This window comes from Herbaspirillum aquaticum (assembly GCF_002213425.1).
Taxonomy (GTDB): domain Bacteria; phylum Pseudomonadota; class Gammaproteobacteria; order Burkholderiales; family Burkholderiaceae_D; genus Herbaspirillum; species Herbaspirillum aquaticum.
Genome location: NZ_NJGV01000007.1, coordinates 229,157 through 279,712, shown reverse-complemented (window position 1 = coordinate 279,712; position 50,556 = coordinate 229,157). Strand labels below are relative to the sequence as shown.

The 50,556-nt window shown below is 63.1% G+C and carries 39 protein-coding genes and 1 pseudogene (1 of these 40 running past the window's edge); 21 read left to right on the top strand and 19 right to left on the bottom strand.

The window, feature by feature from the left end:
* Both CEJ45_RS10070 and CEJ45_RS10065 read right to left on the bottom strand, forming a co-directional pair.
* Positions 1 to 194: pseudogene (locus tag CEJ45_RS10070) on the bottom strand (aromatic amino acid lyase); the annotation flags it as partial.
* A gap of 28 nt (positions 195 to 222) precedes the next feature.
* Positions 223 to 1,473: a urate hydroxylase PuuD gene (locus CEJ45_RS10065; protein WP_088754991.1), complete on the bottom strand. Its 1,251-nt coding sequence runs from the start codon at positions 1,471 to 1,473 to the stop codon at positions 223 to 225.
* Between the two features lie 503 nt (positions 1,474 to 1,976).
* Between CEJ45_RS10065 and CEJ45_RS10060 the strand changes: the two genes are divergently transcribed.
* From CEJ45_RS10060 to CEJ45_RS10035, 6 genes are all read left to right on the top strand, one after another.
* A complete protein-coding gene (locus CEJ45_RS10060; RefSeq protein ID WP_088754990.1) occupies positions 1,977 to 2,921 on the top strand; it encodes a LysR substrate-binding domain-containing protein in 945 nt (314 codons plus the stop codon).
* A gap of 277 nt (positions 2,922 to 3,198) precedes the next feature.
* On the top strand, positions 3,199 to 4,593 hold the full coding sequence (locus CEJ45_RS10055; protein ID WP_088754989.1) for a nucleobase:cation symporter-2 family protein: 1,395 nt from the start codon (positions 3,199 to 3,201) through the stop codon (positions 4,591 to 4,593).
* Positions 4,594 to 4,847: 254 nt separating this feature from the next.
* A complete protein-coding gene (locus CEJ45_RS10050) occupies positions 4,848 to 6,611 on the top strand; it encodes an allantoate amidohydrolase (protein WP_088755003.1) in 1,764 nt (587 codons plus the stop codon).
* A gap of 705 nt (positions 6,612 to 7,316) precedes the next feature.
* Positions 7,317 to 8,693, top strand: a complete 1,377-nt coding sequence (locus tag CEJ45_RS10045) for an 8-oxoguanine deaminase (protein WP_088754988.1) — start codon at positions 7,317 to 7,319, stop codon at positions 8,691 to 8,693.
* 132 nt (positions 8,694 to 8,825) lie between these two features.
* Positions 8,826 to 9,416 carry a hypothetical protein gene (locus CEJ45_RS10040; RefSeq protein WP_141106986.1) on the top strand — a complete coding sequence of 197 codons (591 nt, stop codon included), beginning with the start codon at positions 8,826 to 8,828 and terminating at the stop codon, positions 9,414 to 9,416.
* Positions 9,417 to 9,495: 79 nt separating this feature from the next.
* Positions 9,496 to 10,185, top strand: coding sequence for a hypothetical protein (locus tag CEJ45_RS10035; protein WP_141106985.1), 690 nt, complete (start codon positions 9,496 to 9,498; stop codon positions 10,183 to 10,185).
* Between the two features lie 77 nt (positions 10,186 to 10,262).
* Here the strand turns inward: CEJ45_RS10035 and pyk are convergent, their stop codons facing one another.
* The 4 genes from pyk to gcl all read right to left on the bottom strand — a co-directional run bounded on the left by pyk (position 10,263) and on the right by gcl (position 15,303).
* Positions 10,263 to 11,681 carry a pyruvate kinase gene (gene pyk, locus CEJ45_RS10030; protein WP_088754985.1) on the bottom strand — a complete coding sequence of 473 codons (1,419 nt, stop codon included), beginning with the start codon at positions 11,679 to 11,681 and terminating at the stop codon, positions 10,263 to 10,265.
* Positions 11,682 to 11,787: 106 nt separating this feature from the next.
* Positions 11,788 to 12,678 (bottom strand): 2-hydroxy-3-oxopropionate reductase, encoded by an 891-nt coding sequence (locus tag CEJ45_RS10025; RefSeq protein ID WP_088754984.1) that lies wholly within the window; start codon positions 12,676 to 12,678, stop codon positions 11,788 to 11,790.
* A gap of 42 nt (positions 12,679 to 12,720) precedes the next feature.
* Complete coding sequence (hyi, locus tag CEJ45_RS10020) at positions 12,721 to 13,509, bottom strand: hydroxypyruvate isomerase (protein WP_088754983.1); 789 nt, start codon at positions 13,507 to 13,509, stop codon at positions 12,721 to 12,723.
* An 18-nt stretch (positions 13,510 to 13,527) separates the two neighbouring features.
* Positions 13,528 to 15,303, bottom strand: coding sequence for a glyoxylate carboligase (gene gcl / locus CEJ45_RS10015; protein WP_088754982.1), 1,776 nt, complete (start codon positions 15,301 to 15,303; stop codon positions 13,528 to 13,530).
* 161 nt (positions 15,304 to 15,464) lie between these two features.
* Here gcl and CEJ45_RS10010 point away from each other — a divergent pair, with 161 nt between their 5' ends.
* Positions 15,465 to 16,382: a LysR family transcriptional regulator gene (locus CEJ45_RS10010; protein WP_088754981.1), complete on the top strand. Its 918-nt coding sequence runs from the start codon at positions 15,465 to 15,467 to the stop codon at positions 16,380 to 16,382.
* A 574-nt stretch (positions 16,383 to 16,956) separates the two neighbouring features.
* Here the strand turns inward: CEJ45_RS10010 and CEJ45_RS25285 are convergent.
* Positions 16,957 to 18,714, bottom strand: a complete 1,758-nt coding sequence (locus CEJ45_RS25285) for a methyl-accepting chemotaxis protein (protein WP_088754980.1) — start codon at positions 18,712 to 18,714, stop codon at positions 16,957 to 16,959.
* Between the two features lie 846 nt (positions 18,715 to 19,560).
* Between CEJ45_RS25285 and CEJ45_RS10000 the strand changes: the two genes are divergently transcribed.
* From CEJ45_RS10000 to CEJ45_RS09975, 6 genes are all read left to right on the top strand, one after another.
* Positions 19,561 to 20,862 (top strand): NCS2 family permease, encoded by a 1,302-nt coding sequence (locus tag CEJ45_RS10000; protein ID WP_039784743.1) that lies wholly within the window; start codon positions 19,561 to 19,563, stop codon positions 20,860 to 20,862.
* Positions 20,863 to 21,184: 322 nt separating this feature from the next.
* Positions 21,185 to 22,669 carry a xanthine dehydrogenase small subunit gene (xdhA, locus tag CEJ45_RS09995; protein WP_088754979.1) on the top strand — a complete coding sequence of 495 codons (1,485 nt, stop codon included), beginning with the start codon at positions 21,185 to 21,187 and terminating at the stop codon, positions 22,667 to 22,669.
* Between the two features lie 31 nt (positions 22,670 to 22,700).
* Positions 22,701 to 25,070 carry a xanthine dehydrogenase molybdopterin binding subunit gene (xdhB, locus tag CEJ45_RS09990; protein ID WP_088754978.1) on the top strand — a complete coding sequence of 790 codons (2,370 nt, stop codon included), beginning with the start codon at positions 22,701 to 22,703 and terminating at the stop codon, positions 25,068 to 25,070.
* A 19-nt stretch (positions 25,071 to 25,089) separates the two neighbouring features.
* The gene (xdhC, locus tag CEJ45_RS09985) at positions 25,090 to 26,157 is read left to right on the top strand and encodes a xanthine dehydrogenase accessory protein XdhC (RefSeq protein WP_088754977.1); all 1,068 of its coding nucleotides are present in this window, start codon (positions 25,090 to 25,092) and stop codon (positions 26,155 to 26,157) included.
* 187 nt (positions 26,158 to 26,344) lie between these two features.
* Positions 26,345 to 27,643, top strand: coding sequence for a guanine deaminase (gene guaD / locus CEJ45_RS09980; protein ID WP_088754976.1), 1,299 nt, complete (start codon positions 26,345 to 26,347; stop codon positions 27,641 to 27,643).
* 136 nt (positions 27,644 to 27,779) lie between these two features.
* Positions 27,780 to 28,043 (top strand): hypothetical protein, encoded by a 264-nt coding sequence (locus tag CEJ45_RS09975; protein WP_088754975.1) that lies wholly within the window; start codon positions 27,780 to 27,782, stop codon positions 28,041 to 28,043.
* An 82-nt stretch (positions 28,044 to 28,125) separates the two neighbouring features.
* Here the strand turns inward: CEJ45_RS09975 and CEJ45_RS09970 are convergent, their stop codons facing one another.
* The gene (locus CEJ45_RS09970; protein WP_088754974.1) at positions 28,126 to 28,728 is read right to left on the bottom strand and encodes a TetR/AcrR family transcriptional regulator; all 603 of its coding nucleotides are present in this window, start codon (positions 28,726 to 28,728) and stop codon (positions 28,126 to 28,128) included.
* Positions 28,729 to 28,970: 242 nt separating this feature from the next.
* Here CEJ45_RS09970 and CEJ45_RS09965 point away from each other — a divergent pair, with 242 nt between their 5' ends.
* The 6 genes from CEJ45_RS09965 (at position 28,971) to CEJ45_RS09940 (ending at position 38,487) form a co-directional block, all read left to right on the top strand.
* Positions 28,971 to 30,530: an efflux transporter outer membrane subunit gene (locus tag CEJ45_RS09965; protein WP_277622414.1), complete on the top strand. Its 1,560-nt coding sequence runs from the start codon at positions 28,971 to 28,973 to the stop codon at positions 30,528 to 30,530.
* 5 nt (positions 30,531 to 30,535) lie between these two features.
* Positions 30,536 to 31,768 carry an HlyD family efflux transporter periplasmic adaptor subunit gene (locus CEJ45_RS09960; RefSeq protein ID WP_187697656.1) on the top strand — a complete coding sequence of 411 codons (1,233 nt, stop codon included), beginning with the start codon at positions 30,536 to 30,538 and terminating at the stop codon, positions 31,766 to 31,768.
* A 27-nt stretch (positions 31,769 to 31,795) separates the two neighbouring features.
* Complete coding sequence (locus CEJ45_RS09955; RefSeq protein WP_187697655.1) at positions 31,796 to 33,379, top strand: DHA2 family efflux MFS transporter permease subunit; 1,584 nt, start codon at positions 31,796 to 31,798, stop codon at positions 33,377 to 33,379.
* Between the two features lie 156 nt (positions 33,380 to 33,535).
* A complete protein-coding gene (locus CEJ45_RS09950; protein ID WP_088754972.1) occupies positions 33,536 to 34,543 on the top strand; it encodes a zinc-dependent alcohol dehydrogenase family protein in 1,008 nt (335 codons plus the stop codon).
* Between the two features lie 255 nt (positions 34,544 to 34,798).
* The gene (gene mutS, locus CEJ45_RS09945; RefSeq protein ID WP_088754971.1) at positions 34,799 to 37,480 is read left to right on the top strand and encodes a DNA mismatch repair protein MutS; all 2,682 of its coding nucleotides are present in this window, start codon (positions 34,799 to 34,801) and stop codon (positions 37,478 to 37,480) included.
* Positions 37,481 to 37,545: 65 nt separating this feature from the next.
* Complete coding sequence (locus CEJ45_RS09940; RefSeq protein ID WP_088754970.1) at positions 37,546 to 38,487, top strand: hypothetical protein; 942 nt, start codon at positions 37,546 to 37,548, stop codon at positions 38,485 to 38,487.
* A 162-nt stretch (positions 38,488 to 38,649) separates the two neighbouring features.
* Here the strand turns inward: CEJ45_RS09940 and CEJ45_RS09935 are convergent, their stop codons facing one another.
* Positions 38,650 to 39,192 (bottom strand): FKBP-type peptidyl-prolyl cis-trans isomerase, encoded by a 543-nt coding sequence (locus CEJ45_RS09935; RefSeq protein WP_088754969.1) that lies wholly within the window; start codon positions 39,190 to 39,192, stop codon positions 38,650 to 38,652.
* Between the two features lie 225 nt (positions 39,193 to 39,417).
* Between CEJ45_RS09935 and CEJ45_RS09930 the strand changes: the two genes are divergently transcribed.
* Positions 39,418 to 40,545 (top strand): cupin domain-containing protein, encoded by a 1,128-nt coding sequence (locus CEJ45_RS09930; RefSeq protein WP_167386292.1) that lies wholly within the window; start codon positions 39,418 to 39,420, stop codon positions 40,543 to 40,545.
* A gap of 322 nt (positions 40,546 to 40,867) precedes the next feature.
* Positions 40,868 to 41,140, top strand: a complete 273-nt coding sequence (locus tag CEJ45_RS25120) for a hypothetical protein (RefSeq protein ID WP_075259113.1) — start codon at positions 40,868 to 40,870, stop codon at positions 41,138 to 41,140.
* A 415-nt stretch (positions 41,141 to 41,555) separates the two neighbouring features.
* Here CEJ45_RS25120 and CEJ45_RS09920 read toward each other — a convergent pair whose 3' ends face one another.
* The 10 genes from CEJ45_RS09920 to CEJ45_RS09875 all read right to left on the bottom strand — a co-directional run.
* The gene (locus CEJ45_RS09920; RefSeq protein ID WP_088754967.1) at positions 41,556 to 42,341 is read right to left on the bottom strand and encodes an MBL fold metallo-hydrolase; all 786 of its coding nucleotides are present in this window, start codon (positions 42,339 to 42,341) and stop codon (positions 41,556 to 41,558) included.
* 18 nt (positions 42,342 to 42,359) lie between these two features.
* Entirely contained in the window at positions 42,360 to 43,541 is a 1,182-nt protein-coding gene (bamC, locus tag CEJ45_RS09915; RefSeq protein WP_088754966.1) for an outer membrane protein assembly factor BamC, read from the bottom strand.
* A gap of 61 nt (positions 43,542 to 43,602) precedes the next feature.
* Positions 43,603 to 44,481, bottom strand: a complete 879-nt coding sequence (gene dapA, locus CEJ45_RS09910) for a 4-hydroxy-tetrahydrodipicolinate synthase (RefSeq protein ID WP_088754965.1) — start codon at positions 44,479 to 44,481, stop codon at positions 43,603 to 43,605.
* Between the two features lie 171 nt (positions 44,482 to 44,652).
* Entirely contained in the window at positions 44,653 to 45,852 is a 1,200-nt protein-coding gene (locus CEJ45_RS09905) for a tryptophan--tRNA ligase (RefSeq protein WP_088754964.1), read from the bottom strand.
* Between the two features lie 61 nt (positions 45,853 to 45,913).
* On the bottom strand, positions 45,914 to 46,573 hold the full coding sequence (locus tag CEJ45_RS09900) for a site-2 protease family protein (protein WP_088754963.1): 660 nt from the start codon (positions 46,571 to 46,573) through the stop codon (positions 45,914 to 45,916).
* A gap of 90 nt (positions 46,574 to 46,663) precedes the next feature.
* Entirely contained in the window at positions 46,664 to 47,299 is a 636-nt protein-coding gene (locus tag CEJ45_RS09895; RefSeq protein ID WP_088754962.1) for an L-threonylcarbamoyladenylate synthase, read from the bottom strand.
* 86 nt (positions 47,300 to 47,385) lie between these two features.
* On the bottom strand, positions 47,386 to 48,261 hold the full coding sequence (htpX, locus tag CEJ45_RS09890; RefSeq protein WP_088754961.1) for a protease HtpX: 876 nt from the start codon (positions 48,259 to 48,261) through the stop codon (positions 47,386 to 47,388).
* Positions 48,262 to 48,325: 64 nt separating this feature from the next.
* Entirely contained in the window at positions 48,326 to 49,168 is an 843-nt protein-coding gene (locus tag CEJ45_RS09885; protein WP_088754960.1) for a 3',5'-nucleoside bisphosphate phosphatase, read from the bottom strand.
* A 136-nt stretch (positions 49,169 to 49,304) separates the two neighbouring features.
* Positions 49,305 to 50,207 carry an alpha/beta fold hydrolase gene (locus CEJ45_RS09880; protein WP_088754959.1) on the bottom strand — a complete coding sequence of 301 codons (903 nt, stop codon included), beginning with the start codon at positions 50,205 to 50,207 and terminating at the stop codon, positions 49,305 to 49,307.
* Positions 50,208 to 50,310: 103 nt separating this feature from the next.
* Positions 50,311 to 50,556 carry the 3' portion of a patatin-like phospholipase family protein gene (locus tag CEJ45_RS09875; RefSeq protein WP_088754958.1) on the bottom strand. 771 nt of this gene lie beyond the right edge of the window, so only the last 246 of its 1,017 coding nucleotides appear in the window; its start codon lies off the right edge, out of view; it ends in the stop codon at positions 50,311 to 50,313.

Here is a 50,556-nt window from a genome sequence, read left to right as displayed (position 1 = left end):
AAACCGACACCGGTATTGAAGCTGTACATCATGGGCGCTTCATCGTGCATCCAGGTGGATTCGATGTAGTCGCGGCTTTGCTTGAGGGCGGCACGTGAAGACTCGGCCAGGGCGACTTTCAGGTGCGGTGCGCGGGCCACGCTGACGACTTGGGCGGCGGTGAGGTTGAATCCGTCGATGGTAATAGTTTGCATGTGTGATCTCTGATGGAATCGTGTGCGATTACTTGGCCCCAGCCTGGAACCACGCGGCCAGTTCGGCGCGTTCTGCATCGGTCATCTGGGTCATGTTGGCCAGCGGCATGTCCTTGGTCTGGACTGCACGCTGGAAGATCTTGGCTGCGTGCTGGTGGATCAGCTCGGGCGTTTGCAGCATCATCCCGGCCGGTGCGGTGGCAAAGCCGGCCTGGGTCGGTTTGTCCGAATGGCAGCTGGCACAGCGCTGGGTGACGATGGCCTGGATGCGTGCAAAGTCCGGTGCGGCAGCGGCCGCCGGGGCCGCGCCTTCGCCTGCGGAGGCAGCAGAAGCAGCAGGGGCAGCAGGTACGATGGGACGCGGTGCAATCGCCACGGCCACGGCCAGCAGCAAGACCACGCCAGCGATGGGATAGCCCACCGACACCCGGCCCTTGTGCCGCAGATTGAAGAAGTGACGAATCAGCACACCGGCCGCCATGATCGCCGCCAGCACCAGCCAGCTGTAGGCATGCGTGTAGGTCATCGCATAGTGGTTGCTGATCATGATGAAGAGAATGGGCAGCGTGAAGTAATTGTTGTGCACGCTGCGCTGCTTGCCCTTGCGGCCGTGGATGGGGTCGGGCGAGCGGCCGGCCTTCATGGCCTCCACCAGCTTGCGCTGGCCGGGAATGATGACCATGAGCACATTGCCCACCATGATGGTGCCGATCATCGCGCCCACATGGATGTATGCCGCGCGGCCCGACAGCAGGTGCGTGAGCAGATAGGCCACCGCCACGATGAAGACGAACATCACCAGCCCCAGCAGCCCTTCGCGCTTGCCCAGCGGCGACTTGCACAGCAGGTCGTAGACGATCCAGCCCAGCACCAGGGTGCCGATGCCCACGCCGACCGCTTCCGGCCCGGTGAGGTTGGCCACGGACTTGTCCACCATCATGGCCGAGGCATTGAAGTAATACACGATGAAGAGCATGGCCACACCGGTGATCCAGGTGGCATAGGCCTCCCACTTGAACCAGTGCAGTTCTTCCGGCAGCTCGGCCGGAGCGACCTGATACTTTTGCGGATTGTAGAAACCGCCGCCGTGCACCGCCCACAGCTCGCCGGAAACGCCCTTCTTCTCCAGATCGCTGCCCGGCTTGGGCGGGCGGATGGAGTTGTCCAGCCAGACGAAATAGAACGAGGCACCGATCCAGGCGATGCCCGTGATCAGGTGCAGCCAGCGGACCAGCAGGTTGGCCCAGTCGATGCCATATGAAACCAGGAGTGCTTCCATGTCTTCCCCACGCAGGATTGCTGTCCGCCACCGCGACCTACTCCGGACAGGCGAGGCATTGCCTCAGGAATGGGCCGCCATGAAAGTCTTCCCCCGCCCTGCGTGTACCAGGGCTGCAACTGGATGAGTGGAGTGAAGGCTTCCCGCGCGCCGGGAAGCGCAGGCACCGTGCTGGTGCCGTGGCTGGTCTCCCGTCGTGCTGCCGCTACGACCCGATGGCTGGTGCCATCTGTTTTATGCCGTCCCGCTAGTGCGGAACGGTTGCACGAACGATAAACGCCGGGACTGCGCAAAACATGGTCATCAACGTATATTTGACATACGAATGACGATATACAAAAATGCCCCCTGGATGTGGGACGCTTGCGCTCGCATCACGCCAGGCCGCCGCCCGAGCCGGTCCGGCACACGACAACGATAATGCGCCTGCCCCGATGCAGCCGCCCCAGAGTGAACGAAAAACCGTCACCTGCCCCGCACCACAAGACCCCGGAGACATCCCCATGTCCAGGCTGCCTGACCATCTCGACATCCACCTCATCCGCATTCTTTATCTCCTGCTCTGCGAGAAGAACGTATCGCGGGTCGCCCTGAAGCTGAACCAGCCGCAGCCCTCGATCTCGGCCTCGCTGCGCAAGCTGCGCGAGCTGACCGGCGACCCGCTGCTGGTGCGTGGTGCGCGCGGCATGGTGCCGACCCAGCATGGCGAGAGCCTGTTGAAGCCCGCCAAGCGCATCCTCGACGAAACCGAGCGCCTGTTCGTGCCCAAGACCGCCTTCGTGCCGCAGGAAGAAGAGCGCACCTTCCACATCGCCGCGCCCGACTACATGAACACGCCCTTCTTCACCGAAGTGATCGCCCGCCTGCGGCGCGAGTCGCCGCGCAGCCGCATCGTCATCCACGCACTGGGTCCGGATACCGATTACGTGCGCCTGCTCTCGGATGGAGAACTGGACCTGGTCATTGCCAACTGGGACGAACCGCCTGCGCATTTGCACCTGTCAAAGCTGTTTGACGATCCCATCGTCTGCCTGATGCGTGCCGACTGTGCCTACGCCAAGCGCACCGCACGCGAGGCCATGAGCATCGAGGACTATCTTTCGCTGCCCCATGCCGCGCCCTCGCAGATCCTGCCCGGCTATCACGGCACCATCGATACCTTCCTCGAAAAACAGAACCTGCATCGCAACGTGGTCGTGGAGTCGGCGCACTTCCGCATGCTGCCCTACATGGTGGCGCAGACCGACCTGGTGCTGACCGCCGGCCAGCAGTTCGCCAGCTTCTACGAAAAACTCCTGGGCCTGAAAAGCTATACGGTGCCCATCAAGTTCCCACCGCTGCGTTTTTACCAGCTGTGGCACGAGCGGGTGCACCAGGCCACCGAGCACAAATGGCTGCGCGCCCAGGTCAGCGCGGCGGCCAAGATGATGGCGCAGGGCCGCGCCTGAACCGGTGCCGGGCCGCTGCAGCAAAGGAAACGGGCGGTCCGGCATATATCGGGGGCACGCCAGCCGGTATGCCGGGGCTTATATATCGCACTCCCCGGATTGCATTAGTATCGCCAGCATCAGACCGGCATCCGCACACAGGCCCCACCAAGACGCGGAGCACGGTACTGGGCCGGAACCAACTTCAAGCGGCAAGGCACACCCCCTCACGGATTGATCACGGGGGGCGCGGTCACATGCCAGGTTCCATCGATAAAAAATACCAGGAGACAATCCCATGCAAGCCACTCGCCATCCGGTGGATGAACGCCTACCCGTATTCAAGCTCTTCGCCCTCGGCATGCAGCACGTGCTGGTGATGTATGCCGGCGCGATCGCCGTGCCGCTCATCATCGGCGGTGCGCTCAACCTGCCCAAGTCAGCGATCGCCTACCTCATCAGTGCCGACCTGTTCTGCTGCGGCCTGGTGACCATCATCCAGAGTGCCGGCATCTGGAAATTCGGCATCCGCATGCCCGTCATGATGGGCGTGACCTTTGCCGCCGTGGGGCCGATGGTGGCCATGGCCAACAACCCGCAGCTGAACATCCTCCATATCTATGGCGCGGTGATTGCTTCCGGCGTGTTCTGCATCCTCGCCTCGCCCTACATGAGCAAGCTCATGCGCTACTTCCCGCCGGTGGTCACGGGCACCGTCATCACGGTGATCGGCGTCTCGCTCATGGGCGTAGGGATCAACTGGGCGGCGGGCGGACAGCCGGTGATCGGCAAGCTGGTCGACGGGGTGTTCGTGAAGGTCCCCAATCCCGATTACGGCTCGCCGCTGTCACTCTCGATTGCGGCGGTGGTGCTGGTCTCGATCCTGCTCATCACCAAGTACACGCGGGGATTCATCTCCAACATTTCGGTGTTGATGGGCATGGTGGTCGGGTTCGTGATTGCCTTTGCCTTGGGCAAGATCAGCTTTGACGGGCTGGATGCGGCGGACTGGTTCGCCTTCATCCAGCCCTTTCACTATGGGCTGCCGCAATTCGACATCGCCTCCATCATCAGCATGTGCCTGGTGATGATCGTGACGATGATCGAATCGACCGGCATGTTCATGGCCCTGGGCGACATCGTCGGCCGCCGCATCGACGACCGCACGCTGGCCAGCGGCTTGCGCGTGGATGGCCTGGGCACGGTGATCGGCGGCCTGTTCAACACCTTCCCCTACACCTCCTTCTCGCAGAACGTCGGACTGGTCGGCGTGACGGGCATCCGCAGCCGTTTCGTCTGCGTGGCGGCCGGGGTGATCCTGATCGCCTTCGGCCTGTTCCCCAAGATGGCGCACGTGGCCGCTTCGATTCCGCAATTCGTTTTGGGTGGTGCCGGCATCGTGATGTTCGGGATGGTGGCCGCGACCGGCATCAAGATCCTGTCCAAGGTCGATTTCCATGGCAACCGCAACAATCTTTTCATCGTGGCCATCAGCATTGGCGTAGGCATGATCCCCATTGTCGCGCCGACCTTCTTCGACAAGATGCCGCACCTGCTGGGCACCATCTTCCACAGCGGCATCCTGCTGGCCTCGGCCATGGCGGTCGGCCTGAACCTGTTCTTCAATGGTCGTGGCAGTGAAGAGGACGTGGCCCGCTATGCGGTGGCGGCGGCGCAGAGTTCGGATCACTGACGCGGGGCGGCGAGATATGCCGCCGCGCATACGGCCCAGATGAAACCGTTGATGCCATCCGGGCCAAGATGTTTTAAAGTCTCATCTGCGCTGCAGACCGCACCGGGCGGGCTTTGGCGCAGACCGTGAGACGACAGCCGCAAGCAACAATCGGCGCCGACAATCCTGATTTTCAGGGTGGAATGGCGGCACGCACTTGCGGCATCACCCATGAACACAGCGAGGGAGCCGGCGGCACGCCGACCGGCCAGCACATGACGACGACACTGGAACAACTGAACGCAGCCGAGACTTCGGCCTTCATCGCCGCCCTGCACGGCATTTATGAGCACTCTCCCTGGATTCCCGAGCGAGCTGCGCTGCAGCGTCCTTTCCGCAACCTGACCGCCTTCAAGCTGGCCTTGCACAAGGTCGTGACCGACGCCAGCCGTGCCGAGCAATTGGGTCTGATCCGTGCCCACCCCGAACTGGCTGGCCGCGCCGCCATTGCCGGCGAGTTGACGGCCGAGTCCACCGGCGAGCAGGCCAAGGCCGGATTGAACCTGTGCAGCCCTGAAGAATTTGCCCGCCTGCAACAACTCAATGCCGACTACAACGCCAAGTTCGGCTTCCCTTTCATCCTGGCGGTGAAGGGCCCTACCGGTGCGGGCCTCACGCGCCAGCAGATCATCGCCACCTTTGCCCGCCGCCTGCGCAACCAGCCGGAAGACGAACTGCGTGAAGCCCTGCGCCAGATCGGCCGCATTGCCGAGATGCGCATCAATGACCTGCTGGGCTATCGCCCGGTGATGGGGGCGACCGTGATGCAATGGGCCGAAGAAATCGGCGCCCTGTCGGAAGACGAAGGCGCCCTCACCTGCACTTATCTCACCGAGACGCACCAACGCACTGCAGAGCAGATTGCGCAGTGGATGCGCGAGGCCGGCATGCATGTGCATATCGATGCGGTGGGCAACGTGGTGGGGCGATATCTTTCCACTGATCCGCAGGCCAGGACCTTGCTGACCGGCTCGCACTACGACACGGTGCGCAATGGCGGCAAGTACGATGGCCGCGAGGGCATCTTGCTGCCCATTGCGGTGGTGAAGCACTTGCAGGAACGAGGCGAGACCTTGCCTTTCCATTTCGAGGTGATTGGTTTTTCGGAAGAAGAAGGGGTGCGTTTCAAGAGCACCTTCCTGGGCAGCAATGCGGTGACCGGCCATTTCGACATGAAGCTGCTGGACCTGCAGGACAAGGACGGCATCAGCATGCGCGAGGTGATCACCCAGGCTGGCCATGATGTCGCGGCCATCCCGCAGATAGCGCGCGACCCGGCCGACATCCTGGGCTATGTGGAGGTGCACATCGAGCAGGGACCGGTATTGCTCAATCGTGATTTGCCGGTAGGCATCGTCACCTCGATCGCGGGCAGTTCGCGCTATCTGGTGGAGTTGAAGGGTGTGGCCAGCCACGCGGGTACTACGCCGATGGACATGCGCAAGGATGCGGCCGCCGCCGCGGCCGAGATCATCTTGTATGTGGAGCAGCGGTGTTCGCAGGACCAGCATGCCGCGCTGGTGGGCACGGTGGGGCAATTGCAGGTACCGCGCGGATCGACGAATGTGATTCCGGGTGGGTGCCAGTTGTCGCTGGACATACGTGCGGCGGTGGATGAGGTGCGTATGGCTGCGGTGAAGGACGTTCTGGGCAAGATCGAGGAGATCTGTGGCCGCCGCAGTATCGATTTCAAACTGGAGGAAACCTTGAGCGCACCGGCAGCGCCGTGTGCGCCGTGGCTGATGGATCAGTTGCGTGCTGCCACGGAGCGTGCCGGGGTGACGCCGTTTGAGCTGGCGTCGGGGGCGGGGCATGATGCGATGGCGATTGCGAAGCTGACGGATGTCTGCATGTTGTTTACGCGTTGTGGCAATGGTGGCATCAGCCACAATCCGCTGGAGACGATGACGGCGGATGACGCGGAGGTATCGGGGCAGATTCTGCTGGATTTCCTGCGCAGTTTTGAAGTGAAGCGTTAATGATTCAAATGATTTAAATGATTTATCGTTCGACGCGTCTTCGATACGCGGCGATGCCGCTACTCAGTCCGAACGGGAGTGGGAAGAGCGAAGGAAGAGCGAAGGAAGAAAAAAGGCAGTGAAAAGGTAGTGAAAAGGAAGAGGCAAGACGAAGCCGCAGGCGAGAACGACCGAGGCCGAAGGCGAGCAAAAGGGGGCGAGGCCGCAGGCGAGCCCGAGTGGGGGTTGTCCCCATAGAGCCAGCCGTCGCAGCGGAGCGAAAAGTGGATCAGAAGGATAGTCGGAGCGAAGCGACTCTATCCTTCCCACTTTTCGCTCTGCTGCGGCGGGGACCCTCCGAAGGAGGGCTGGCTCTTTGGGGTCGCCTTCTTTTGCTTACTTTTCTTGGCGAGACAAGAAAAGTGAGCGGCTGCCGGGCCGCTCCCGGCGCGTTCTCCCGACCGGAGAGAGAAAGTCATTAAGCTAGAGCGCAGGAAAGCGATCCGTGCAGACTACCCAAAAACACAAAACCAGCAAAACCAGCAAAACACCAGCATTAAGCAAAATTTAACGCAAAACAAAACCAGCATTAAACGGACCTAAACCCTCCCAACAACCCCACCCGCCGCAGTCGTTAATAGGGCAAGAAAGGGACTCCCCCCTGTCACCTGCGCCGACCCGCAAGTCAAACACATCAACAAGGAACCCAAGAAGGAGTCCACCATCATGCAAGAGCAAGCAACAGGCAAGACGCTGTTGATCAGGAACGCGCGCGTCCTGGTCACCATGAACGAAGGTCGTGAAGAGATCGCCAATGGCGCGCTCTACATCAGGGGCAAGGTCATCGAGCAGGTCGGCAAGACCGAAGATCTTCCGCAAGAGGCCGACGAGATCATCGACGCCAGCCACCATGTGGTCATCCCTGGCCTGGTCAACACGCACCACCACATGTACCAGAGCCTCACGCGCGCCATCCCCAGCGCGCAGAATGGCGAGCTGTTCAACTGGCTGACCAACCTGTATCCGATCTGGGCGGGCCTCACGCCCGAGATGATCCGGGTATCGACGCTGACCGCCATGGCGGAGCTGATCCTCTCGGGCTGTACCACCAGCAGCGACCACCTCTACATCTACCCCAACCAGACCCGCCTGGACGACAGCCTGGAGGCCGCTGCCCAGATCGGCATGCGTTTCCACGGTGCGCGCGGTGCCATGAGCGTAGGCCAGTCCAAGGGCGGCTTGCCACCGGACCGTGTGGTGGAAGAAGAGCCTGCCATCCTCAAGGACACGCAACGCCTCATCGAGACTTACCACGACAGCCAGCGCCACGCCATGCAGCGCATCGTCGTCGCCCCCTGCTCTCCTTTCTCGGTCTCGCGCGACCTGATGCGCGAGGCGGCCGACCTGGCGCGCCACTATGGCGTATCGCTGCACACCCACCTGGCTGAAAACGTCAACGACATTGCCTACAGCCGCGAGAAGTTCAACATGACCCCGGCGCAATATGCCGAAGACTGCGGCTGGGTCGGCCATGACGTCTGGCACGCCCACTGCGTGCAGCTGGACGAACACGGCATCGACCTGTTTGCCCGCACTGGCACGGGTGTGGCGCACTGTCCCTGTTCCAACATGCGGCTGGCCTCCGGCATTGCGCCCATCCGCAAGATGCTGGACGCGGGCGTGCCGGTTGGCCTGGGCGTGGACGGCAGTGCCTCCAATGACAGTGCCCACATGCTGGGTGAAGTGCGCCAGGCCATGCTGCTGCAGCGGGTGGGCTTTGGCCCCGACGCCATGACCGCGCGCCAGGCGCTGGAAGTAGCCACCCTGGGCGGTGCCAAGGTATTGAACCGCGACGACATTGGCGCACTCAAGCCCGGCATGTCCGCCGACATCGTCCTGTTCGACACGCGCCAGATCGCCTTTGCCGGCGCGCTCCATGATCCGGTGGCCGCACTGGTTTTCTGCACACCCGCCAACGTGAACACCAGCATCATCAACGGCCGCGTGATCGTGCGCGAAGGACAGCTCACCACCATTGACCTGGGGGCGGTGCTGGAGCGGCACAATCATCTTGCGTACCAGCTGGCTGAAGCGGCGCGGTGATCGTCGCAGGCAGGCGTTTTCCATAGCATCCGGATACCGTGCAATCCGCTGGCACATGACGTAATATGTGCAGCGGTTGGCGGCCGGCCTCATGCTTGGCGCGCCTGCCTAAAAAATCAATCAGGGGAAATCATGAAGTCCGGACTGGCTTTGAGCTTGCTCGCCCTTCTCACTTTATCCGGGTGTGAAACCTATCGCATCACCGGTTATCAACCATCGCCAGCGACGACAGCGGCTATCCTGGCATCCAGGCCCGTGCCCGTGGCGGTCATGCCGTTTTCGGCAAGCAAGCCCGGCCTGGCTTCCATCACGTGCCGCGCAGCAGGGCCGGTGACCGTTGCGCCGCATTTTGCGGGCTATATCGAGAACGCCTTCATCATCGAACTGCGCAAGGCCGGCGCCTATGACCCGACCTCGCCCATCAAGATCAGCGGCAAGCTCGAAGAAATCGATTTCAGTACCAGCATCACCACGACAACATGGATGCTTTCGCTGACGGTCTCCGATGCCAACCAGAAAAGCTTCACGGTTCAATCCACCCAGCAGTTCGAGGGGAGCTTGTTTGCCCCGGTCGCCTGCAGCATGGCGCGGGACTATTTCATTCCGGCCGTACAGAAACTGGTGCGCGAGGTACTGCTGGATCCGCGTTTCAAACAGATGACCAAACCGGTGCGGGATCTCCTCACGCAGGCTCCAGACCTCTCCGGGAGTGAAGTAAGATAGCGCGTGACCGGCAGTCTCCGGTCATGCGTCATCCATCAGCAATCAATAATCAACCAAATCAAATCGATCAAGGGGAATCATGCTGAAAAGGATTCTGGGACTGGCCGCGCTATGCGCGACCCTGCTGCTCACTGGTTGCGCCACCGTCAAACCAATGGCCTACTCCACCGATGCGCCGCAGGCTGCGGCCAATGACAAGGTGGTCTACCTGATGACGGCCACCATCAGGAATATCTACCGCCCTTCTTATCAGCCCAAGTTGCTGGTGGCGCATGTCGAGATGCCCAATGCCCAGAGCAAGGAAGAGCGCATCAACTTCAAGATCGATGCCGAAGGCAGCCTCGAAAACAGCACGCCCGAAGTCGGCAATACCTATCTCCTGCGCATGGAACTGCCGCCGGGTGAATACAAGCTGGTGGGCCTGACCTGCCTGAACAAATCCTTCCCCTTCACCGTCAACTATCTCGTCCCCATCCATGCCACCGTCAACCAGACCGTGCCGGGCACCTATTATCTCGGCCACGTGGAGGCACTCCTGCGAGAGCGACAAGGCAGCGAATTCCGTGCCGGACCGCCCATCCCGCTGGTAGATCAATCCATAGGAGGCGCTTCAGGCGGGAGCTTTGACGTGGTGTTCTCCGATCGCTGGACGGAAGACTCAGAACTCTTCGTGACGCATTTCCCTGCCATGAAGGACTTGAAGGTGGCCAGCGCACCGCTGCCGCCATTCGATCGCGCCTACGCCCAGAAATGGTGGGAAGACCACTGAGCCCAGCCTGAGCTGATCCGGCCTTTCCGAGAAATGCCGCTGCCCGTAAAGTGCAGCGGCATTTTTTCTGGAGCCCCCTATCCCCATACCTCCGCCACCCGCAACAAATTGGTACTGCCCGGCTGCCCGAAAGGCATGCCCGCGGTGATCGCGATCTGGTCTCCCTTGCGTGCAAACCCTTCGCGCACGGCCGCCTGGCAGGCGGCGCTGACCATCTGGCGCTCGTCATGCACGGCTTCGCTGATGGTGGAATGCACGCCCCACACCAGCGCCAGCCGCCGTGCCGTGGCCAGTTGCGGCGTGATGCAGAGGATGGGCGCCGCAGGACGTTCACGCGCTGCGCGCAGGCTGGTATGCCCCGAGCTGGTATAGGTCACCGTGGCGCTGGCGCCGAGGATGCCGGTGACGTCGCGCAGCGCCGCGCAGATGGCGTCGGGCCGGTTGCGCTCGGGGGCGGCGTATTGCGCCTGCATCAGCGTGCGATACAGCGGATCCTTCTCCACCTCCGCAATCACCCGGTCCATCATCGTGACCGCTTGCAAGGGATAGCTGCCATTGGCCGATTCGGCCGAGAGCATCACCGCATCCGATCCGTCATAGATCGCACTGGCCACATCCGAGACTTCGGCCCGCGTGGGTACCGGTGCGGCGATCATCGACTCCAGCATCTGCGTGGCGATCACGATGGGCTTGCCCTGCTGGCGGCAGGCACGCAGGATGCGCTTTTGCGTGCCCGGCACGCACTCCGGCGGCAGCTCCACACCGAGATCGCCGCGGGCCACCATGATGGCGTCGGACACGGCCACGATCTCGTCGAGCCGCTCCAGTGCGGCCGGTTTCTCCAGCTTGGAGAGGATGGACGCGCGCCCCGCCACCAGTGCACGCGCCTCCAGCACATCCTCGGGGCGCTGGACGAAGGACAATGCGATCCAGTCCGCGCCCATCTCCAGCGCGAAGTCCAGGTCACGGCGATCCTTGGCGGTCAGCGCGGGAATCGGCAAGACCGCATCGGGCACATTGACGCCCTTGCGGTCGGAGACCACGCCACCATTGACCACGCGCGTACGAATGGCATCGCCCTGGCTGGCTTCCACCTGCAAGCGCAGCTTGCCGTCGTCGATGAGCAGGCTCTGTCCTGCGTGAATGGCCTCGAACAATTCAGGATGCGGCAGGCAGACGCGGTGCTGGTCGCCAGGGGCGGCATCACGGTCGAGGGTGAACACGTGTCCGGCCTGCAGCACTGCCCTGCCCCCGGCGAACTGGCCGATGCGCAGCTTGGGTCCCTGCAGGTCGGCCAGCACGCCGATGGGGCGGCCGACTTCGCGCTCCACCTGGCGCACGATCTGGTAACGCGCGTGATGATCGGCATGGCTGCCATGACTGAAGTTGAAACGGAACACGTCGGCCCCGGCGTCGAAGAGCGCGCGGATCATCTCCGGCGTGGCGCTGGAGGGGCCCAGGGTGGCGACGATTTTGGCCTGGCGCAGGCGGCGCATAACAATCTCCCGTAATGCTGGTTGTGATGACGTGGTCGACATGCGCAAATGCGCAAGCGATGAGGGCTTGCCCGCGGCAAGCCCTCCTGGGGATGATGGTGTCCGCTCAGGAAGCCTTGGCAATCTCGTGATTGGACAGGATCTCCACCGCCCGGCACAGCGCCGAGTGATCCATCCCCGCCAGTCCATTGGCGGCGCAGGCATTCATCAGCTCCTGGGCTGCCGCCGTATTGGGCAAGCTGATGCCCAGCGCCTTGGCGCCTTGCAGGGCCAGGTTCAGGTCCTTCTGGTGCAGTTCGATACGGAAGCCCGGTGCGAAGGTCCGCTTGACCATGCGCTCGCCGTGCACCTCCAGTATGCGTGAGGAAGCAAAGCCGCCCATGAGCGCCTGCCGCACCCGTGCCGGATCGGCCCCGGCCTTGGAGGCAAAGAGCAAGGCCTCGGCCACGGCCTGGATGTTCAGGGCCACGATGATCTGGTTGGCGACCTTGGTGGTCTGGCCATCGCCGTTGCCGCCGACCAGGGTGATGTTCTTGCCCATCAGCTCGAACAGCGGCTTGACGTCATTGAAAGCCGATTCCGAACCACCGACCATGATGGTGAGCGAAGCCGCCTTGGCCCCCACTTCACCGCCCGAGACCGGCGCATCCAGGTACTGGCAGCCCAGCGCATTGATCTTCTGCGCAAACTCCTTGGTGGCGATGGGCGAGATGGAGCTCATGTCCACCACGATCTTGCCCGGCGAGAGTCCTTCGGCCACGCCCTTCTCGCCAAAGAGAACCGCCTGTACGTGCGGCGTATCCGGCACCATGACGATGACGATGTCGGCGCGGCGCGCTACTTCGGCACCCGACGTGCAAACCGTGGCACCGCCCTCCAGCAAGGGGGCGGGGGGATTTTTCTGGTCGTGCAGGTAGAGCTTGTGGCCGCCCTTCTGCAGGTTGTCCGCCATGGGTGCGCCCATGATGCCCAGGCCGATGAATCCAACTTTTGCCATGCTGTGTCTCCTCAAGAAAGATGAAATCCTGCTGTCATGTGTTCAGGCTGCCTGCAATCCGTGTTGCGCGATCCAGCCCAGGCCGGCGGTGGTCCCGGCCTGCGGCTTGTATTCGCAGCCGATCCAGCCGCGATAGCCGATGTCCTCCAGCCAGTTGAACAGGTAGCGGTAATTGATCTCGCCGCTGCCGGGTTCACCGCGTCCGGGGTTGTCGGCCAGCTGCACGTGGCCGATCAGTGAGAGGTTGGCCTTGAGCGTATTGGCCAGTTCGCCCTCCATGCGCTGCATGTGATAGATGTCGTATTGCACGAAGAGATTGTCCGAGCCCGTGGCCAGGATCAGCTCCACCGCCTGGCGCGTGGTATTGAGGAAGAAGCCGGGAATGTCGAAGTGATTGATCGGCTCGATCAGCAGGCGGATGCCCTGTTCCTTCAAGCGCGTGGCCGCGTATTTCAGGTTGCCGACCAGCACCTCGCGCGCCGCTTCGCGCGAGACGCCCGGCGGCAGGATGCCGACCAGGCAATTGAGCTGCGGCACTTCCAGCACGCGGGCGTAGCGGATGGCTTCATCGACCCCGGCCCGGAACTCGGCCACGCGATCGGGATGGCAGGCGATGCCGCGTTCACCGGCGTCCCAGTTGCCGGCGGGAAGATTGTGCAGCACCAGTTGCAGGCGATGCGTGCGCAATTGGTCGGCGATCTGTTCCGGTGCGAAGGCATAGGGGAAAAGGAATTCCACTGCCCGGAAGCCGGCCTGCGATGCGGCCTGGAAGCGTTCCAGGAAAGGCTGTTCGGTAAACAGCATGGTGAGGTTGGCGGCGAGTCTGGTCATGGCGGGTCTCCTTGTTTTTCAGTCGAGCAGGCTGATGGCGGTGGGCGCATCGTCGGCGCGCTCGGCCAGGGGTTCGAATTCATTGATGGCATCGATCTCGGTGCCCATGGCGATATTGGTGACACGTTCCAGGATGATTTCCACCACCACCGGTACGCGGTACTCGGCCATCCAGCGCTGGGCCTGGGCAAAGGCATCCTGGATGGCATTGGGATCGGTGACGCGGATGGCCTTGCAGCCCAGGCCCTCGACCACGGCCACGTGGTCCACGCCATAGCCGTTCAGTTCGGGGGCGTTGATGTTTTCGAAAGCCAGCTGCACGCAGTAATCCATCTCGAAGCCGCGCTGTGCCTGGCGAATCAGGCCGAGGTAGGAGTTGTTGACCAGCACGTGCAGGTAAGGCAGCTTGAACTGCGCGCCCACGGCGAGTTCCTCGATCATGAACTGGAAGTCATAGTCGCCCGAGATGGCCACCACCTTCTTCTGCGGATCGGCCGCCACCACACCCAGTGCCGCAGGAATGGTCCAGCCCAGCGGCCCGGCCTGGCCGCAATTGATCCAATGGCGATCGCGATAGACGTGCAGGAATTGCGCGGCGGCGATCTGCGAGAGGCCAATGGTGGCCACGTAGCAGGTCTCGCGACCGAAGGCGCGGTTCATTTCCTCATACACGCGTTGCGGCTTGACGGGCGTGTCATTGAAGTGGGTGCGCCGCTGCAGGCTCTTCTTGCGCTGCTGGCATTCGGCCAGCCAGGCCGAGCGGTCGGGCAGGCGCCCGGCGGCCTTCCACTCTTTAGCGACCTCGACGAACAGCTTCAACGCGGCACCGGCGTCGCTGACGATGCCGTAATCCGGCCCGAAGACGCGGCCGATCTGGGTCGGTTCGATATCGACATGGACGAAGGTACGGCCCTTGGTGAAGACATCGATGGACCCGGTATGGCGATTGGCCCAGCGGTTGCCGATGCCGAGCACGAAGTCCGAGGCCAGCAGGGTCGCATTGCCGTAGCGGTGGCTGGTTTGCAGGCCGACCATGCCGGCCATCTGCGGGTGGTCGTCGGCAATGGTGCCCCAGGCCATGAGGGTCGGGATCACCGGGATGCCGGTGAGCTCGGCGAACTCCACCGCCAGTGCGGCTGCATCGGCGTTGACCACACCGCCGCCGATGGTCAGCAGCGGGCGCTGTGCCGCGTTGAGCATGTCGAATGCTTTTTCGATCTGGGCGCGGGTGGCGGCGGGACGATAGACCGGGAGCGGCGCGTAGGTATCCGGGTCGAAATCGATCTCCGCCATTTGTACATCGAAAGGCAGGTCGATCAAGACCGGGCCGGGGCGGCCGGAACGCATCAGGTGGAAGGCTTGCTGGAACACGCGCGGCACCAGGGCTGGTTCGCGCACGGTCACGGCCCATTTGGTGACGGGCTTGGCGATGGATTCGATGTCGACGGCCTGGAAATCTTCCTTGTAGAGCCGGGCGCGGGGGGCCTGGCCGGTGATGCAGAGGATGGGGATGGAATCGGCCTGGGCCGAATAGAGCCCGGTGATCATGTCGGTCCCGGCCGGACCCGAGGTACCGATGCACAGCCCGATGTTGCCGGCCTTGGCGCGGGTATAGCCCTCGGCCATGTGGGAGGCCCCCTCCACGTGGCGCGCCAGGATATGGCTGATGCCGCCGTGTTTCTTCAAGGCCGAGTAGAAGGGATTGATCGCGGCGCCGGGCACGCCGAAGGCTTGCAGGCAGCCCTCCTTGACCAATACGTGCACTGCCGCGTCAACTGCTCTCATCTTTGCCATGCTCGTTCTCCAGGATGTCCGTTGGTGGATGTGTGATCGCTGGAGGCCATGCTAGTCATTACAAATCCGGATGATAAGTATCATCACAGTCCACTGATTACTGAGCAAAAGTATGGAAACATCCAAAAAGTATTGAATTACACTCAGGCCGGGAGGGATTGATGGACAAGCTCAAGCAGATCGAAGCATTCGTGCTGGTGGTGGACAAGGGCAGCCTGGCGGCTGCGGCGCTGGAAGAGAAGGTGACGCCGGTGATGATGGGGCGGCGCATTGATGCGTTGGAGAAGCGCTTGGGCACCAAGCTCATGCATCGCACGACGCGGCATTTGACGTTGACGGAGCAAGGCAGCGTATTCCTGGATCATTGCCGCAAGTTGCTGGAGCAGATGGACACGGCCGAGAAGAGCATTGCCGAGGGCCGCCACAAGGCCACGGGCCACCTGGTGGTCTCGACCCCGGCGGCGTATGGCCGGCTGCATGTGGCACCGCATGCACCGGCGTTTTTGGCGGCGCATCCGGAGGTGCAGATTTCATTCAACCTGACCGATCGCGTGGTCGATCTTGTGCGCGAGGGGTATGACCTGGGCATTCGCATTGGCGGCGCGATTGAACCGAGCTTTGTGGCGGTGAGGTTGGCGAGCAACCGGCGGGTGGTATGTGCGGCGCCGGAGTATTTGCATCGTCATGGTGTTCCGCGCACGCTGGATGATTTGGCGCAGCACAATTGCCTGGCGTTCAATTTGCAGGGAGGGCAGCAGCGCGGGTGGTATTTCCAGCAGGGTGGCAAGCCGGTGATTGCCAAGGTGCAGGGCAATCTTGATTGCAATGATGGGGAGTTGCTGCATCGCTGGGCCAGTGAAGGGCTGGGGCTGGCGTGGCGGTCGACGTGGGAGATCCAGGCGCAGCTGGCGTCGGGGGAGTTGGTGACGGTGTTGGATGAGTATGCTTTGCCGCATTACGACATCATGGCGGTGTATCCGCAGCAGCGGCATTTGCCGGCGAAGACAAGGTTTTTCATTGATTACCTGAAGGAAGTTTACGGGCAACACGATTACTGGAACCGGGCACGGAAGCTGTGAAGCAGAGGATGGCGCGCCTTCGATACGGCCCTGACGGGCCTGCTCAGGACGAACGGGCGTCGATGAAACAAGGTGAAAAACCAAAGCCGACGAAGCCGCAGGCGAGTACGACCGATGCCGAAGGCGAGCAAAACAGGGCGATGCCGCAGGCGAGCCCGGGAGGGGGTTGTCCCCATAGAGCCAGCCGTCGCAGCGGAGCGAAAAGTGGATCAGAAGGATAGTCGGAGCGAAGCGACTCTATCCTTCCCACTTTTCGCTCCGCTGCGACGGGGACCCTCCGCAGGAGGGCTGGCTCTTTGGGGTCGCCTTCTTTTGCTTACTTTTCTTGGCGAGACAAGAAAAGTGAGCGGCTGCCGGGCCGCTCCCGGCGCTCCGTTCCGCCCGGAGAGAGAAAGCAATTAAGCTAGAGCGCAGGAAAGCATTCCGTGCAGACTACCCAAAACGCCAAAACGCCAGAGCACCAAAACACCAAAACACCAGCATTAAGAAAACCTTAACGCTGACCAAAACCTGCATTAACCGGACGTAAATCCGGGTAAAGACGAACAGCTGCCAGCACCGAGATCAAATCAGATCAGAACTGCTCCCACTGATCCGAGTCCTTCTCAGGAGAATCGCCGATCAGCTCGGCGCGCTTTGCTGGCGTGGCTTTCTCGGCAAGACGCGGCTTGGCTGCAACGCGCGGTTTGACGGCGGCAGTCCCGGCTGGCTTGGCCGCGCTCCTGGCTGGCCTCGTCACCGCTGACACAGCAGCTTGCACCGGCTCCGCACCGAGCCGGAACACGCTCATCGCCTCCGACAGGATGCGTGCCTGGTCTTTCAAGGATTCTGCCGCCGCTGCAGCCTCTTCCACGAGCGCTGCATTCTGCTGCGTACTCTGGTCCATCTGGCCGATGGCGCGGTTGATTTCATCCAGACCGGCGCTTTGCTCCTGCGTGGCCGAGCTGATTTCGCCCACGATATCGCTGACCTTCCTGACACTATCGACCACCTGACCGATGGTCGTTCCGGCCTGTCCCACCAGCTCGCTACCGGCCTCGACCTTGGCCACCGAATCATTGATGAGGACCTTGATTTCCTTGGCCGCCGCCGCAGAGCGTTGCGCAAGCCCCCGCACCTCCGAGGCGACCACGGCAAAACCGCGGCCCTGCTCGCCGGCACGGGCGGCTTCCACCGCTGCATTGAGGGCCAGGATGTTGGTCTGGAAGGCGATGCCATCGATCACGCTGATGATATCGACGATGCGCTTGGACGATTCGTTGATGGAATCCATGGTCTCCACGACCTTGCCGACCACTTGCCCCCCTTCGATGGCGATACCTGACGCCGACTCGGCGAGCTTGTTGGCCTGACGCGCATTATCGGCATTCTGCTTGACCGTGGACGTGAGCTGCTCCATCGCCGAAGCCGTCTCCTCGATGGACCCGGCCTGCTCTTCCGTGCGTGCCGACAAGTCCGAGTTTCCTCGGGCGATTTCATCGGAGCCGTGGGTAATGCTGTCGGTCGCCGCACGAATCTTTCCGACGATCATCGCCAGTTGCTCCCGCATCTGCGCCACGGAATACAACAGGCTGGAGCGGTCGCCGTTCTTGAGCGCAACCTCCACGGCCAGTTCTCCGGCGGCAATTCGCGAAGCAACGGAAGCGACATCGCCGGGCTCACCGCCAAGCTGGCGCAGGATACTGCGCGTGATCAGCGTGGCCAGCACAAGTGAGACCAGCAAGCCAAAGGCTGCCACCACCAGCAACAACCGGCGGGCAGCAAAATAATCTTCGTGTGCCTGCTTGGCAGCCGCGATATTTTTGCTCACGACGACATCGCGCAACTTGCCCAGTTCATCCGTCCAGGGCTGCAAGGATCTGGCGGTATCCAACATTGCCTGTCTGGTTGCAGCAGCATCACCTTCGGCCTCAAGCTGCAGGACTTTCTTCAACTTTGGAATCACGTCACTGGCAATATCGTCGATACGCTTGAGCAACTGGCGTTCCTGCTCAGTCAGGGTGGAATCGGACTCATAGAGCTTGTGCAGGGTTTTCAGCTGGCCGTCATAGGCCAGGAGCCTGTCCTCAATCCCTTTTTTTTCCGCCGCCCTGCGCGCCGGGTCGTCCGTGCCAAGCAAGCGCTGAAGACCGATGGCCGCTCCCTGTGCTTTCCCGATGCCGCTGGCGACTGCGCTGATTTCCTGCGTGCCATAGTCCCCATTCTGGGTCAGGACGTCATTGAGCCCGCTGAGCTTAAACAAAGCCACGATAACCACAGTGGCCAAGGTCGCCAGGACAATACCGAAGCCTATGTACAGGCGCGTCTGGACTTTGAATTGTGTGAAATGCATACCCCCCCCTTTTAATGGTCATCGTATAACGGCGCAATTACGCACACACTTTAGGCTCTTTACAACATGCAACACGTGCCGGTGAACCCTATCGGAGGAAAATTAGGCCAAGCAAAGCCGCAGGCGAGTCGGAGACCTCGCGAGGCCGAAGGCGAGCCCGTGGGGGTTGCCGTCCCCATAGAGCCAGCCGTCGCAGCGGAGCGAAAAGTGGATCAGAAGGATAGTAGGAGCGAAGCGACTCTATCCTTCCCACTTTTCGCTTCGCTGCGGCGGGGACCCTCCGCAGGAGGGCTGGCTCTTTGGGGTCGCCTTCTTTTGCTTACTTTTCTTGGCGAGACAAGAAAAGTGAGCGGCTGCCGGGCCGCTCCCGGCGCTCCGTTCCGCCCGAAGAGAGAAAGCAATTAAGCTAGAGCGCAGGAAAGCATTCCGTGCAGACTACCCAAAGAAGCAAGCAAACAAGCAAGCAAATAATTTCCCCAAAACAACAAACCCCGCACCAAAAAGCCCCCACCAGATAAAGCTGGCAAAATCTCGCCTGCGAAACACCAGATTCCATACCTCCGTGTCACCAATACGCAGCAACAATCTCCAGCGCCAGCGCTGATTTCCGTCCAAGATCCCACTTATAACTCCAGGTTAATAATGGCTATGTGCCAGCCCTTACATCCCTCACATGAAATTCAACGACATTAGCAACGCTGCCAAAACAATGCGAAAAGCACCCCCACCAGCACCGCCCATTTTTTGCCTGCCCCCGGCCCCGACGCATGCCCAAGCGCATGAACAGCGCCGACGCCAGGCAAGTTTTCCGGCGCATAAAAACGGACCAAACGGAGACAACCCACAATGAACGCCTTGAACAAGTTCTTCCGCCTGGAAGAAAACGGCACCACCGTCCGCACCGAGTTGCTGGCCGGCCTGACCACCTTTTTGACGATGGCTTACATCATCTTCGTCAATCCCAGCATCCTGGGCGATGCCGGCATGCCCAAGGATTCGGTCTTTGTGGCCACCTGCGTCGCGGCGGCTGTCGGCACGCTCATCATGGGCCTGTATGCCAATTATCCGATTGGCCTGGCCCCTGGCATGGGCTTGAATGCCTACTTCGCCTATGCCGTCGTCAAGGGCATGGGTTTCCCGTGGCAGGCTGCGCTGGGCGCGGTGCTGATCTCGGGCTGCCTGTTCTTGCTGGTGAGCGTGCTGCGCGTCCGTGAGCTGATCATCAAGAGCATCCCGCAGTCCTTGCGCACGGCCATACCGGCCGGCATCGGGCTGTTCCTGGCCATCATTTCGCTCAAGAGCGCCGGCATCGTCGCCGCCAATCCGGCTACCTTCGTCACCCTCGGCGACCTGCACCAGCCTGCCCCGGTGATGGCCATCATCGGCTTCCTGGTGATCGTGGCACTGGACCGCCTGAAGGTGCGTGGCGCGCTGCTGATCGGCATCCTGCTGGTGACGGTGCTGTCCTTCGTCTTCGGCGGCAACCACTTCTCGGGCATCTTCGCCGCCCCACCCTCGATCGCCCCCACCTTCCTGCAGTTGGACATCAAGGGCGCCATCTCGATGGGCCTGTTGAACGTGGTGCTGGTGTTCTTCCTGGTCGAGCTGTTTGATGCAACCGGCACACTGATGGGCGTGGCCACCCGCGCCGGCCTGATGAAGGACGGCAAGATGGAGCGCCTGAACAAGGCCCTCATGGCCGACAGCACCGCCATTGTCGCCGGCTCCCTGCTGGGCACCTCCTCCACCACCGCCTACATCGAAAGCGCTGCCGGCGTGCAAGCCGGCGGCCGCACCGGCCTGACTGCGGTCGCCATCGCCGTGCTGTTCCTGCTGTGCCTGTTCATTGCGCCGCTGGCTGGCGTGGTCCCCGCCTATGCCACGGCACCGGCGCTGTTCTTCGTGGCCTGCCTGATGCTGCGCGAACTGGTGCACATCGACTGGGAAGACACCACCGAATGCGTCCCGGCCGTGATCACCGCGCTGGTGATGCCCTTCACCTACTCCATCGCCAATGGCCTGGCGCTGGGCTTCATCAGCTATGCCGGATTGAAGCTGCTGACGGGTCGTATGAAGGATGTATCAGTGGTAATCTGGATCATCGCCGCGATCTTCCTGTTCAAGATCATCTACCTCGGCGGTGAATGAGCGGCCAGACCGCCCCATGAAGTAAAAGGAAAAATCGAAGAGGCAGCCCGATCACCAGCCGGGCCGCCTCTTCGGGATCGTGACAAGAGGGAACCCGACAATCGTCCGCAACAATCACAGGCGGACAATCCGTTTCCTCTTTTGACGACCCCGGCACGTTTCTTGAATGCCATCTGGCCACGGGAGACACCACAGGCCGGCCACCGCCCCAAGCGGAGGTGCCGCCTGAAAGCAGATCCAACAACAAGAAGCACGCCCCACGATACGCCCTGGAGCGCGCCATAAAGCAGTCTGTTTTGTATCCATTTCGAGTAAAAGCCAAATGCCAGAGACCACCCGCCCCATCCAGTTCTACTTTCGCGGCCAGACCCACGAAGTAGCAGGCCAACCCACCACCCGCACCGTTCTGCAGCATCTGCGCGAGGACCTGCATTGCACCGGCACCAAGGAAGGCTGTGCCGAAGGCGATTGCGGTGCCTGCACGGTGGTCGTGGGCGAACTGCGCGATGACCAGCTGGAACTGAAGACGGTCAATGCCTGCATCCAATTCCTGCCCACGCTGGACGGCCGTGCCTTGTTCACCGTGGAAGACCTGAAGCAAGCCGACGGCTGCCTGCATCCGGTGCAGCAGGCCATGGTGGAATGCCATGGCTCGCAATGCGGCTTCTGCACGCCGGGCTTCGTGATGTCGCTGTGGGGCCTGTACCTCAAGCATGACAAGGACGGCATCACGCCCGACAAGCGCGAGATAGACGATGCCCTCTCCGGCAACCTGTGCCGCTGCACCGGCTATCGCCCCATCATCGATGCGGCGCGCCGCATGGGCGAACTGCCCAAGGTCGAGTTCGACCGCGAGGCCGTCAAGACTGCCCTGCGCGCCATCGACCAGGACACGCCGCTGGCCGTCACGCATGCAGGCCAGACCTTCCACGCCCCGCGCACCCTGGCACAGCTGGTGCAACTGCGCGCCGACCTGCCCAAGGCGCGCATCCTGGCCGGCTCCACCGACGTGGGCCTGTGGGTGACCAAGCAGATGCGCGAGCTGGGCGATATCGTCTACATCGGCCGCGTGGAAGAACTGCGCGCCATGCAGGTGCAGGACGGCATGCTGGAGATCGGCGCCGGTGTCTCGCTGGAAGAGGCCTATGCCGAGGCTGCACGCCACTATCCGCAAGAGCTGTCGGAACTGTGGCAGCGCTTCGCCTCCCTGCCGGTGCGCAATGCCGGCACGCTGGGCGGCAACGTCGCCAATGGTTCGCCCATCGGCGACTCCATGCCCTGGCTGATCGCACTGGGCACGCAGATCGTGCTGGCCAGCGTGCGCGGCCAGCGCGTCATGCCGCTGGAAGACTTCTACCTGGCTTACCAGAAGTCAGCCCTGCAAGCCGATGAAGTGGTGCAGGCCGTGCGCATCCCGCTGCCGCGCAAGGACGTCCGCTTCCGGGTGTACAAACTCTCCAAGCGCTTCGACCAGGACATCTCTGCAGTCTGCGCCGCCTTCGCGCTGCGCATGGACGGCGACACCATCACCGAGGCGCGCATCGCCTTCGGTGGCATGGCCGCTACGCCCAAGCGCGCCGCCCACGCCGAAGCGCTGCTGCAAGGCGGCACGTGGAACGAAGCGCAAGTGCAGGCCGCCATGGCCGCGCTGGCGCAGGATTACGCGCCGCTGTCGGACATGCGGGCCAGCGCCGCCTATCGCTTGCGCACGGCGCAGAACCTGCTCTATCGCTATTGGCTGGAAACGCGCACCGATGCGCCCCTGGCACGCCAGGATGTGCGCGCCTTCGCGGTCAGCGCCGCGTGAAGCCCTTGGACCGAACCAGCAGGAGAACCGCATGAACAAGCAAACCGAACAATTCCTCAACACCCTGGTGCAGCCGCCAAAGGACTGGGCCACCGTGGGCAAGCCGCATCCGCATGAATCGGCAATCCTGCACGTGACCGGCGAAGCCACCTATACCGATGACATCCCCGAGCTGCACGGCACCCTTCATGCGGCGCTTGGCCTGTCGCAGAAGGCCCACGCACGGGTGCGCGCCATCGACCTGGAGAAGGTGAAAGCCGCGCCGGGTGTGCGTGCCGTCTTCACCGCCGCAGATATTCCGGGCGAAAACGAATGCGGTGCCATCATCCACGACGATCCAGTGCTGGCCGACGGCCTGGTGCAATACGTGGGCCAGCCGGTCTTCATCGTGGTGGCCGACAGCCATGACCAGGCCCGCCGCGCGGCGCGTCTGGCCGTGATCGACTATGAAGAACTGCCGCCCATCCTCACCCCGCGTGATGCCCATGCGGCGCAATCCTACGTGCTGCCACCGATGCATCTCACGCGCGGCGAACCGGCCGTGGCGCTGGCGCTGGCACCGCACAAGCTGCGCGGGCAATTCGATGTGGGCGGGCAGGAACAGTTTTACCTGGAAGGACAGATCTCCTATGCCATCCCCAAGGAGGGACGCGGCATGCACGTGGTTTGCTCGACCCAGCACCCCAGCGAGATGCAGCACCACATTGCCACGGTCCTGAAGCTGGCGTCGCACGATGTGCTGGTGGAATGCCGGCGCATGGGCGGCGGCTTCGGCGGCAAGGAATCGCAATCGGCGCTGTGGGCTTGTGCTGCGGCGGTTGCGGCCGCCAAGCTGCGGCGGCCGGTGAAGCTGCGCGCCGATCGCGATGACGACATGATGGTCACCGGCAAACGCCACTGCTTTGCCTATGACTACGAGATCGGCTATGACGATGACGGGCGCATCGTCGCGGCCAAGATCGACATGATCTCGCGTGCCGGTTTCTCGGCCGACCTGTCCGGCCCGGTGGCCACGCGCGCGGTCTGCCACTTCGACAATGCCTACTATCTCTCGGACGTGGAAATCCACGCCATGTGCGGCAAGACCAACACGCAATCCAATACCGCCTTCCGTGGCTTCGGCGGACCGCAGGGCGCGCTGGCCATCGAATACATCCTCGACGACATCGCCCGCAATCTGGGACGCGATCCGCTGGAGATCCGCCGCAACAATTTCTACGGGCCCAGCGATGCCGAGGGACCGGAGGCACGCAACGTCACCCACTATGGCCAGAAGGTGGAAGACAACGTCATCCACGGCCTGGTCGACCAGCTCGAACGCAGCAGCCGCTACCAGGAACGCCGCCGTGCGGTGGCCGAATTCAATGCGGGCAGCACGATATTGAAGAAAGGCCTGGCGCTCACGCCGGTGAAGTTCGGCATTTCCTTCAACGTGCCGCACCTGAACCAGGCTGGCTCGCTGGTACACGTCTATACCGACGGCTCGGTGCTGGTCAACCACGGTGGTACCGAGATGGGCCAAGGCTTGAACACCAAGGTCGCGCAAGTGGTGGCCAATGCCCTGGGGGTACCGCTGGAGAAGGTGCGCTGCACCGCCACCGATACCAGCAAGATCGCCAACACCTCGGCCACCGCCGCCTCCACCGGCAGCGACCTCAACGGCAAGGCGGCGCAAGATGCCGCGCTGCGGATCCGCGCCCGGCTGGCCGATGTGGCCGCGCGGCATTTCGGCGTCGAGGCGACGACGGTGCGCTTTGCCGATGGCCTGGTGCTGGCGGGAGAACAATCCCTGCCCTTCGTCGAACTGGTGATGAAGGCTTACCTGCAGCGGGTGCAGTTGTGGTCGGACGGTTTCTATTCCACCCCCAAGGTGCATTGGGATGCCAAGCGCATGCACGGCCATCCCTTCTTCTATTTCGCCTATGCGGCGGCGGTGTCGGAAGTGGTGATCGACACCCTTACCGGCGAATGGAAACTGCTGCAGGCCGACCTGCTGTATGACGCCGGCGAGAGCCTGAACCCGGCGCTGGACATCGGCCAGGTCGAAGGCGGATTCATCCAGGGCATGGGCTGGCTGACCACCGAGGAACTGTGGTGGAACAAGGACGGCAAGCTGATGACGCATGCTCCCTCCACCTACAAGATCCCGGCCATCTCGGATTGCCCGGAAGCCTTCCGCACGGAGTTGTATGCCAACAGCAATGTGTCCGACACCATCCACCGTTCCAAGGCGGTGGGTGAACCGCCACTGCTGTTGCCGTTCTCGGTGTTCCTGGCGATCCGCGATGCGGTCTCGTCGGTGGGCGGGCATCGCGTCAATCCGCCACTGCGCGCACCAGCCACCAGCGAGGCCATCCTCGACGCGGTCGATGCCGTGCGCGCGGCTACGCTCACCCGGTAATGCGCGGCGGAGAACCATCATGACAACATGGCTGAGCGCATTACGCCGCATGCAAGAGGACAGCGTCCCGGCGGTGCTGGTGACGGTGGCGCAGATCCAGGGCTCGACCCCGCGCGAGCCGGGGGCGCGCATGCTCTATACCGCCGGTGACCAGTTCGACACCATCGGCGGTGGCCACCTCGAATGGCGCGCGGCGCAGATCGCGCGGGCCATGCTGCAGGCCGGCTCCGGCGCGCTGGCAGACCGGCGACGACTGGAACGCATCGCGCTCGGGCCCAGCCTGGGGCAGTGTTGCGGTGGCGTGGTGTTCCTCTGCTTCGAGCGCATCGATGCCGAGTCCACCGCCCTGCACACCTGGCAGACACTGGAGCAGTCCTGGTGCAGCGGTACGGACCGCTGGCGCGCCTTGCCGCTGGATCACGACGCGCCCTTGCAACTGCTGGAGAACGATCCATCTGACCTCGGCCTGCCGCCGGACGTCCTCCGTCACGCGCGCCAGACCCAGCTGGTGCGCGACGGCCAGGGCCGCCGCTGGCTGCTCGACCTGTGCCGGGCACATCAACCGCAGGTGGTACTGTTCGGCGCCGGCCATGTGGGGGCCGCCATCGTCAAGGTCTTGTCCAACCTGCCTTGCCGGGTGCTGTGGGTGGATGAGCGGGAGGACATGTTCCCGCCCGGCCTGCCGCCGCAGATCCGCATCGAGGCCACCGACGTGCCCAATGCCGCGGTCGACATGGCCGAGCCCGGCGCGTATTATCTCGTGATGACCCACAGCCACGCCCTCGACCAGCAACTGAGCGAACGCATCCTCAAGCGTGACGATGCGGCGTGGTTCGGGCTGATCGGGTCCATCACCAAGCGCAAGCAGTTCGAGCATCGCCTCTCCGAGCGCGGTTTCTCGGCCGCGCAGCTGGAACGGATCACCTGCCCCATCGGCATCCCCGGCATCTATGGCAAGGAGCCCGCCAGCATCGCCATCGCGGTGGTGGCGCAACTGATGCAACTGTGGGAACTGCGCTTTACCCACCCCAAACCCAAGGCATGGCCACTGAGTCTGGCCACACACGCTCTGGACGGCAGAGGCTGAAGGAACACCCTGCCGTCACCCTTCCGGGAATCCTGTCGACACGTCCTGGCTGATCGCACGGGGTTCCCCTTCGATTCCACTTTCGCAACACGGAATGCATCGTCACGACCATGCCTTCCAGTATGATGACCACTGAATCGACGGCCCGCGCCCGTGCGCGCGGCGCCGCCTGCATCGAGGAAACACCATGAGCCCATCCCTGCAAGCCTACCGCGCCAGCCTGCTGTATTTCGCCAACGATCCCGCCTTCGACGAGCACGCCACCCAATGGCACAGCGACGGCCTGCTGCTGGTGCAAGACGGCAAGATCCAGGCCGCCGGCGACTACGCCACGCTGGCCGCCACCCTGCCGCCCGGCACCGCCATCGAAGACCTGGGCGGCAAGATCCTTTGCCCCGGCTTCATCGATACCCACATCCACTATCCGCAGACCGACATCATCGGCTCCCCCGCGCCGGGCCTGCTGCCCTGGCTGGACAACTACACCTTCCCGGCCGAGCGCCGCTTCCAGCAGCCGGAACACGCTTCCGAAGTGGCCGATTTCTTCCTGGCCGAACTGCTGCGCAACGGCACCACCAGTGCGGCCGTGTATTGCACCGTGCATCCGCAGTCGGTGGATGCCTTCTTCGCGGCCAGCCATGCACGCAACCTGCGCATGGTGGCCGGCAAGTGCCTGATGGACCGCAATGCGCCGGATTTCCTGCGTGATACGGCCGAGTCGGGTGTGCGCGAGAGTGAGGAATTGATCGGGCGCTGGCATAACAAGGGACGCCAGCATTACGCCATTACCGTGCGCTTTGCGCCGACCTCCACCCATGAACAGATGAAGCTGGCCGGCGAACTGGCGGCACAATATCCGGACACGTATATACAAACCCACGTGGCCGAAAATACGGACGAAGTGAAATGGGTGAAGGAGCTCTATCCCGACGCCCGCAGCTACCTGGACGTGTATGACGGCTATGGCCTGATGCGCCAGCGTGCGCTGTATGCCCACTGCATCTGGCTGGATGACCAGGATCGTGCGCGCATGGCGGCCACGCAATCGGCGGCCACCTTGTGCCCGACCTCCAACCTGTTCCTGGGCAGCGGCCTGTTCGACTTCGCCCGTGCCGATGCGGCGCGCGTACCGCTGTCGCTGGCCACTGACGTCGGCGGCGGTACCAGCTTCTCGATGCTGCAGACCATGAACGAGCTCTACAAGGTCGCCCGCATGGGCGGCACTTACCTGCCGGCCCAACGCATGTTCTATCTCGCTACCCTGGGCGGTGCCCGCGCGCTTCAGCTGGAAGGCACCATCGGCAGCTTCACGCCGGGCTGCGACGCCGACTTCATCGTGCTGGATCCGCAGGCCACGCCCTTGCTGGCCCGCCGCAGCGCCACCACCGACAGCCTCGAGGAACAATTGTTCGCACTGGCCATTTTGGGTGATGACCGTGCCATTGCCGCGACCTATTCGGCGGGCGTGCGGGTGCACCAGCGCTGAAATCGTTCATATCGGTCCCGAACAGGGGGGAACCGGGCTTGCCGTTGAGGCAAGTCCGGTTTTTTTGGGGGACTTCATTTGTGGTCATTGATCCAACTTTTTCGCATGCGTGGAAACGCGAATTAAAGGAAGATCCATGCCGGATCAATTCTGGTCTGCAGCGGAATGTGCGAAACCTATGAAGCCTTTTGATATCTGCCCAAACTGTGCCGGCCAGGGAACTGTTCACTATGTCGTCTCGACGGAAAACCGCACATTTGGAGGAGAGACGTTCATCGTACCGGTGCAATATTTCTCCTGCGAGCGCTGCACAGAAAGATTCCAGACAATGGAAATGGAAGACAGCTTGGTCAAGGCCCGCGAAATGTACTGGGCAAAGCAATGCAATAGCGAGAAGTAGCGATTGAATGCTCTGCTTAGATCACTCGACCGACACCCGGCTTGCAGTCGCCCGTGTCGCCTTCTTGTGCTTCTGAATCCCCTCAGCGCGGCTGATACAGATAAAGAAAAGCCTCCACCGCCCGCTGCGCCGACGCCTGCAGCTGGTCCGCCGGAATCTCGGTGACCACGTTGAGCATGCGCACTTCCATCCATTCCGCTTCGATCAACGCGCGAAACTGCATGGCGGCGATCCAGGCGTCAGAGGAGCGCAGCTTGCCCTCCTCCATCTTGACCTTCAGGAAATCGGCAATGCGCGTCCAGCCGCGCTTCGGCCCCCGCTCGTACAGCAGCGGCCCCAGCTCGGACTTGCCCGCGTAATACATCCCCAGCCGCTTGACCGCCACGATCTCGGGCCGGAACACCACGCCCAGATAATGATTCGCCAGCCGCAATAAACCTGCGCGTACTTCGTCTTCATTACGCAAGGCCATGAACAATTCTTCAAACTGGCAACCCACCTGCTTGATCATCACCTCCACGAAGATTTCTTCCTTGGAGCTGAAATAGTTGTACAGCGTGGCCTTGGAGCCCCCGATACGGGCCGAGATTTCCGCCATGGAGGCGCCTTCGAAACCGATTTCGTTGAACACCTCGGCAGCGATGTCGATCATCTGCTGCCGCCGTTCTTCACTCTTCTTGCGCATGATTGTCCTGTAATGCCGGCCAGAAAACCGGCCAATCCCGAATTATAGGCGACGATGCCGCCGAAAGCCGCCTGATTGCCATCAAATCGCGGCAAAAAATCCCTGTTGCGGCAATGCCGCAAAAAGACGAGCAATTTATCGCAAAGCGCCTTGACACTTCACAAAAGCGAATACTATACTCAACTGTACAGTTTTTAAACATCGACATCCTGATTCAGTCGTTCACTCCACTCTCCACGCAAATGAACAAGAACTCATCTATCCCCGACCAGCGCGCGCCCTATCCGGCGCTGCGGTCCGAGCGGCCTACCCTGCCGTGGCGGCGGGCGGCGGCGGTCTCGGCGGCCGTGCTGGCAGCGGCGCTCATGGCCGGCTGCGCCTCCTTCACCGATCTCGGTGCGCGCGCCGAACCCAAGTCCATCGATCATTACCAGAGCAGCCAGACCCTGGCCGCCACGGGAGTGCAATCGGCCTGGCCAAACGACCAGTGGTGGACGGTCTACGGTGATGCCCAGCTCAATGCGCTCATCGCCGAAGCCCTGCAGAGCGCACCCTCCATGGCCGTCGCCAAGGCCCGCCTGATGAAGGCCGAGGGCACGGCCCAGCAACAAGGGGCGGCGCTCTATCCGCAGGTGAGCGGCAATGCCTCGCTGGACCGCATGAAGCAGTCCTACAACAACGGCGTGCCGCCGGACTTCGTGCCCAAGGGCTACAACAACGAGAGCCGCACCACGCTGGACTTCAGCTATGAAATCGACTTCTGGGGCAAGAACCGCGCCGCATTGGCCGCAGCCACCTCGGAACTGGAAGCCAGCCGTGCGGACGCCGCCCAGGCGCGCATCACCCTGGCCACCTCGATCGCCTCGGCCTACGCCGACCTGGCCCAGCTCTACGCCCAGCGCGACACCAATGCAGCTGCGCTCAAGGTGCGCGAAGAGACGCTGGACCTGTTCAACCAGCGCTTTACCAATGGCCTGGAGACACGCGGCTCGGTCAAGCAGATGGAAGCGCGCCGCGCCATCGCCCAGGCCGACCTCAAGGCCACCGACGAATCCATCGCCCTGCAACGCAACAAGCTGGCCGCACTGGCCGGGGCCGGCCCGGATCGCGGCCTGCAGCTGGCGCGCCCGCAGATCGACCTGTCCAAGCCCTTCGGCCTGCCCGCGCAACTGCCGGTGGAACTGCTGGGCCGCCGTCCCGACATCGTGGCCGCGCGCCTGCGCGCCGAAGCGGCCGGCAAGCAGATCAAGGTGGCGCGTGCTGCCTTCTATCCGAATGTGAACCTGTCGGCCTACTTCGGTTTCCAGTCGCTGGGCATCGACATGCTCACCCGCAGCGGCTCCGACATCGGCAGCTTCGGCCCGGCGATCTCGCTGCCCATCTTCAACGGCGGCCGCGTGCGCGGACAATTCCGCTCGGCCAGCGCCAGCTATGACGAAGCCGTGGCCAACTACGACCAGGCCGTCACCCAGGCCCTGCAGGATGTGGCCGATGTCGGCGTGAGCGAGAAAGCCCTGGCCGGCCGCCTGCAGGATGTGCAGGCCGCAGCCGACGCCGCCGAAGAGGCCTATCGCATCGTCAGCAACCGCTACAACGGCGGCCTCAACACTTACCTGGACGTGCTCAATGCGCAGGACACGCTCATCAGCAACCTGCGCCAGCTCTCCGACCTGCGCTCGCGCCTGTTCACCCTGGATGTCGCGCTGGTGCGCGCCCTGGGCGGCGGCTACCGCGCCGCCGGCGACAGCAAGAGCCAAGACAGCGCCACCGCGCCCCACACCGAACAGCAAGCGAAAGGTTGAACATCATGTCCCACAGCGATTCCCAAGCGGCCCACACCCTGGCCGAAGAAACCCGTCAGCGCAATGAAGAGGCCTCCAAGGCGGCCGCGGCGCAAAAGCGCAAGAAGCTCTTTTCCATCTTCGGCGGCGTGGTCGCCATCGCCGCCATCGGCTACGGCACCTATTGGTACCTGATCGGCTCGCGCTACGTCGAGACCGACAACGCCTACACCGCCACCGAAGTGGCCACCGTCACCCCGGCCATCAACGGCATCGTGGCCGCCGTCGACGTGGTCGATACCCAGGCCGTCAAGAAGGGCGACGTGCTGGTACGCATCGACGACGCCGATGCCAAGCTGGCCGTGGACCAGGCCGCCGCCGACCTGGACCGCACCGAACGCAAGGTCAAGGGCTACTTCGCCAACGATGCCGGCCTGGCCGCCCAGGTGCTGGCCCGTGAAGCCGAGCAGAAGCGCGCCAGTGCCCAGTTGCTGTCGGCGCAGGCCGATATGAAGCGTGCTGAAATCGACCTGCAGCGCCGCGAGGCGCTGGCCAAGTCGGGTTCGGTGTCGGGTGAAGAATTGAGCAATGCGCGCACTGCCCTGCTGACCGCCCAGGCCAACCTGAAGGCAGCCGAAGCCGCTGAAGTGCAGTCGCGCGCCAACATCAAGGCGACCCAGGGTGCGCAGAAGGCCAGTACCGTACTGACGGCCAATACCACCGTGGACGACAACCCGGAAGTGGTCCTGGCCCGCGCCAAGCTGGATCAGGCCAAGCTGGACCTCGAACGCACCGTGCTGCGCGCTCCGGTCGATGGCGTCATCGCCCGCCGCCAGGTGCAAGTCGGCCAGCGCGTGCAGAGCGGTGCCAGCCTGCTGTCGGTGGTGCCGCTGCAGCAGATGCACGTGGATGCCAACTTCAAGGAAGGGCAACTGACCAAGGTGCGCATCGGCCAGCCGGTGACCATGAAGGCGGACATCTATGGCGGTTCGGTGGAATACCACGGCGTCGTCACGGGTCTCTCCGGTGGCACCGGTTCGGCCTTTGCGGTGATCCCCGCGCAGAACGCCACCGGCAACTGGATCAAGGTGGTGCAGCGCCTGCCGGTGCGCATCTCGCTCGATCCCAAGGAACTGGCGCAGCGTCCGCTGTCGGTGGGCCTGTCGATGGTAGTGGAGATCGATACACGCGGCCAGGTGCAGGCCGGTGACGTCCAGCCCAAGACGGCCAGCACCGAGTCCCGCGCCGCCGCACTGTAATCCGGCGACGACAAGGAAAGACTCATCATGTCATCCACACCAAGCGCAACGGCGGGCGACCTGCCCGCCCCCAAGCCTGCCGCCCAGCCCGGTCCCTTCGAGGCCCCGCTGACCGGCGGCCAGCTGGTGGGCGCCGGCATCCTGCTGGCCGCCGCCAACTTCATCGCGGTGCTCGACACCACCATCGCCAACGTCTCGGTCTCGACCATCGCCGGCGCGCTGGGCGCCTCCACCAGCCAGGGCACCTACGTCATCACGTCCTACGCGGTGGCTGAAGCCATCACGGTGCCCCTGACCGGCTGGCTGGCCAATCGCTTCGGCACGGTGCGCGTGTTCATCCTCTCGATGGTCATGTTCGGGCTGTTCTCGGCCCTGTGCGGACTGGCCAATTCGCTGGGCATGCTGATCGCCTTCCGCGTGATGCAGGGCTTGGCCGGTGGCCCGCTGATGCCGCTGTCGCAAACTCTGCTGCTGCGCATCTTCCCCAAGGAAAAAGCGCCTGCCGCCGTGGGGCTGTGGGCCATGACCACGCTGGTGGCACCGATTGCCGGCCCGATCCTGGGCGGGGTGCTGTGCGACCAGTACAGCTGGCCCTACATCTTCTGGATCAACGTGCCGGTGGCGCTGATCTGCGGCTATCTCGGCTGGCGCATGCTCAAGCGCTTCGAGACCAAGACCAGCAAGCTGCCCATTGACCGCGTGGGGCTGATCCTGATGGTGGTCTGGGTGGCCGCCCTGCAACTGATGCTCGATGAAGGCAAGGAAAAGGACTGGTTCGCCTCCACCGAAATCGTGCTGCTGGCCGTGACTGCCGTGGTGTTCTTCATCGCCTTCCTGATCTGGGAGCTGACCGAGCACAATCCCATCGTTGACCTGCGGGTGTTCCGCCATCGCGGCTTCACCGCCAGCGTGACCACCATCTGCCTGGCCTTCGGTGCCTTCTTCGGCTCGGTGGTGTTGACGCCCCTCTGGCTGCAGGGCTACATGGGCTATACCGCCACCTGGTCGGGCTGCATCTCGGCGCTGACCGGCATCCTGGCGGTGTTGACTGCGCCCATGGTGGCCAAGATGTCCACCACCATCGATGCGCGCAAGCTGGTGTGCATCGGCGTGACCTGGCTGGGCTTCATCACCTTCCTGCGGGCCTTCAACACCACCGACATGTCGTTCTTCCAGATCGGCTGGCCGCTGTTCCTGCAGGGGATCGGACTGCCGCTGTTCTTCGTGCCGCTCACCGGCCTGGCGCTTTCCAGCGTGAACGAGGAAGAGACCGCATCGGCCGCCGGCCTCATGAGTTTCTGCCGCACCATGGCCGGGGCGATTGCCACCTCCATCGTCAATACCAGCTGGGAAAACGACGCCACCTACTTCCACGCCGAACTGTCCGGCCTGGTCGATCGTGGCGGCGATGCGGTCAACGCCATGATGGCCTCGGGCATGAGCGCCGAGCAGGCGACGGGCTCGCTGGCGCAGACGGTGCAGAACCAGGCCGTGATGCTGGCCACCAACCACATCTTCATGATGGCCGCGGTGTCCTTCTCGCTGGCGGCGCTGGCGGTGTGGCTGGCACCAAAACCGACACGGGTGGCCGATACGACCTCGGCGCACTGATCGAGCAGCTCTCCCCCACAGTCCGTCTTCCCCTGCGGACTGGGCAGGCGGCCACTTCGGTGGCCGCCTGTTTTTTTGGGCGGCCGACGCAGCACAGGTGATTTTGCTAGACTGCCCCATCGCTGTTCCCCACGCCCTATCGAGGAGACACCCTGCATGAGAGCCCTGCAAGCCCGCCGCTTCGCCATCGACGGCCTGACCCTGTCCGAGATCGACCGTCCCGTACCACGCCGTGGCGAGATCCTGGTGCGCGTGCGCGCCGCCAGCCTGAACTACCGTGACCTGGCGATCCTCTGTGGTGGCTACATGCCCCAGCTGCCCCTGCCCTATACCCCCTGCTCCGATGCCTGCGGTGTGGTCGAGGCGGTGGGCGAGGATGTGAGCCGCTTCCGGGTCGGCGAGCGCGTCATCCCGGTGTACATCCAGGGCTGGCGCGATGGCGCACTCACGCCCGAGCAGCGCAACGGCGGCAGCCTGGGAGGACCGCTCACCGGGGTGCTGCAGGATTACGTGGTGGTCCCCGCCGAAGAAGCCGTAGCCGCGCCGGACTACCTGGATGATGACCAAGCCAGTACCTTGCCGATTGCCGCCCTGACCGCCTGGTCTTGCCTGCAACAGGGCCGATTGCAGGCCGGCCAGACCGTGCTGGTGCAAGGCACCGGCGGCGTGGCCCTGTTTGCAGCGCAGTTCGCGCGGGCCGCCGGGGCGCGCGTGATCGGGCTCACCTCGTCTGACGCCAAGGCAGCCCTGCTGCGCAGCCTGGGCGTGGACACTGTCATCAACTATCGGCACACCCCCGCCTGGGGCCAGTCGGTGCGCGAGGCGACGGGCGGACGCGGGGTCGACATCGTGGTCGAAACCACCGGCAGCAGCCTGTCTGAATCGCTCACGGCGGTGCGCTTCAACGGCTTCGTGGGCGTGGTCGGCTTCGTCGGCGGAATGGAGACCTCGCTCAACATCCGCCAACTGATCGGCCCCATGATCCGCATGCAAGGCGTGGTGGTGGGTTCGCGCGCCGCACTGGAGGCGATGATCCGCATGATGGCCCTGCACCAGATCCGGCCGCTGATCGACTCGCGCTTCCCCCTGGCCCAAGCAGCCGAGGGCTTTGCCCGGATGCAACGGGGCGAGCATTCGGGAAAGATCGTCATCTCTTTCGATTGAATTCGAGGCCCCAGGCGGGTCAAACGCGGGCTGTGCGCTTGGCTGCACCGGGTCAAGGGCGTACAATCCCGGCTCATGCATGCGGACCACGGTCCGCATTTTTGATTTATGGCGGGCCCGTGCAGCGGGCCGCCATGACGTCCCGCCGCCAGCGTGGCTTGATGATCCCGTGAGATCCACGGAGATCCAGGCCAGCCCGCGCGGCCATGCTTCCCGAACTTGCAAGAAGCGATCCCCGCATCGCCACCCAGACTCATGACCAAAGACCTCGCCGCCCACACGCCGATGATGCAGCAGTACCTCCGCATCAAGGCCGACCATCCCAACACGCTGGTGTTCTACCGGATGGGCGATTTCTATGAACTCTTCTTCGAAGATGCCGAAAAGGCCTCGCGCCTCATGGGCGTCACGCTGACCCAGCGCGGCTCTTCCAACGGCAACCCGATCAAGATGGCGGGCGTGCCCTTCCACTCGGTGGAGCAATACCTGGCACGCCTGATCAAGCTGGGCGAGTCGGTGGCGATCTGCGAACAGATCGGCGACCCGGCCACCAGCAAGGGACCGGTGGAGCGCAAGGTGGTGCGGGTGGTCACGCCCGGCACCCTGACCGATTCCGACCTCTTGCCCGAAAAGGCCGAGCGCTGCCTGCTGGCCATGCAACTGCTGCCCTCCAAGTCGCGCAAGCAGATGCAGGTCGGCCTGGCCTGGCTGTCCATGGCCAGCGGCGCGCTCAAGATGATGGAGTTCACGGTCGAGAGCACGCTGCTCGATGGCCGCGTGAAGCAGGAGCTCGAACGCATCTCGGCCGCCGAGGTGCTGGTGGCCGACGGCCAGCTGGAGCAGTGCGAGCCGCTGCTGCCCAACCGCGCCGTGACGGTGCCGGACTGGCATTTCGACCAGCCCAGCAGCGAGAAGGCCCTGCTCGACCAACTGGGCGTGGCCACCCTGCACGGCTTCGGTGCCGACGGCCTGGGCCCGGCCATCTGTGCCGCCGGTGCCCTGCTGCGCTATGCGCAATCGACCCAGGGACGCGGCCTGCAGCACGTGCGCACGCTCACCGTCGAATCCGAAAATGAATTCATCGGCCTGGATGCGGCCACCCGCCGCAACCTGGAACTGACCGAAACCATCCGCTCGCAGGATGCCAATGCGCTGGCCCCGACGCTGTTCTCCACGCTGGACCACTGCCGTACCGCGATGGGTTCGCGCCTGCTGCGCCACTGGCTGCACCACGCCCTGCGCGACCAGCAAGTGGCGCGCGAACGCCACGCCGCCATCAATGCGCTCATGCGCACCGACGCCTGCTCGGGCCTGTCGGCCACGCTGGCGGCGGTGCCCGACATCGAACGCATCACCACCCGCATCGCCCTGCTCTCGGCGCGTCCGCGCGACCTGGCGGGCTTGCGCAGCGGCCTGCAGCAGTTGGGTTCATTGCGGGCCTACGTGGAAATGTGCGCCCGCGACGCCGAAGCACCACTGCTGGGCCAGCTGCACGAAGACCTGGCCACGCCCGTGGAATGCCTGGACCTGCTGGAACGCGCCATCATGCTGGAGCCCGCCGCCATGGTGCGCGACGGCGGCGTGATCGCGCGCGGCTATGACGCCGAACTGGACGAACTGCGCGGCCTGTCGGAAAACGCCGGCCAGTACCTGCTGGAACTGGAAGCGCGCGAACGGGAACGCACCGGCATTGCCAACCTGCGCGTGGAATACAACAAGGTGCATGGCTTCTACATCGAGGTCACCCACGGCCAGACCGACAAGGTGCCGGAAGACTATCGCCGCCGCCAGACCCTGAAGAATGCCGAACGCTACATCATCCCCGAGCTGAAGGCCTTCGAGGACAAGGCGCTCTCGGCGCAGGAACGCTCGCTGTCGCGCGAGAAATTCCTCTACGAGCAGCTTCTCAACGACATGGGTGCACACATCGTGCGCCTGCAATCCATCGCCCATGCACTGGCCCAGCTCGACACGCTGGTGGCCCTGGCCGACCATGCCGTGCGCAACAACTGGTGCGCGCCGCAGCTGGTCGATGAGCCCTGCATCCAGATCGAACAAGGCCGCCATCCGGTGGTGGAAAACCAGATCGAACGCTTCATCGCCAACGACTGCCAGCTCGCCGCCGAACGCAAGCTGCTGCTCATCACCGGTCCCAACATGGGTGGTAAATCGACCTTCATGCGCCAGGTGGCGCTGATCACCCTGCTGGCCTACGTGGGCAGCTTCGTGCCCGCCACCAGTGCGGTGATCGGTCCGATCGACCGCATCTTCACCCGCATCGGCGCCGCCGATGACCTGGCCGGCGGCCGCTCCACCTTCATGGTGGAGATGACCGAATCGGCCTCCATCCTCAACAACGCCACCGAACATTCGCTGGTGTTGATGGATGAGGTCGGCCGTGGCACCTCGACCTTCGACGGCCTGGCCCTGGCCTGGGCGATTGCCAAGCACCTCATCGATGTGACGCGCAGTTTCACCCTCTTCGCGACCCACTACTTCGAACTGACCCAGTTGCCCGAGATCCACCCGACCGCGGCCAACGTGCACCTGTCGGCCGTGGAGCACAAGGACAGCATCGTCTTCCTGCATGCCGTCCAGAGCGGCCCGGCCTCGCAGAGCTACGGGCTGCAGGTGGCGCAACTGGCGGGGGTGCCGGCTCCGGTCATCCGCGCCGCGCGCAAGCATCTCTCGGCGCTGGAAAGCCAATCCATGCAGCCAACGCCCCAGTTCGACCTGTTCAGCTCCCCTTCCTTCATGGAAACGCAAGCCGAAGCTGAAGAAGCAGACGATGAACGCAATCCCGCCAGCGCGGTCGAACCCGATCCGCTGGCCCAGGCCCTGCTGCAATCGCTGGACGGCATCGACCCCGATGCCCTGACGCCGCGCCAGGCGCTGGATGCGCTCTACCAGTTGAAGGCCTTGAGCCGGGGACAATAACAACACCACGACAACACCACGGGGACGCCGGCTTGACGCCGCCCTTTGAACCGCAGAAAGACTGCATGCCGATCCGCCCGATCCGACGCATCCTGCTGTGCACCTGCTTCACCGCTGCCATCCTGATGGCGGGCGGTGCGGCATGGGCCGCCGGACAGGACTTTTCGTTCGGCGTGATCAACCATGCCGCGCCCGGCGTCAAGGGCGATGAAGCGCTGCGCCAGGCCCTTGCCGAGACCGATGCCGACAATCTCGCCTTCGTGGTGGTCAACGGCATCAAATCCCCTTCTGAACGCTGCGATGACGCGCTCTATGCCGAGCGCCATGCGATGCTCTCGCAGGCGCAGAACGGCATCTTCGTGTCGCTGGCCGGCAGCGACTGGATCACCTGCCGCGACCGCGAGAACCGTTCGGACGCCATCGAACGCCTGGCACGCATGCGCGAGATCTTCTATGCCAGCGAATTCTCGCTGGGCGCGAGCCGGCTGCCGATGCTGCGCCAGTCGCTCACGCCCAAGTTCCGCAGCTATGCCGAGAACACCCGCTGGGAAATCGGCAACGTGCTCTTCGCTACCGTGAACCTGCCGGCGGCCAACAATCACTTCCTGCTCGATGGCGGACGCAACAATGAGTTCGAGGACCGCCTCATCGCCAATCGCAACTGGCTGCAGCACCTGTTCGCCTTTGCCGCCCTGAAGAAGAGCGCGGCCATCGTCTTCTTCAGTGATGGCAACCCCTTCGGTCCGCCGCCCAAGCGTTCCTTCTTCCGCGCCCAGCGCGATGGCTTTGCGGAGACGCGCAAGCTGTTCTCCGACCTGGCGGGCAAATTCCAGGGACGCGTACTGGTCGTGCACGCCCAGGGCGGCAAGAGCAAGGCACCAGCGCAAATCCTGTGGAGCGGCAACCTGGGCAGTGTGGGCGTGGGCGAGCGCTGGCTCAAGGTGGTGGTGGATGACCATCTGCCGCAGCTGTTTGCAGTGGCCGATGCAGATGGCGAACGGCGCTAGGCGCCTGGATCTTGCTGGAAAACGAGGTTTTCCGGTCCATATGAACGAAAACGCCCGCAGAATGCATCTGCGGGCGTTTTTTCTTGCGCGCCGGAAGAAAATGCCCGATCGACGGGTTTTCTCCGGCGCTGCGGTCAGCGATCAGCGACCAGCGCTCAACCATCAGTTCAGCGGCTGGCTGCGGAAGTGGTCGCCGGCGTCGCCTTCATCTTCATCATCGTGATGATGGTGGTGGCCATGGGCACCGTGCACGTGGCCGTGGGCCACTTCTTCTTCGGAGGCGGCGCGCACTTCGGTGACGGCCAGTTCAAAGCGCAGCGCGATGCCGGCCAGCGGATGGTTGCCATCGAGCACGGCCTTGCCGTCCGCCACTTCGGTGACGGTGAAGATGACCGACTCTTCGCTGTCGTCGTCGGGCGAACCTTCGAACTGCATGCCCACTTCCAGCGGCTGCGGCAGGCGCTCGACCGGCTCGATCTTGACCAGCTCGGAATCGTATTCGCCGAAGGCATCTTCCGGCTCGACCTGGATGGTGGTGCTGTAGCCGACTTCCTTGCCGTCCAGCGCTTCTTCGATCTTGGGCAGGGTGTTGTGATAGCCGCCGTGCAGGTAGACCATCGGCTCGCTGCTTTGCTCGATCAGGTTGTTCTGGGCATCCGACAGCTTGTAGTTGACGGAAACGACGGTATTCTTCGCGATCTTCATCGTAAGGGTCCTTTGTATCGATAGTGGTGCGGGAGCGGCAGCTGCTGCGGAAGCGTCGCGCGGGACACCTGCCACCCGGGTTGGGGCCTAAGAACCATCCCCTTGCCATTCCCGCGAGGCAAGGACGCTTTCAAAAACGGTATCTCGACTCCGCGATTATACCTGCATCAAACTTGGCCGCCGCCAAAGGCGTACGGCTGCGCTGGCACCTCTATAATGGCGACCATGAAAAAACTCGATCTGCTCGGCGGCATCACGCCCGCCCAATTCCTGCGTGACTACTGGCACAAGAAGCCGCTCCTGATCCGCAACGCCATCCCCGGTTTCACGGCACCGCTGCCGCGCCAGGAACTGTTCGACCTGGCCCGTCGCGATGAGGTCGAATCGCGCCTCATCACCCATCGCACCGATGGCTGGGACATGCAGCATGGCCCCTTCAACAAGCTCCCGCCCTTGAAGCAAAAGGCCTGGACCCTGCTGGTACAAGGCGTGAACCTGCACCACCCGGCCGCCGACGCCCTGCTGCGCCAGTTCCGCTTCGTGCCCGATGCACGCCTGGACGACCTGATGATCAGCTACGCCACCGATGGCGGCGGCGTCGGCCCGCATTTCGATTCCTATGACGTCTTCCTGCTGCAGGCCCACGGACAACGCCGCTGGCGCATCAGCGCGCAAGAGGACCTGACGCTGGAAGAAGGCGTGCCGCTGAAGATCCTCAGCAACTTCCAGGCCGAACAGGAATTCGTGCTGGAACCGGGCGACATGCTCTACCTGCCGCCGCAATACGCGCATGACGGCGTAGCCATCGGTGAATGCATGACCTATTCGGTCGGCTTCCGCTCGCCGGCCTACCAGGAACTGGGCGAATCCTTCCTGGAATTCATGATGGATACCATCGACCTGCCCGGCCGCTATGAAGATCCTGACCTGAAAGCCACCGCCAAGCCGGCGGAATTGCCGCTCGACATGGTGGCGCGCATCCGCGACGAACTCAACAAGATCCGCTTCACCGACGACGACATCACCATCTTCCTCGGTGAGCATCTGTCGGAGCCCAAACACAGTGTTTTCTTCGAGGCGCCGGCCCAGGAATTGTCGTTTGCTCGCTTTTTCCAGGGCGCCAAGAAACGTGGCCTGGCGCTGCATCGCAAGACGCGCATGCTGTACCGTGGCTCTCACGTCTTCATCAATGGCGAATCCTTCCAGGTCAATCGCGGTGACAAGGCGATCCTGGCGCGCTTGGCCGACTCGCGTGTGCTGGAGAAAACCGACCTCGACCTGGCCTCCGAAGACCTGCTGGAAGCATTGCATCAATGGCATGAAAGTGGCTGGCTCGAGATTGTTCGAGACTAATCCAATTTATCGCGAACACTTCTCGAAATCACTTTAGAAAATCCCGGAGAGCGGCTTGCGTCAAGACTTTGCGGGCCGCTCCAACGCGATGTAAGTTCTTACAAATTCTTACGAATTCCCATAGTGGCGATGTGATTCCGGAAAAAAATAGCTATAATGATGGGCTGGAAAGTTTTCGTTGTCAGGCGTTGTTTCGGCAGTCAAAAAGAAGCAAGAACCGAAGCCCGACCGTGAGGTCTTACCCGCGGCGAAAGCCTCCCAGTAGAGCGATAATTACCGGTAATTATTCATCGCACAATTTTTAAATATTGAAGGAATATTCATGAAAAAGACTCTGTTGATCGCTTCGTTGTTGGCTGTTGCCCTGGCTGCTTGCGGCAAGAAGGAAGAAGCTCCGGCACCTGCAGCTGCTCCTGCTGCTGAAGCTCCGGCCGCTGCTGCTCCGGCTGCTGATGCAAAGCCGGCTGACGCCGCTCCTGCTGCTGACGCTGCCAAGCCGGCTGACGCCGCTGCTCCGGCTGCTGACGCTAAGCCTGCTGACGCTGCCGCTCCGGCCGCTGATGCAAAGCCGGCTGAAGCCGCTCCGGCCAAGTAATCTTCGGATTATTTTCGGAAAAAACCGGTCGCAAGACCGGTTTTTTTTCGTCCCTGTGTTTCGTCCCTGTTCCGCGTATCGCCCCGTCTTTTCCTTCATCTCCGCCGCTCTTGCCCTCTCCCCCTCGGCATCCAGACTGCGTGGTTCCTTGATCTGGCGCAAACGCATCAGATCGTCCCACAAAGCCTTCGCAGCACCCCGTCCATATGCACGTACTGACAATGCCCTGACGGGCTGCCAAGGCCCTTTTTTTCTTATCGGGGACACAAGATCGACGCATGCACGGATGCCGCGCTGCGGGTACCCGCAAAAATGAATCTTCAACGTGAATGAAAAGAGAAACAAATTGTTTCTGCGGCGGTGCGACAGCGCTGGGACCAGCCTGACAAAAAGCTGACCCACTCGCGTTTTTTGACTACACGTCCAGCCAGGAAAAACCTTCTTCCTGGCAGGCAATGCCGATTTCGCCAAAGGTCGTGCCGAGCACGCTTTCGATGGCCGCGCGGGCCAGTTCGGGGGTGTTGTTCTGCTGGCTCAGGTGAGCGCCGATGACGCGCTTGAGCCGGCTCTTGTCGAGCAACCGGAGGATCTCTGCGCTGGCATCGTTGGCCAGGTGGCCGTAGTCTCCACCGATGCGGCGCTTGAGGAAGGCCGGATATGGCGAGCGATCCAGCATCTCGCGGTCGTGATTGCATTCCAGCAGCAGGGCATCGCAGGCATCGAGGGCCTGCACCAGGTGCGCGGTCGGCTGGCCGGCATCGGTCAACACGCCCAGGCGCCGGTCGCCATCGCTGGCCACGTACTGGACCGGCTCGCGGGCATCGTGCGGAACGGTATAGGGAGAGAGTTCGAGGTCGCCGATGGCAAGCTTCTGGCCATCGGCACAGAAACGCACATCGACATCGTTGGCCTGCTCGGCCACCGCCTGCCAGGTGCCGTAGCTGAGCCAGACGGGGATGCGATAGCGTCGCGCGAATTTGAAGACGCCACTGACGTGGTCCGAATGTTCATGCGTGACCACGATGGCCGAGACGTCCGAAGGATCCAGGCCCAGGCGCAGCATGCGCTTTTCGGCTTCGCGCAAAGTAAAGCCGCAGTCCAGCATGACCGTTGTCCCCGAGGAGGGACGCTGGTCGCCGGCTGCGGCCGAGATCAGCAGCGCATTGCCTTCGCTGCCGCTACCGAGGCTCGCGAACTTCATCTGAGCCCCGGGTCCTGCTTACTTCAGCTGGTCGTTGAGCAGACCGAGGATCTTGTCGGAGATACCCGAGGTATCCGGACCACCCTCGCCGTTCTGCACGACGATGTTGCTGCTGTCGGCGCCAGCACCCTTGACCACGATGCGGTACTTGGCAGCCTTCTTGTCCTTGTCCTTGGAGCTGAAGATGCGCGAGAAGAAGCCGTCATCCTTCTTGTCCTTGGCGTCCTGGTTCTGGTCCACGTAGCGCACGTAGTAGATGCCCTGGCTGCGGTCGCGATCTTCCACGGTGAAGCCCACGCGATCCAGTGCCAGGCCGACACGGCGCCATGCGCGGTCGAAACCTTCATCCACTTGCACGCTGTTGCCGGTGGCGGTCTTCTGCAGGCGCGAGCGGGACTGCAGCGAGGGGGCGTTGGCCACGGCGGCCTTGGCCTTGGTTTCTTCAGCACCCAGGCGCACCATCAGGCGCGACAGGAATTCAGCTTCCAGGCCCGGATCGGAAGGACGCGCGGTCCACACCGAGGTTTCCTTGGCCGAACCGGTCAGCACTTCTTCGGCACCGCGATGGCTGATGAAGATTTCAGTGGTGCCGTTGGGGCCGCGCTCCAGGCGGGTGCGGAACTTGTCGCGCTCGCCGGTGGAGTACAGCGAATCAAACACCTTGCCCAGGGTGTTGCGGATGAAGTCCTGCGGGATCTTGGCACGGTTCTCGGCCCAGTCGGTTTCCATCACGCCGGTATCGGGCGATTCGATGTTGATCAGGAAACCGCTGTCCTGCCAGAAGTCCTTGATCTGCGGCCACAGCTGTTCCGGGGTCTGCTTGACCACCAGCCAGCGCTGCGAGCCATCGCGCTCGATGCGGATCTCGTCGCCCTTGGAGGTCGGCGCCACGGAGGTGACATCGGTAGTCGGCTTGTTCTGCTGTTCCAGCTGGTAGCCCGACGCAGTGGCCACGCCCTTGTTGGCTTCAGGGATGGCGTAGCGGTTGTCGCGCTGCAGCTGGGTCAGGTCGGGCGGCACTTCCAGGCGCGGGCCACGGGCCTTTTCGGCGCTCTTGTAATCGATACGGTCGCCTTCGAGCATGTTGCCGATGGACGAGCATCCTGCCAGTCCGGCCAGCGCCAGTGCGACGACGATGCTGCGTTGGGTAAGTGTGTACGCGGAGCGGGAGACCGGACGAACGTTATTGCTATTAGTCATATCGTTACTAGTGAAAGCGGAATCGGATTTCAGGAGACCTGCGCCAAAGCGGCCAAGCCGATCAGTTTAAGACGCCGGACTCGCGCAGGGCGGCACGGACGGTGTCGTGGAAGGACGCACCCAGCGGCGCCAGCGGCAGGCGCATGCCCGACGGGATCAGGCCCATCTCCTGCATGGCCCACTTCACCGGCACCGGGTTGGGCTCGACGAAGAGCTTGTTGTGCAGCGGCAGCAGCTTGTTGTTCAGTTCCACGGCACGGGCGATGTTGCCGCTCATGGCGGCCACGCACAGCTCGTGCATGTCGCGCGGGGCGACGTTGGCCGTCACCGAGATGTTGCCGGCGCCGCCATACAGCATCAAGGCGATGGCGGTAGCGTCGTCACCGGAGTAGACCGCGAAATCCTTGGGGGCCAGGCGGATCAGGTCGGTGCCGCGGGCGATGTTGCCGGTGGCGTCCTTCACACCCACGATGCCCTTGACCTGCGCCAGGCGCAGGATGGTCTCGTTGCTCATGTCGGCCACCGTACGGCCGGGCACGTTGTACAGGATCACCGGCAGATCCACCGCTTCGGCGATGGTCTTGAAGTGCAGGTACATGCCTTCCTGGGTCGGACGGTTGTAGTAGGGCACCACCTGCAGCGAGGCGTCGGCGCCGACCTTCTTGGCGAAGGCGGTCAGCTCGATGGCTTCGGCGGTGGAATTGCCGCCGGTACCGGCGATGATGGGGATGCGTTTGGCCGTATGCTCGACCGCGACCTTGATCAGTTCGCAGTGCTCTTCCATCGAGACGGTGGGCGATTCGCCGGTGGTACCGACGATGACGATGCTGTCGGTTCCCTCGGCGATATGCCAGTCGATCAGCTTGCGCAGGCCGTCGTAGTCGAGGCTGCCGTCCGGATGCATGGGAGTGACGATTGCAACAATGCTACCCTTGATCATGGTGTGCGTATGTAAGGTGGTGGTCAGAATAAAGGCCTGATTGTAGCGGATAGACGCCTCATCAGGTCAATTTGCGGCTGCTACAGTTGAAAGCGGACGTAAAAAAAGCCGGAGAACCCGCCCCTGCGGGCCCCGCGACGGCCTCAAACCCGCTTGCCGCCGGTCAATCACTCAATAACCCAGCCCCATGGCTTCGCGCACGTCGCGCATGGTGTCCTGGGCCAGCTTGCGTGCCTTGTCACAGCCATCGGCGACAATGGCGCGCACCAGCGAGGGATCATCCAGGTAAGGCTGGGCACGTTCCAGCATCGGCTGCTGCTCTTGCAGGATGGCATCGATCACCGGTTGCTTGCACTCCAGGCAACCGATCCCGGCCGAACGGCAGCCCTTGGCTGCCCATTCCTTCACTTCCGACGGGGAATAGACCTGGTGGAATTGCCAGACCGGGCATTTGTCCGGATCGCCCGGATCGCTGCGGCGCACGCGCTGCGGGTCGGTCGGCATGGTCTTGACCTTCTTGGTGACCGAAGCCGCATCTTCACGCAGGGCGATGGCATTGCCATAGCTCTTGGACATCTTGGCTCCATCCAGCCCCGGCAGGCGCGAAGCCTCGGTCAGCATGGCCTGCGGCTCGGTGAGGATCAACTTGCGGCTGCCTTCGAGATAGCCGAACAAACGTTCACGATCGATCATCGACAGGTTCTGGGCATCATCCAGCATGGCCTTGGCCTGTTCCAAGGCTTCATCATCGCCCTTTTCCTGGAATTGCGTGCGCAGTTCCAGGTACAGCTTGGCGCGCTTGCTGCCCAGCTTCTTGGTGGCAGCCAGGGCCTTTTCCTCGAAGCCTTTTTCCTTGCCGTACAGGTGGTTAAAGCGGCGCGCGATCTCGCGCATGATCTCGATGTGCGGCACCTGGTCCTCACCCACCGGCACCTGGCTGGCGCGGTAGATCAGCACGTCGGCCGCCTGCAGCAGCGGGTAGCCCAGGAAGCCGTAGGTGGCCAGGTCGCGGTCGGCCAGCTTTTCCTGCTGGTCCTTGTAGGTCGGCACGCGTTCCAGCCAGCCCAGCGGGGTGGCCATGGACAGCAGCAGGTGCAGTTCGGCGTGCTCGGGCACGCGCGACTGGATGAACAGCGTCGCCTGGGCAGGATCGACCCCGGCAGCGAGCCAGTCGATCACCATTTCCCAGGTGCTGGTCTCGATCACGGAGGGATCGTCGTAATGGGTGGTCAGTGCATGCCAGTCGGCCACGAAGAACAGGCAGGGCAGCTCGGACTGCAGCTTGACCCAGTTCTTCAGGGCACCGTGATAGTGGCCCAGGTGCAGCGCGCCCGTGGGGCGCATGCCGGAGACGACGCGGTCAGGATACATGGCGTTTGGCGTGGGTTGGCGGTTGGCGGTTCGACATGAACGGGATCAACTCGGTGAACAATCAGAACAACAAGGAAATGGGGAAGGTAATGAGCTGCAGCAGCTTGCTGGCCACATACATCACCGGCGCCATCCACCAGGTGTAGATCACCTTGAGCAGCACCAGCGCCATGACGATGAAGAAGCCGTAGGGCTCGATCTGGGCGAATTTGTAGGCGTATTTGTTCGGCAACAGGCTGGTGAGGATGCGACCGCCATCCAGGGGCGGGATCGGGAACAGGTTGAAGGCGAACATCACCAGGTTGGTCAGCACCCCGGCCTTGGCCATGAGCATGAAGAATTCTTCTTGCACCCCGCCCAGCACCAGGGCATAGATGGCCAGCGTCCACAGCAGCGCCATGAAGAAGTTGGCCGCAGGGCCGGCCAGCGAGACCCAGGCCATGTCGCGCTTGGGCTTGCGCAGGTGGCCGAAGTTGATCGGCACCGGCTTGGCATAGCCGAACAGGAAGGCACCGCTGGTGGCGAAGTACAGCAGGATGGGAATGAGGATGGTACCGAAGGGATCGATGTGCTTGAGCGGGTTGAGGCTCATGCGCCCCATCGAATAAGCAGTCGTATCCCCGAAAAACTTGGCCGCATAGGCATGGGCCGCCTCGTGCAGGGTAATGGCGAAAAGCACGGGCAGCGCGTAAACCGCGACGGTCTGGATGAGTTCGTTCATGGGCGGGGATTTTAGCAGAGGGACAACGAACTGCCCCGGATTCGCTCAGGGCAGGTTCGGCGCGCCGGGTGGGAAGGACAACTACTTCGCTTATGCAGCCTGCAAACCGAAGATGCCGGCATCTCCCCTGCCCTGCCGCACCAGCACCGGCTCATTGTCATCGGTGAGATCGATCACGGTGGTCGGCTCCAGGCTGCAGGCACCGCTGTCGATGACCAGGTCGATCTGCTTTTCCAGATGGCTGCGGATGTCTTCGGCGCTGGTCAGCGGCAAGTCTTCGTCCGGCAGGATCAGGGTGGTTCCCAGCAGCGGCTGGCCCAGTTCTTCCAGCAGCATGTGGGCGATGCGGTTCTCCGGCACGCGCAGGCCGATGGTCTTGCGCGAGGGGTGCGAGAGGCGGCGCGGCACTTCCTTGGTGGCTTCCAGGATGAAGGTATAGGCCCCCGGCGTGGCGGCCTTGAGCAGGCGGTACTGGCGGTTGTCGACCTTGGCATACTGGGCGATCTCGGAGAGGTCACGGCACAGCAGGGTCAGGTGGTGCTTGTCGTCCACGCCACGGATGCGGCGCACGCGTTCGACGGCATCCTTGTTGTCCAGCTGGCACACCAGCGCGTAGCAGGAGTCGGTAGGCAAGGCCACCAGGCCGCCCTTGTGGATGATCTGCGCGGCTTGCTTGATCAGGCGCAGCTGCGGGTTGTCAGGGTGAATCTCGAAAAACTGGCTCATGATGCGGTTTCCGTTTCCAATCCAAATCCAAATCGTAAAAAGCACAACGGCGGTGTCGCCACCGCCGTTGTCGCTGCCCGCCGGGCTTAGCGCTGGCCGCGCAGGGCGGCGATGCGCTGTTCCAGCGGCGGGTGTGTCGAGAACAGCGCCATGATGCCGGGCTTGTCGCTGATGCCCAGGGCTGCCATGTTCTGCGGCAGGCCTTCCGGCGAAAAGCCGCCCAGGCGCGCCAGGGCATTGATCATCGGCTGGGGCGTCCCCAAGAGGCGGGCGGCACCGGCATCGGCCCGGAATTCACGATGGCGCGAGAACCAGGCCACGATGATCGAGGCGCCGATACCGAAGACCACCTGGCACACCATCACCGTCACCATGTAGCCGATGCCGGGGCCGGAGGACTCGTTGTTGCGGCGCAGGGCCGAATCCACGAAATAGCCGACCACCCGCGACAGGAACACCACGAAGGTATTCACCACGCCTTGGATCAGGGTCATCGTCACCATGTCGCCATTGGCGATGTGGGCCACCTCATGGCCCAGCACGGCTTCCACTTCTTCCTGCGTCATGCCCTGCAGCAGGCCGGTCGAGACCGCCACCAGGGCCGAATCGCGGAAGGCACCGGTGGCAAAAGCGTTGGGCTCACCGTCATAGACCGCCACCTCCGGCATGCCGATCCCGGCGCGCTGGGCCAGCTTGCCCACGGTCTGCAGCAGCCAGGCTTCGGTACCGTTCATGGGCGTTTCGATCACGCGCGCGCCGGTGGACCACTTGGCCATGCTCTTGCTCATCAGCAAGGAGATGATCGATCCGGTGAAACCGACCACCAGCGAGAACACCATCAGCATCGGCAGGTTCAGGCCGGAACGAGTGAGGAAGCGGTCCACGCCCAAGAGGGAGAGGATCACGCTCATCACCACCAGCACGGCGATGTTGGTGGCGATAAACAGCAGGATGCGTTTCATCGGGGAAAACTCCTATCAGAAAAGTGGTTATTAGATAGGAATCGGCCGGCTGAATTCAAGGGCTTCACAGCCCCCAGTCGTGCCAGACCGGCTTGACCCCGGTGGGCAGCGGCGGCAGTCCGCCCAGGTCCATGCGCGACTCGCCCGGACCGTGGAAATCCGAACCCATCGAGGCCAGAAAGCCGTAACTGCGCGCTACCTGGGCGTATTCCTGGTACTGCTCCGGCGTATGGCTGCCGGTATTGACTTCGATGGCCGCGCCGCCCAGCTGCTTGAACTCGTCGAAGAGCGCGCAGAACTGGGTCTGGGTGTACTTGTAGCGGCCCGGATGGGCGATCACCGCCACCCCGCCGGCCCCGCGGATCCAGCGCACCGACTCCTCCAGCGTGGCCCAGCGGTGCGGCACGTAGCCGGGCTTGCCTTCGGTGAGGTAGTTGGCGAAGACTTCCTTGGTATCGCAGCAGGTGCCGCATTCGACCAGGTAGCGCGCAAAGTGCGTGCGCGAGATCAGGTCGGGATTGCCCACGTGCTTCAACGCACCTTCATACGCACCGCAGATGCCGTGCCGGTCCAGCGCCTCGGCGATCTCGCGGGCGCGGCGTTCGCGGCCGTTGCGGGTGGCGGCCAGTCCTTCAACCAGGTCCTGGTTGGTCTCGTCGATACGCAAGCCCACGATATGCACCGTATGCCCGGCCCAGGTGACCGAAATTTCCACGCCAGCGACATGTTCCATGCCCAGCGCGCGCGCGGCCGCACGGGCGCGTGCCACGCCGCCCACTTCATCGTGGTCGGTCAGCGCCCATACGCCCACACCATTGGCCTTGGCGCGCGCGGCCACCTCTTCCGGCGGCAACAGGCCGTCGGAGACGTTGGAGTGGCAATGCAGATCGAACTTGAGTTCAGACATAGGAAGTCGCAATGACCTCAGCGACCGCGCCGGTCGCTTGTGGCTGCCGCCGGTCAGGGAGGTCCGGGTGATTGGAATGTTTCCATTTTACGCGCTTGGTGCCGACCCCGCACTGCACCGCACGATGCGGCCGGCCTCAGGCCGGCTGCTGCAGGAAAGCCTCGATCAGTTGCGCCAGCCGTTCGGGCTGGTCGTGATGCAGCATGTGGCCGGCATCGGCGATCATCTCCACCTGCGTCTTCGGGATACAGGCGATGCGGCGGTCGATTTCTTCACGTTTCAACGAAGCCGGACCGAAGAAACGCCAGATATCGCTGTCAATCGCCTCGATCCACAGCACCGGGGCGGTGATGCGGCTCCAGCACGCCATCATTTCATCGACCCGGTACAGGATGGGGCTGACCTGCTTGTGGGCCGGATCACCCAGGATCTGCCACAGGCCGCTCTCATCCTGCTGCGCCCAGTGCCGGGCCAGGAAACCGGCGCGCTCGTCGGACAGGCGCGCATTGTTCTTCTGCAGCCGTGCCGCGACTTCCTCGAGCGTCTCGTAGCCGCGCAGCACCGGACGGTTCTTCATCTCGTCCAGCCATTGCGTGAAGCGTCCCGGCGCCTGCTCCGGCTTGGCCGTGGGCAGGCCGATGCCTTCCAGGTTCACCAGCCGCTTGATGCGCTGGGGCCGCACGCCCGCATACAGGCTCACCACGTTGCCGCCCATGCTGTGGCCGAGCAGGTTGATGGGCTCCTCGCCGGCATAGTGGTCGAGGATGGCGTCGAGGTCGGCCAGGTAATCGGGGAACCAGTAGGACTGCGCCGGGGCCCGCTCGGTCAGGCCGAAACCGCGCCAGTCGGGGGCGATCACATGCCACTCCCCTTGCAGGGCATCGACCATGAACTGGAACGAGGCCGACATATCCATCCAGCCGTGCATCATGAAGATCTTGGGGGCCTGCGGGTCGCCCCAGTGGCGCACGTGGTAGCGCAGGCCGCGCACGTCGAGGAATTCGGAACGGGAGGTTTTCTTGGCGATGGTTTGGCGCATGGCTTGTCTTTTTTGTCGGTACTGCGGGGCGGAACGAAGGATCAAGCCGCAAAGTATAGACAAAAGTGAACGATCGTGCGTCCGCCCTGCCCCGCCAGCCGTCTCAGGGAAGGAAACGCCCGAGGTCGAAGGTGGATGTATGACCGATCTGGGCGAAGTTCTGCTCCAGCCATTCGGAGGCGCGCTCGCGGCCCTGCTGGAACAGGCTGCCGATGAAACTGGCCTGGGTATTGAGCTTGGAGAGGTTGGTCAGCTGCTCCATCAGTTCATTGGCATCGATCATGTGGATGTTGAGCTGGCGCAGCCGCCGCTCCAGCGAGCCGAAGGCCAGGGTCGAATTCTCGGCCTC

What these genes read in the sequence shown, in the direction of transcription:
- CEJ45_RS09955 (WP_187697655.1), top strand. Translation starts at nt 31,796, where the DNA reads ATGTCATCCACACCAAGCGCAACGGCGGGCGACCTGCCCGCCCCCAAG.
- CEJ45_RS09950 (WP_088754972.1), top strand. Translation starts at nt 33,536, where the DNA reads ATGAGAGCCCTGCAAGCCCGCCGCTTCGCCATCGACGGCCTGACCCTG.
- CEJ45_RS10000 (WP_039784743.1), top strand. Translation starts at nt 19,561, where the DNA reads ATGAACGCCTTGAACAAGTTCTTCCGCCTGGAAGAAAACGGCACCACC.
- xdhC (WP_088754977.1), top strand. Translation starts at nt 25,090, where the DNA reads ATGACAACATGGCTGAGCGCATTACGCCGCATGCAAGAGGACAGCGTC.
- CEJ45_RS10040 (WP_141106986.1), top strand. Translation starts at nt 8,826, where the DNA reads ATGAAGTCCGGACTGGCTTTGAGCTTGCTCGCCCTTCTCACTTTATCC.
- CEJ45_RS10035 (WP_141106985.1), top strand. Translation starts at nt 9,496, where the DNA reads ATGCTGAAAAGGATTCTGGGACTGGCCGCGCTATGCGCGACCCTGCTG.
- CEJ45_RS09920 (WP_088754967.1), bottom strand. Translation starts at nt 42,341, where the DNA reads ATGAAGTTCGCGAGCCTCGGTAGCGGCAGCGAAGGCAATGCGCTGCTG.
- CEJ45_RS09885 (WP_088754960.1), bottom strand. Translation starts at nt 49,168, where the DNA reads ATGTCTGAACTCAAGTTCGATCTGCATTGCCACTCCAACGTCTCCGAC.
- CEJ45_RS09970 (WP_088754974.1), bottom strand. Translation starts at nt 28,728, where the DNA reads ATGCGCAAGAAGAGTGAAGAACGGCGGCAGCAGATGATCGACATCGCT.
- xdhB (WP_088754978.1), top strand. Translation starts at nt 22,701, where the DNA reads ATGAACAAGCAAACCGAACAATTCCTCAACACCCTGGTGCAGCCGCCA.
- CEJ45_RS25285 (WP_088754980.1), bottom strand. Translation starts at nt 18,714, where the DNA reads ATGCATTTCACACAATTCAAAGTCCAGACGCGCCTGTACATAGGCTTC.
- CEJ45_RS09965 (WP_277622414.1), top strand. Translation starts at nt 28,971, where the DNA reads ATGAACAAGAACTCATCTATCCCCGACCAGCGCGCGCCCTATCCGGCG.
- CEJ45_RS09935 (WP_088754969.1), bottom strand. Translation starts at nt 39,192, where the DNA reads ATGAAGATCGCGAAGAATACCGTCGTTTCCGTCAACTACAAGCTGTCG.
- CEJ45_RS10055 (WP_088754989.1), top strand. Translation starts at nt 3,199, where the DNA reads ATGCAAGCCACTCGCCATCCGGTGGATGAACGCCTACCCGTATTCAAG.
- CEJ45_RS09940 (WP_088754970.1), top strand. Translation starts at nt 37,546, where the DNA reads ATGCCGATCCGCCCGATCCGACGCATCCTGCTGTGCACCTGCTTCACC.
- hyi (WP_088754983.1), bottom strand. Translation starts at nt 13,509, where the DNA reads ATGACCAGACTCGCCGCCAACCTCACCATGCTGTTTACCGAACAGCCT.
- CEJ45_RS10025 (WP_088754984.1), bottom strand. Translation starts at nt 12,678, where the DNA reads ATGGCAAAAGTTGGATTCATCGGCCTGGGCATCATGGGCGCACCCATG.
- CEJ45_RS10050 (WP_088755003.1), top strand. Translation starts at nt 4,848, where the DNA reads ATGACGACGACACTGGAACAACTGAACGCAGCCGAGACTTCGGCCTTC.
- guaD (WP_088754976.1), top strand. Translation starts at nt 26,345, where the DNA reads ATGAGCCCATCCCTGCAAGCCTACCGCGCCAGCCTGCTGTATTTCGCC.
- xdhA (WP_088754979.1), top strand. Translation starts at nt 21,185, where the DNA reads ATGCCAGAGACCACCCGCCCCATCCAGTTCTACTTTCGCGGCCAGACC.
- CEJ45_RS10045 (WP_088754988.1), top strand. Translation starts at nt 7,317, where the DNA reads ATGCAAGAGCAAGCAACAGGCAAGACGCTGTTGATCAGGAACGCGCGC.
- CEJ45_RS25120 (WP_075259113.1), top strand. Translation starts at nt 40,868, where the DNA reads ATGAAAAAGACTCTGTTGATCGCTTCGTTGTTGGCTGTTGCCCTGGCT.
- CEJ45_RS09905 (WP_088754964.1), bottom strand. Translation starts at nt 45,852, where the DNA reads ATGTATCCTGACCGCGTCGTCTCCGGCATGCGCCCCACGGGCGCGCTG.
- htpX (WP_088754961.1), bottom strand. Translation starts at nt 48,261, where the DNA reads ATGAAACGCATCCTGCTGTTTATCGCCACCAACATCGCCGTGCTGGTG.
- CEJ45_RS09930 (WP_167386292.1), top strand. Translation starts at nt 39,418, where the DNA reads ATGAAAAAACTCGATCTGCTCGGCGGCATCACGCCCGCCCAATTCCTG.
- CEJ45_RS10060 (WP_088754990.1), top strand. Translation starts at nt 1,977, where the DNA reads ATGTCCAGGCTGCCTGACCATCTCGACATCCACCTCATCCGCATTCTT.
- CEJ45_RS09900 (WP_088754963.1), bottom strand. Translation starts at nt 46,573, where the DNA reads ATGAACGAACTCATCCAGACCGTCGCGGTTTACGCGCTGCCCGTGCTT.
- CEJ45_RS09960 (WP_187697656.1), top strand. Translation starts at nt 30,536, where the DNA reads ATGTCCCACAGCGATTCCCAAGCGGCCCACACCCTGGCCGAAGAAACC.
- CEJ45_RS09975 (WP_088754975.1), top strand. Translation starts at nt 27,780, where the DNA reads ATGCCGGATCAATTCTGGTCTGCAGCGGAATGTGCGAAACCTATGAAG.
- CEJ45_RS09880 (WP_088754959.1), bottom strand. Translation starts at nt 50,207, where the DNA reads ATGCGCCAAACCATCGCCAAGAAAACCTCCCGTTCCGAATTCCTCGAC.
- pyk (WP_088754985.1), bottom strand. Translation starts at nt 11,681, where the DNA reads ATGCGCCGCCTGCGCCAGGCCAAAATCGTCGCCACCCTGGGCCCCTCC.
- bamC (WP_088754966.1), bottom strand. Translation starts at nt 43,541, where the DNA reads ATGACTAATAGCAATAACGTTCGTCCGGTCTCCCGCTCCGCGTACACA.
- CEJ45_RS09895 (WP_088754962.1), bottom strand. Translation starts at nt 47,299, where the DNA reads ATGAGCCAGTTTTTCGAGATTCACCCTGACAACCCGCAGCTGCGCCTG.
- CEJ45_RS10065 (WP_088754991.1), bottom strand. Translation starts at nt 1,473, where the DNA reads ATGGAAGCACTCCTGGTTTCATATGGCATCGACTGGGCCAACCTGCTG.
- dapA (WP_088754965.1), bottom strand. Translation starts at nt 44,481, where the DNA reads ATGATCAAGGGTAGCATTGTTGCAATCGTCACTCCCATGCATCCGGAC.
- mutS (WP_088754971.1), top strand. Translation starts at nt 34,799, where the DNA reads ATGACCAAAGACCTCGCCGCCCACACGCCGATGATGCAGCAGTACCTC.
- CEJ45_RS10010 (WP_088754981.1), top strand. Translation starts at nt 15,465, where the DNA reads ATGGACAAGCTCAAGCAGATCGAAGCATTCGTGCTGGTGGTGGACAAG.
- gcl (WP_088754982.1), bottom strand. Translation starts at nt 15,303, where the DNA reads ATGGCAAAGATGAGAGCAGTTGACGCGGCAGTGCACGTATTGGTCAAG.